Genomic DNA, 57,296 nt, shown 5'->3' on the forward strand with positions numbered 1-57,296 from the left:
CCGGGGTCTTGATCGACTCGAAATAGTTCCAGGCAGCGAGATGGCCGACCAGCGGCTTGGTGTCGATGCCGGCGAGCTCTTCCTCACCCACCGAGAACGCGACCACCGGGATGTCCTTGGCCTTGATGCCCTGGTTGCCGAGCTCCTTGTAGAACGGAACGTTGGCGTCGCCGTTGATGGTCGAGACCACGGCGGTCTTCTTGCCGGCCGAGCCGAACTTCTTGATGTCGGCCACGATCGTCTGCCAGTCGGAGTGACCGAACGGCGTGTAGTTGATCATGATGTCGTCCTGAGCCACGCCCTTCGACTTCAGGTAGGCTTCCAGGATCTTGTTGGTGGTGCGCGGATAGACGTAGTCGGTGCCGGCCAGCACCCAGCGCTTCACCTTCTCTTCCTTCATCAGGTAGTCGACCGCCGGGATCGCCTGCTGGTTCGGCGCCGCACCGGTGTAGAACACGTTGCGCTCGCTCTCCTCGCCCTCGTACTGGACCGGGTAGAACAGGATGCTGTTGAGCTCCTTGAACACCGGCAGCACCGACTTGCGCGACACCGAGGTCCAGCAGCCGAACACGACCGCGACCTTGTCCTTGGTGATCAGCTCGCGCGCCTTCTCGGCGAACAGCGGCCAGTTCGAGGCGGGGTCGACCACGACGGCCTCGAGCTTCTTGCCGAGCACACCGCCCTTCTTGTTCTGTTCGTCGATCAGGAACAAGATCGTATCCTTCAGCGTGGTCTCGCTGATGGCCATGGTGCCGGACAGAGAATGCAGAACGCCAATCTTGATGGTGTCGTCAGCGGCCTTGGCCGGGCCAAAGCCGGCTGCGCCGAGCGCCAGGCCGGCAGCAGCAGCCAGCCAGCGACGGCGGCTGAACGGCGCCGTTAATTCCTGAGTGAGTCGAGTAAGCATGAGGTAATATCTCCCTGACGCAGACGTGCTTCGCAGCCAAGGCGGCCGGCGGTCTGCGGCGGAAGAATCGCAAGAAGTGTGCCATGCCGTGCACATCTGGTAAGGCATTGACACAGAAGTGGAACTTCGCGTTCTCGTGGCACGAGGTCGCAGCCTTCTGCCGTCGAATTGAGCAAGCTCGATGATTAATCAGATAGCATGTAGCGCAGGATTTGTGCACTTTGTTTTGAATGGCTAAATTTAAAGCAGCCGGGTACCACCCGGAAAGCCAATCCGTTGCGCAGCGGCCTTGCATGTGCCGTCCACCTGTTCCATATATCTGGTAGATCGAGGCGAATCGGCCGGATCTTTGCAAGCCGCGTGTTCTTTAGCTCGACCCGAGCTTCTGGCTTTGCATTCTCACCCATCCAATCTAGGCGCTCCAAACACGCGGGTGTCTCTCAACCACCCACCCGCGTCCGGCTGCCTGCCGACACGGGCCTTATCCTCTTATGGAAAGCCCAATCTTTTGACATCCTTCCAGGATTTTAACCTCGCCGACGCGCTGACGCGCGCGCTGAAGGAAGAGAACTACACCACCCCCACCCCCATTCAGGCCCAGACCATCCCGCTCGCGCTCGAAGGCCGCGACGTGATCGGCATCGCCCAGACGGGAACCGGCAAGACGGCCTCGTTTGCGCTGCCGATCCTGCACCGCCTGCTGCAGAACCGGATCAAGCCGCAGCCGAAGACGGCACGCGTGCTGGTGCTGAGCCCAACCCGCGAATTGTCGGGTCAGATCCTCGACAGCTTCAACACCTACGGCCGGCACATCCGCCTGAGCTCGGCGCTCGCGATCGGCGGCGTGCCAATGGGACGCCAGGTCCGCGCTGTGATGCCCGGCCTCGAAGTTCTGGTTGCCACCCCTGGCCGGCTGCTCGATCTGGTCCAGAGCAACGCTTTGAAGCTGACCCATGTCGAGTTCCTGGTGCTCGACGAAGCCGACCGCATGCTCGACATGGGCTTCATCAACGACATCCGGAAGATCGTGGCCAAGCTGCCGATCAAGCGGCAGACGCTGTTCTTCTCGGCCACCATGCCTAAGGACATCGCCGAGCTCGCGGACGCCATGCTGCGCGACCCCGCGCGGGTCGCGGTGACCCCCGTCTCCTCGACGGTCGAGCGCATTGCCCAGCGCGTGATCCACGTCGACCACTCGGCCAAGCCGAACCTTCTGGCTCAGTTGCTCAAGCAGGAGCCAGTCAACCGCGCGCTGGTGTTCACCCGGACCAAGCACGGCGCCGACAAGGTCGTGAAGAGCCTGGAAAAGGCCGGCATCCCGTCCCAGGCGATCCACGGCAACAAGTCGCAAAATCACCGCGAGCGCACTCTGGCCGCCTTCCGCTCCGGCGAGATCCGCACCCTGGTCGCAACCGACATCGCGGCGCGCGGCATCGACGTCGACGGCGTCAGCCATGTCGTCAATTTCGACCTGCCGAACGTGCCCGAAACCTACGTCCACCGGATCGGCCGCACGGCGCGCGCCGGCGCCGAGGGCGTTGCGATTTCGCTCGTGGCGGGATCGGACGAGCTGTCCTATCTTCGCGACATCGAACGGCTGATCAAGATCTCGCTGCCGCGCGACGATCGCCGCACGCCCGGCCTCCGCGAAGCTGCAGCACCGGCCAAACCGCCTCAGCGCGGCGGCCGTCCTGGCATGCAGAATGCGCGGACCAACGAGGGTGGCACCGCCGCAAAAGGCCCTCGCCGTCGCCGTCGTTCCAATGCTAAGATGGCGCCTCTGCCAGGCAATCGTCAGGAGCCCCAGCGGCCGTCGCAAGGCGGCGGCAAGGCCGGGTCGATTCAAGGCGTTGCTTTCCTGCATCGCGAGGGCAGACCCAAAAACCACGCTCACAACCGCAACCAACGGCCAAACTAGACGTCTATCGATCTGGAGAAAGACATGGCTAAGGAAGAGCTGATCCAGTTCGAAGGGCTGGTCACCGAAATCCTTCCCGATGCACGCTATCGGGTACAACTCGACGCGGGGCACGAGATCGTTGCCTACACCGCCGGCAAGATGAAAAAGAATCGCATCAAGACGCTCGCGGGAGACCGCGTGACCGTCGAGATGTCGCCCTACGACCTCGAAAAGGGCCGGCTGATCTTCCGCCACAAGGACGAGCGTCCCAGCTCGCCCGGCGGTCCTCCGCGTGGCGCAGCGCAGCGCGGCGGCCAGTTCCGTCGGCGCTAGGGGGATTGGGCGGAGCAATGTTCCGCCCGGCCCGGCGGATTGATCAAGCCTTGCGCAATCAGCGACAATTCAGCGCGTCGGCATCGAGCCGGCGCGTCAAAAAATCATGCACTCTCGCGCAGCTCAGGATTGTTTTGCGCGGGCATTTCCAATAATATATCCCGCAATCGATTTTCGGCCGGACGAGATTAGCTATTACCGGTACAGCCGGTTCAGACGCTGACGACCCTTCCAAAAATTCGATCTAACCAGCCCAGGAGACTGGGTTACGCATTTGGTATCTGAGAAGGGAACTACCCCCGTGAGCATGGGAACCGTGAAGTGGTTTAACGCAACCAAGGGCTATGGCTTCATTCAGCCGGACGACGGCGGCAACGACGTGTTCGTGCACATCAGCGCCGTCGAGCGCGCTGGTCTCGGCACGCTGCGCGAAGGCCAGAAGATCTCCTACGAGATCGTGGCGGACCGCCGTTCGGGCAAGTCGTCGGCCGACAATCTCCGCGCCGCCAATTGAGCGACGCCAGGGCAATCGCCTACGATTGCCCACCTGGACAACGAAAGGCCGCCTTGTGCGGCCTTTTTTATTTGCCGGCTGTTCGCCGTCGGATTGTGATCGCCTGGAACGCGGTCTGTTGCCCGCGCGCAAGCGGACCCGGCACCGCGCAGGATTAGTCCGGCGCTCAGCTCAGCAGGAGGTCGCCGGGCTATACATCACACAGGTCGACTGCCGCGGCCGGGTATAGGCGACGTCGCTGAGATTGACGCCCGTCTTGCCCATGACGTAGCCGATCGTCGGAACGTATTGGTAGTTCACCTCGCTGAAGATCAGATAGGTGCCGGACACCAGCAATTCGGCCGGCACGCCGACCGTCATGCCCACGGTCCGCGGCGTCGACCCCTTACTCCACTTCACCGTCGCCTGCATGGTGGTGGGATCGACATAGAGTTCGGTGATCGTCGCATTCACCGGCGTGGTCGAGTACGGATACATGATGCCGGTCGAGGCGGCGAAGAAGTTCGACATGTCGCTGTCGCCGACCGTGGTCGACTGCGACGTCAGATCGGACAGGGTGCGCGCCATCAAAGTGACCTTGCGGTCGACGGCGATGGCCGAGCAGAATTCGACCGTGCCGAAGAACATCACCAGCATCAGCGGCACGATGAATGCGAACTCGGTGGCCGCGACACCGCGACAATCGGCAGCGAAGGCGTCGATGCGACGCCACAGGCGCAGGCGCGAAGACATACCCGGCATTCTTCCCAACGGCATGATGAATTCCTGGTGTCCCTCAGAAGCAGCTCGCGAGGCCCGTGTTATGAATACGGCTCGTTCTTGAATGCGGCCGTACCCACCAGCAGCCGCTTGCTGCCGCTCAAATTGGCGATGTTGTAGCCGAGGCCGGTCACGAAGATCGGCCACTGATAGAACAGCCTGACGACGACAATGTCTCCGGCGGCGCCCGGACTGTAGGTCATGTTGTTGACGAAGTTGCCGCTGTTGTCGATCTGGTTGCTGATCGAGACGCTCCCGAACGAGGAGTAGCTCTTCACGTCGATATAGATCTTGTTGCAGTCGAACAGCGCGGGAACCTGGGTGCAGACGTAGCTCGCGAACTGCGACTGCGTATAGGAGCCCTGTTGCGCCTGTCCGGTCAGGATCATGCGCGCCGAGTCCTGCGTGATGGTCTCGAGCACCTGGCCGGCAAAGAACATCAGCGCCGTTTCGATGATCGCGAACAGCAGCGCAAAGAAGACCGGCGCGACCAGCGCGAATTCGAGCGCGGCCGATGCCCGCCTGTTGCGCCGGAAGCGGCGCAGCAGCCGGCGCATCGAAGCGGTCGAGGAGACGGAGGCTTGCATGGGGTCATCCGGACTGGAAAGGCACATCAACCTGAGTGAAACGAATAGCGGAAACTCCTTGGGAAAGAGTTTCCTACGATACGGACAGTATGGCCCGCCGCATCAACGTCCCGCTAACCATGCTTGGGCAGGGCGATCGCATATGGTGAAAAAGCTGGGCGCGCAGTCTTTTCGCGACCATCCTTCGAGACGCCCGCCTTCGGCGGGCTCCTCAGGATGAGGGCCTTTCTCCGCCGCAAAGCTGTTGATCCTCATGGTGAGGAGCGTCGCTCTTGCGACGCGTCTCGAACCACGAGGCCATGAAAGTTCCGCCCGGGAAAACCATACGCGATCGCCCTGCATGCTTGGGGGGTCGCTCGCAGTCAGCCCTTTGAGGCAGCGCCACCTGTCCGATCCGACCATCGAAACCAAACGAATCGGGCTATCGAGCCGCAGCGCCAGCGGCAAGGCTCACCGCATCGTCGGTGCCGACGCGCGTGGAGATGCGGTCAGACGTCGCCATCGACCCGGCCAGGCACGGCCAAGCCAGCCGCTCAGTTGGTCTTCGACGCCGCTGCCGCGTTGCCGCTCGCCGTGCTGGACATCGTTCCAGCCTGGTCGAGCACCGATTTGAAGTAGTTGTCGCCGTCGCCCAAGGTCACCCGGCGCTGGCAGATCGGCATGCAGCTATAGGTCTCACGATCGACGCCGCGATACACCGTGACGAGCTGGTCGGTGGGTCCGGCGACCTGGATCTGGCGATCGATCAGCACCTGTCCGCCGCGATCCATCGCAATGAAGTTGGTGGCACCGTAGCTCTTGCCGGTGACGACGATGATGCCGCCGCTCTGCAAGGTCACATCGGCGATCATCGGATTGCCGACGACGAGGGTCGCGACCCGGTCGGGCAACTTGACCAGCTTGGCCTGGTCGACATTCACGGCGATGGCAGGATCGGGTTCCGCCGAGGCGGCAGCCGGCCACAGCAGCACGGCGGCGACAGCCGCCCGCAATGCGAAGGAAACAGAAGGACGACGCGATACACAGAACGACATACTCAACCCCGGGACCTTGACGAGCCGTCTCAAGCGATACGCAGCGGTGACGGCGCCCGACGCGGCAAATCTGCGCTCAATTGGTGAACGTTCTGCAAACGCCGCCATCTCAGCTCGGGCGGTTGCAGAACACGTCATCTTCGGAACGGAAACGCGAGCTGACCGCCGAACTCACCGGGCATCGTCGCCTCGTCCTTGCCGTAGGCCATGGGCAACTGCCCCTCCGGCATCCGGAACGTGCCGAACAGGATGTCCCAGATCGGGAACGTGCCGGCGAAATTGGTGTTGCCGCCCTGCTCCATCGACGTGTGGTGCCAGCGATGGAAGACGGGCGTGGCAAGGACATATTTCAGCGGGCCCAGCGTCCAGTTGAGATTGGCGTGGACGAAGGCCGAATGGAACGTCGTGAACGGTCCAACCCAGATCATGACATTGGGCGAGATGCCGGCCATCAGGAGGATGACGTCGACCGCGATCGTGCCGAGGATCAGGTTGATGGGATGGAAGCGGGCCGCCGAAATCCACTCCAGATCTTCCGAGGAGTGGTGGACCGCGTGGTATTTCCAGAACTCGCCGCCATGGAACAGACGATGCGTCCAGTACAGCATGAAGTCGGAGAGCACGAGAAAGAGCAGCCCCTGCAGCCATTCCGGAAGCTGCGCCAGCGGGCCGTGCCCGTTCTCATAGAAGGCGATCAACTCGTCGGCGTCGCGGATCTTGAAGAGAACGCTGGCGCCGAGCACGAGAAAGCCGATGCGGAGCACCCGCGCGAAAACCGGCACGAAGAACCAGTAGACCACGTCGGTGACGAGCTCGCGCTTCTGCCACCACGGCTTGCCGGGATTGCAGGCCCAGAAGTGGCTGAGCACCGAGAACACCACTGCCAGCACCAAGGTGATCGGCAGCACCTTCTCGATGGTCTGGCCGAGCATCAGCGCGACTTCCCATGGCAGACCGGACATCACATTCCTCATCTCATGAACTGTTCCGAGGGGTACTCCTTGGCGCTTAAGGAGCCGTGAACCTCGTGGCCGGCCGAGCTGGGCTGCCGATCGGTCCAGCACGATCGACGCGGAGCCAAGGGCTCGCCGGCCAGGTCGACGGGACCATATGCCTATGGTGCGGAACGCGGCGCAGGCTCCTGCGATGGAAACATTGGGCGCGGCAGTGGAAGCTCGCGCTCATCTTTTCAGCGAGATTGGCACGGCGCGTGCCGTGGATCATTTAGAATGATCACGGTCCGCTTCATCCTACGTTTACTCTGCACAATAACAGCCATTTGTCGCCGGGTTTCGACGACCGAATTAACTACGCCGAAATTCCTGCCCCCTAGGGTGGCCGCATGGTCACGGTGCTGAGAACGCCGCAACGACCAGAGTTTGTTCGACCAGCCACGTGTACATGGAGTTACCTATGAAGAATCTTCTTGCTCGCTTCGTGAAGGATGAATCCGGCGCGACCGCGATCGAATACGGTCTGATCGCCGCCGGCATCTCGCTCGCGATCATTGCCGCAGTGAACGGTCTCGGCTCCAGCCTGAGCTCCAAGTTCGGCGCGATCAACACCTCGCTGAAGTAAGCGGTCGTCACGGCCGAGCAAAGAAGGCCCCGGACATCCGGGGCCTTTATCATTTCCACCTTCAGCTCCGCGGCGTTCAGTGATGCGTAACCACGTTTTGTCCGCAGCCGCGTCCCGGCCTCCGCCCAGCGGGACCGACGTCGCCTTGCGTTGGATCTGCGGCGGCCTCGGCCTGTCCATCCTCGCTCTGGCGGCCCGCATCGTCAGCGTCTGGTGAGATCGACAACCGGCCGGCCATTCCGGCCGTTTCCCGATCATTTATTTCTTGCAGCTAGACTCTGGCGCAGCGGCGCACCCATGCCCCGCGTCGATGCCATTGAGAGCCCATGACCCTCGATCTCGCGCGCCTCCTGCTGTTTCCGGCCCTGATGGCCTTTGCCGCGGCGAGCGACCTGTTCACGATGACCATTTCGAACCGGGTCTCCCTGGCGCTCGTCGCCGGCTTCCTGGTTCTGGCGCCGCTGAGCGGGATGAGCATGGCAGACATGCTGATGCATCTCGGTGCCGGCGCGACCTTGCTGGTGATTGCGTTCACGTGCTTTGCATTCGGCTGGATCGGCGGCGGTGACGCCAAGGTTGCATCCGCCGCCGCCCTGTGGTTCGGCTTCGCCCACCTGATGAACTACCTGTTGTACGCCTCGATCTTCGGCGGCGTGCTCACCCTCGCTCTCATGCAGTTCCGGCAATGGCCGTTGCCCTACATGCTGGCGGGGCAACCCTGGCTTGCACGCCTGCACGCCAAGGAGAGCGGCGTGCCCTATGGCATCGCGCTCGCCCTGGGCGCTCTGATGGTCTATCCGGAGACCGATTGGGTGAAGGCGATCGACGCTGCGCGTCTTGCATTGCTCTGAACACACCGTGTCAACGCGGTGTTAAGGCGATTTAGATACGCCTCATTAACCATGCTTTGACGAATAACTGCTCAACTCCCATCACGGCGGCGGAAACGTCGCGGCGTCATGTGGAAAGTGAAGCGTATGAATACCGCACGCATTGTGGTTCTGACCATCGCTGTAGGCGCTGGCGGCGTGGCCGCATATCTCGCGAGCGGGTCCGACGACCGGCCGGCTCAAGTCGCCGCGCCCGCGCCGCAGATGCCGACCGTCGACGTTCTCGTCGCCAAGGGCGACATCGCCCTCGGCCAATCCCTCAAGCCCGAAGATCTGCAGTGGCAGAGCTGGCCGGCGGCCACGGCCAGCGCCAGCTTCATCCGCCGCAACGAGCGGCCCGAAGGACAGACGCAGATCACCGGCACGATCGCGCGGGCGCCGTTCATTGCCGGCGAGCCCATCCGCGAACAGAAGCTCGTCAAGGCCGACGGCTCGGGCTTCATGGCCGCGATCCTGCCGGCCGGCATGCGCGCCGTGTCCACCGAGATTTCGCCGGAAACAGGCGCCGGCGGCTTCATCCTGCCGAACGATCGCGTCGACGTGATCCTGTCCAAGCGCGAACGCAATCCGGATCAGCCCAACGCGGGCGACGTCGTCAGCTCCGATATCATCCTGTCGAACATCCGTGTGCTGGCGATCGATCAGGCCCCCAAGGAAAAGGACGGCCAGACCACGGTGGTCGGCAAGACCGTCACGCTGGAGCTGAAGCCGGAACAGGCCGAGACGCTCGCGCGTGCCCGTCAAACCGGAACGCTGTCCCTGGCGCTCCGCAGCATCGCCGACGTCAACGTGGCCGAGCGCCGCACGGACGAGACCAGCCGCAAGCGCAGCGACAGCGTTGCCGTCGTCCGCTTCGGCATTCCCAGCACGATGACGACGCAGAAGTGAGCAAGAGGACCACCCAGATGACCTGCAGCGAAAATCAGCGGAAGATGCGGACCCTGCTGGTCCGCGCGCTGTCGTTTTCGGCCGCCGCTGCGCTGACCCTCAATCCGGCGATCGCGCCGGTGATCGCGGCAGACTATCGCCCGGCGACTGCAGCCGCCGCCGCGGACGGCCAGAACAATGCACGTTTCCTTGCGCTCGGCATCGGCAAGTCCGTCGTCATCGATCTGCCGCGCGACATCAAGGACGTTCTTGTTGCCGATCCGAAGATCGCGAATGCCGTCGTGCGCTCCTCTCAGCGCGCCTACATCATCGGTGCGGCGATCGGTCAGACGAATATCGTCTTCTTCGACGCGCAGGGCCAGCAGATCGCGGCCTACGACATCGCGGTCAAGCGCGACCTGAACGGCGCGCGGGCGGCGCTGAAGCAGTTGCTGCCGAATGCCGATATCCAGATCGAGGGCCTCGCCGACAGCATCGTGCTGACCGGCTCGGCGTCGAGCCAGATCGAAGCCCAGCAGGCCGGCGAACTGGCCGCCCGGCTCGCCGGCGGCGCCGACAAGGTCGTCAACTCGATCACCGTGCGCGGCCGGGACCAGGTCATGCTGAAGGTGACTGTCGCCGAGGTACAGCGCTCGGTCGTCAAGCAGCTCGGCATCGATCTCTCCGGCCAGCTCAACTACGGAACGGCTGTTATCAAATACGCGAACTCCAATCCGTTCACCGCCTACGGGAGCAATCTCGTCTCCAACAACGCCGTGACCGCGTCGTTAGGCGGAGCGACCCCGACGGTGCAGGCGACACTGCGCGCGATGGAGAACGCGGGCGTGATCCGTACGCTCGCGGAACCCAATCTGACCGCCATCTCGGGCGAGTCCGCGACCTTCATCGCCGGTGGCGAGTTTCCGGTTCCCGCCGGTTACTCCTGCGATCCGACGACCCATGTCTGTACGACGCAGATCAGCTTCAAGAAGTTCGGCATCTCGCTCAACTTCACGCCCGTCGTGCTCAGCGAGGGCCGGATCTCGATGCGGGTGATGACCGAGGTCTCCGAGCTCTCAAACGAGAATTCGATCACGCTGTCGCAAGCCGTCAGCGCGTCGACGGTCAACTCGTTGACGGTTCCCTCGATCAAGACCCGCCGCGCCGAGACCACGCTGGAGATTCCTTCCGGCGGCGCCATGGCGATGGCCGGCCTGATCCAGCAGCAGACCAAGCAGGCGATCAGCGGCATGCCGGGCCTGATGCAGCTGCCGGTCCTCGGCGCGCTGTTCCGCAGCCGCGACTACGTCAACAACCAGACCGAGCTGATGGTTCTGGTGACGCCGTTCGTCGTCCGCGCCGTGGCACAGAAGGATCTCTCCCGCCCAGACGACGGCTTTGCGGCCGCCTCCGATCCCCAGGCCGATCTCCTGGGCAGCATCAACCGCATCTACGGCGTACCCGGCCGGGTCGAACCCGGACGCAACTATCGCGGCACCTATGGCTTCATCACGGACTGAGCCGGGACAAGGACCTGCAACGATGACCACGAAACCCAGCCCCGCTCGACACCGCCGACTGCAACTTGCCGTGGCCCTGGCCGGCGCAGCGGTCCTGCTCGGCGCTTGCAACTTCCGCAGAGATCCGGACGTCACGGCCAGCATCCCCGACGACTACCGGCTACGCCACCCGATCGCGATCCAGGAGGCCCCGGACTCCCTGGTGGTCTTCGTCGGCCAGGGCCGTGGCGGCCTGACGGCCGAGCAGCGCGCCGACGTGATGGGACTGGCCCAGAGCTGGATTCGCCAAGGCACGGGCGCGATCAGCGCCGACGTGCCGAGCGGCACCCCCAACGCACGGGCGGCCGCCGACTCGATGCGGGAGATCCACTCCCTGCTGGCCGCCGCCGGAGTCCCGCCGCACGGCATCACCGTCCGCAACTATCAGCCGAAGGACCCGCGCCAGATGGCCGCGATCCGGCTGAGCTATCCAAAACTGTCGGCCACGGCGGGGCCCTGCGGGCTCTGGCCGGACGACCTCGGGCCGTCGATCAAGAACAAGAACTGGTTCGACAACAAGCCTGACTGGAACTACGGCTGCGCCTACCAGCGCAACATGGCGGCAATGGTCGCAAACCCGTCGGATCTCGTGCAGCCGCGATCCGAAACGCCGTCCTATACCACCCGGCGCACGGCGTTATTCGACAAATATCGCAAGGGACAATCAACCGCGATCACGTATCCAGAGGCCGACAAGGCCAAACTCAGCGACACAGGCAAATGATCAGCTACGCCCGACAGACCCAAGAGGAGCAGCCTGACGTCGTGCCACCGCCGGCCGACGATCACATCGCGCCCGCGCCGCGCGTGTCCGTGCAGGCGTTCTGTGAGACGGTGGAAACCGCCGCCACGGTTCAGGCCGCCGGTGAGGACCGGCGCCTCGGCAAGGCCCATCTGAAGGTTCAGATGGGCGGCATGGCGGCGGCGATCGAGGCCTACCGATCTGCCCCGACCCCGAACGTCATCATCCTGGAGACGGATGCGCGCACCGACATCCTGGCCGGCCTGGATCAGCTCGCTACGGTTTGCGACCCCGGCACGCGCGTCGTCGTGATCGGCCGCGTCAACGACGTCACGCTGTATCGCGAGCTGGTTCGGCGCGGCGTCAGCGACTATGTGCTGTCGCCAGTGACGCCGATCGACGTCGTCCGCTCGATCTGCAACCTGTTCTCGGCGCCGGAAGCCAAGGCTGTCGGGCGGATCATTGCCGTCGTCGGCGCCAAGGGCGGCGTCGGAGCCTCGACCCTGGCCCATAACATCGCCTGGGCGATCGCGCGCGACCTGGCGATGGACTCCGTGGTGGCAGATCTTGATTTGGCGTTCGGCACCGCCGGCCTCGACTACAACCAGGATCCTGCGCAGGGCATCGCGGACGCCGTGTTCTCACCGGACCGGATCGACATCGCCTTCATGGACCGGCTGTTGTCGAAATGCACCGATCATCTGAGCCTGCTGGCCGCGCCTGCGACGCTCGACCGGGTCTATGATTTCGGCGCTGAGGCATTCGATGCGGTGTTCGACACGCTGCGGGCCTCGATGCCCTGCATCGTGCTCGATGTTCCGCATCAATGGGCAGGCTGGACCAAGCGGGCGCTGATCTCCGCGGACGACATCCTGATCGTCGCGGCGCCGGATCTCGCCTCGCTGCGCAACACCAAAAACATGTTCGATCTCCTCAAGGCCGCCCGGCCGAACGATCGCATGCCGCTCTACTGCTTGAACCAGGTCGGCGTTCCCAAGCGACCCGAGATCAATGCGAGCGAGTTCGCCAAGGCGATCGAAAGCCCACCGATCGCAACGATCCCGTTCGAGCCGCAGATCTTCGGCGCGGCCGCCAACAACGGCCAGATGATTGCGGAAATGTCTCCCAGCCATCGGACGACGGAGATGTTTCTCCAGATCGCGCAGCGGCTCACCGGCCGCAGCGAGACAAAGAAGCCGAAAGGCTCCTTCCTGTCGCCTCTGCTGGACAAGCTGAGGGCGAAGTAAGCACGCGTGGAGTTCTAAGTCGTGTTTGGTAAGCGTAGCGGATTGGACAACGATACCAGGGCCCTCAGGCCGGCCGCGCCGGCGCCCGAGCCGGCGCCGGCTGCGCCACGCGCGGCGGCTCCGGCCGTGCCGTCGCCACCTCTGGCTCCGACCCGGCAGGCTCCGCCGCCGCCGCCACCGGTTGTCGAGGCCCGGCGTTCGGACAGTTACTATCAGGTCAAGGCGACCATCTTCGGTGCGCTGATCGAAGCGATCGACCTTGCTCAGCTGGCCAAGCTCGACGGCGAATCCGCGCGCGAGGAAATCCGCGACATCGTCAACGAGATCATCGCGATCAAGAATATCGTGATGTCGATCGCCGAGCAGGAAGAGCTGCTCGACGATATCTGCAACGACGTGCTCGGCTATGGCCCGCTGGAGCCGCTGCTGTCGCGTGACGACATCGCCGACATCATGGTCAACGGCGCCGGCACGGTCTTCATCGAAGTCAACGGCAAGATCCAGCGTACGGGCATCCGGTTCCGCGACAACCAGCAGCTCCTGAACATCTGCCAGCGCATCGTCAGCCAGGTCGGCCGCCGCGTCGACGAATCCTCGCCGATCTGCGACGCGCGTCTCGCCGACGGCTCCCGCGTCAACGCCATCGTTCCGCCGCTGGCGATCGACGGCCCCGCGCTCACCATTCGTAAGTTCAAGAAGGACAAGCTGACCCTCGATCAGCTGGTCAAGTTCGGCGCGATTTCGCCGGAGGGCGCGGAGATCCTGCAGATCATCGGTCGCGTCCGCTGCAACGTGCTGATCTCCGGCGGTACCGGTTCGGGCAAGACCACGTTGTTGAACTGTCTGACCAACTACATCGATCACGACGAGCGCGTCATCACCTGCGAGGACGCCGCCGAACTCCAACTGCAGCAGCCACACGTGGTTCGCCTCGAAACCCGCCCACCCAACATCGAAGGCGAAGGCCAGGTGACCATGCGTGAGCTGGTGAGAAACTGCCTGCGTATGCGGCCCGAGCGCATCATCGTCGGCGAGGTCCGCGGCCCCGAGGCATTCGACCTGCTGCAGGCCATGAACACCGGTCACGACGGATCGATGGGCACGCTGCACGCCAACAACCCGCGCGAAGCGTTGTCCCGCTGCGAATCCATGATCACAATGGGCGGCTTCTCGCTGCCGTCGCGGACCATCCGTGAGATGATCTGCGCCTCGATCGACGTCATCGTCCAGGCGGCGCGCCTGCGCGACGGCTCCCGCCGCATCACGCACATCACCGAGGTGATGGGCATGGAAGGCGACACCATCATCACCCAGGACATCTTCCTCTACGACATGATCGGCGAGGACGCGAACGGCAAGATCATCGGGCGCCACCGCTCGACCGGAATCGGCCGGCCGCGGTTCTGGGAGCGCGCGCGCTACTACGGCGAAGAGAAGCGGCTTGCGGCTGCGCTCGACGCCGCCGAAGTCGCGAGCAAGGACTGAGGAGAGACCCCATGAAGCTGCAGGCTCTCGCCCTTGCCTTCCTCGCCGCCACCGCGATCGGCGGCATCGCCTGGGTGTTCCTCTACCCCCTGCTGTCTGGCGAGCGGAAGGCCGAGCAACGGCGCAGCACCGTCGCCAAGTCCGAGCCGGTGGTCCGCCAGGCCGAACGCAGTCAGCGCTCGCGCCGCGAGCAGGTCGAATCCTCGCTGAAGGACCTCGAAGCGAAGGCCCAGAAGCAGAGCAAAGTCCCGCTGAACATGCGGATTTCGCAGGCTGGGCTCGACTGGACCGTGCAGAAATTCTGGATCGTTTCCGGTGTCCTCGGCTTCGTCGTCTGCGCCGTTGCCTTCTTCGCCGGCGGCGGCCCGCTCGGCGCGCTCGGGCTTGGCTTCGCCGCCGGTCTCGGTCTGCCGCGCTGGATCCTCGGCTACCTCAAGAAGCGGCGCGAGAAGAAATTCCTGGCGGCATTGCCGGACGCCGTCGACGTGATCGTGCGCGGCATCAAGGCCGGCCTGCCGCTGTTCGAATCCATCAAGGTCGTCGCCGCCGACGCGCCGGAGCCTTTGCGCAGCGAGTTCCTCGGGATCATCGAGACCCAGGCGATCGGCATGCCGCTCGGCGAGGCTTGTGCGCGGCTCTACGAACGGATGCCGCTTCCCGAAGCCAACTTCTTCGGCATCGTCATCGCGATCCAGCAGAAGTCGGGCGGCAATCTCTCCGAGGCGCTCGGCAACCTCTCGAAGGTGCTGCGAGACCGCAAGAAGATGAGCGAGAAGATCCAGGCGATGTCGATGGAGGCCAAGGCGTCCGCGGGCATCATCGGATCGCTGCCGCCGATCGTGATGCTGCTGGTCTATCTGAGCACGCCCGAGTACATCTCGTTGCTCTGGACCCATCCGACCGGCCAGCTGATGCTGGTCGGCTGCGTGATCTGGATGTCGATGGGCATCCTGGTCATGAAGAAGATGATCAATTTCGATTTCTGAGGTGGACCATGGTCGACATTCTGGTCTCCAAGCTGCACGACCCGCACTTCATGACGATGTTCTTCGCCGCCATCGCGGCGACGGCCACCGTCTATACGCTGATCATGCCGCTGTTCGCAGGCGAGAACCTGAACAAGCGCATGAAGGCGGTCGCCAGCGAACGCGAGCGGATCAAGCAGCGCGAGCGCGAGCGGTTGAACGCCGGCGAGAAGGTCTCGCTGCGGCAGACGCCGAAGCAGCTCATCTCTCGTGTGGTGGAGGATTTCAACCTCACCAAATGGCTCGCCCAGGAGGCGGCCCGCGAGAAGCTCATCATGGCGGGCTACCGCGGCCAGGCGCCCTACATCACCTTCCTGTTCGCGCGCCTGGTGACGCCGCTGGTGCTGTTCGTCGGGTCCGTGCTGTACGTCTTCGTGATCGCGCATCTGCAGAAGTCGATGCCGGTCAAGATCGGCATCTGCGTCGGCATGGCCTATCTCGGCCTGCAGGCGCCGATGCTGTTCCTCAGCAACGCGATCTCCAAGCGCCAGCTGTCGATCAAGCGCGCGTTTCCCGACGCGCTCGACCTGCTGCTGATCTGCATCGAATCCGGCATGTCCATCGAAGCCGCCTTCCGCAGGGTTGCCATCGAAATCTCGAGCCAGTCGATCGCATTGTCGGAGGAGTTCACGCTGACCACCGCGGAGCTCTCCTATCTGCAGGACCGCAAGGTCGCCTATGAGAACCTCGCCCGCCGCACCGGCCTCGAGGGCGTGAAGTCGGTCTGCCTCGCGCTCCAGCAATCGGAGCGCTACGGCACCCCGCTCGGGCAATCGCTGCGCGTGATGGCGCAGGAAAATCGCGACATGCGCATGAACGAGGCCGAGAAGAAGGCCGCGGCGCTGCCGCCGAAGCTGACGGTGCCGATGATCCTGTTCTTCCTGCCGGTGCTGTTCGTGGTCATTCTGGGACCGACCGGCATCAAGGTCGCGGCCATGCAGTAGACGTAGACCGCTCGCGAGAAATTTCGCTTGCGGTCAGGGCTCTACCCTGGAAGCTAGGCGAAGCATGATCGAGGTCTCCGCCTGATGTCCGACAAGCTCCGCCGCGCCGACGGCGCCCGCGTCCTGGCCGATCTGAACGCACTGCGCGCCTTCGGCACCTACAAGACCGGCGTGCACCGGCCGACCTTCTCCGACGCCCATCGTCAATCGCTCGCTTGGCTCGCCGAGCGCCTGCCCGATGCGCGGCTGACGCCTGATATCGACGGCATCGGCAACGTGCTGGGCACCAGCGCCAAGCCCGGCCCCAAGCTGCTGGCCGGATCGCATCTGGAGAGCCAGAATCAGGCTGGCTGGCTCGACGGCCCGCTCGGCGTCGTCTACGCGCTGGAGGCGGCGCGCGTGCTCAATCCCGATCCGTCTATTGTCGGTGCGGTGGAGGTCGCCTCCTGGTGCGACGAGGAGGGCCATTTCGGCAGCATGCTCGGCAGCCGCTCCTATGTCGGCGACGTCAGCGAGGCCGAAATCGATGCTGCCCGCGACCGCAGCAGCCCGCGCACGCTGCGGGAGGCGCTTGCCGAGATGGGCCTTGCCGGACGGCCGCGCCTGCAGGCCGAGCCCGGCCGGCATATCGGCTATCTCGAAGCTCATATCGAGCAGGGCGACACGCTCGAGGCGGGCGAGCTCAAGATCGGCGTCGTCACCTCGATCGTCGGCATCTGGCAATACCGCATCACCTTCACCGGCGAGCAGAACCATGCCGGCACGACGCGGATGGCGGTGCGCAAGGATGCCGGGCTCGCGCTCGCCAAGTTCTGCGTCGCGATCGACGCGCGCTTTCCGGCCGCCTGCGGCCCGCGCACGGTGTGGACCACGGGACGCATCACGCTCGATCCGGGCGCACCGAGCATCATCCCCGGCCAGGCCGAGATGCTGTTCCAGATCCGCGACGACAATGCCGCCGTGGTCGACCGGCTCGAAGAGCTGCTGCGCGAGATGGCTGCGCAGGCGTCAGACGCAGGTCCCTGCCATGTCGCCGTCGAGCGCATCCGTACCGGCGCGCCAGCCATGATGGACGGCACGTTCCAGGATGCGGTCGAGGCCGCCAGCCGCGATCTCGCCGCCGGCAAGTCGCTGCGGATGCCGAGCGGCGCCGGACACGACGCGCAGGTGCTCGCGACCATCATGCCGGCCGGCATGCTGTTCGTGCCGTCGATCGGCGGCATCAGCCATCACTGGACCGAGAACACCGCCGATGCCGACATCGTCACCGGTGCCGACGTGTTCGTCGATACCTGCCGCCGCCTGCTGGCGGGCGCCACACGATAAGGCCCGCCATCAGCGTGGCACGTCGTCAGTCCGGCGGATTGAGCGCGGCCATCGGCGCCGCGTTGCGCGCCTTGCCCTTGCTTTGGCTCTGCCCCTGGATCATCTGCTTCAGGTAGGCGACGTTGGCGGCGGCCTCGTCCGGCGGCAGATCGGCCCGCGCGATCTGCTCGGCCTCCGCGAAGCGTCCCTGCAGGCCGACGACGAGCGCGAGGTTCTGACGCACCCGTGCGTCCGCCCGCTGCGAGCCGTAGGCCTGGCGCAGCACCTCCTCGGCCTTCGGCAGCTCCCGCGTCAGCATGTAGGACAGGCCGAGATTGGAGAGCACCGAGGGCTCGCCGGGCACGATCTTCAGCGCGCTGTCGTAATAGCGCCGCGCCTCCTCGTGGCGGCCCATCTGGTCCAGCGCGGTGCCCTGCACCGACAGCAGCTTCCAATCGGGATTGTCGGGCGAATGCGCGCGCGACAGCACGTCGAATGCGAGCTTGAAATTGCCGTTGTCGGCCAGCGCTCGGCCATAGGCCGCGAGCACGGTCTTGTTGCCCGCGTTGGCGAGCGTGGCCTGCTCCAGCACCGCAACCGCCTGCTCACGCTGGCCGTTGTTGCGCAGTGCCTGGCCATAGGCGACGGCAATGGCCGCATCCTTGGGATTGGCGCGGTAGCGCTCGCCATAGACCTCGACCGCGCGCTGCGGGGTCGCGGGCGGCGGCTCGGCGCGACTGCCTAGCGAGCCCGTGACGTCGGACATGGTCTGGCAGCCGCCGAGTCCCGCAGCGACGAGCGCGGCGAAGGCGACGGACGCGAGGAGCCGGGGAATGGAAGGCGGTTGACGCATGTCACTTGGACTCGACCGGGCGAATTGAACGCGCCAGCAATAAACTGTTAACGCTAACAGCCGGTTAATGGCGCGATCCCGGCGCAGACGTCACATTTGCGTCGGCTTGCGGGCGAGGCGCCCGGCGCGATTGCGGCGGCCTTCAAACTCTGCGAAGTCTGGCTCAAGCGCGCCAGTTAGGGAACCATTAGGCATGCCGTCGATGTTCGAGACCGCCTCCACAACGTCCGCCATCCCGATCACCTTCGTGACGAAGGCGAGCTGGCCGGGGATCAAGGAGAGCCTGTCGGCTGAAGCGCGCAACTTCGCCGAGGCCAACGTCTACACCGCCAAGCCCGGCAGCTATCTGGCGCTGCCCGGCGCGGACGGGCGCATCGCTCAGGTGCTGTTCGGCATCGAGGACGACGACGCCAAGCACCGTGACCTGTTCCGGCCGGGCGCCCTGCCCGGCCTGCTGCCCGCCGGCACCTACCGCTTCGCCAATGCGCCGCATGATGCACGGCTCGCCGCGCTGGCGTTTGCGCTCGGCAGCTACCGCTTCGGCCGCTACCGCAAGGCCGAGACGCCGGAGGTCCGCCTCGTTCCGCCGGACGGCGTCGACGCCGCCGAGCTGAGCCGCCTGGCCGACGCGGCGACATTGGCGCGCGACCTCGTCAACACGCCGTCGAACGACATGGGACCCGAGGAGCTCGAGGCCGCCGCGAAGCAGGTCGCCGACCGCTTCGGCGCCCGCTTCACCAGCATCGTCGGCGACGATCTGCTGGAGCAGAACCATCCGCTGATCCACGCCGTCGGCCGCGCCTCGACGCGCGCGCCGCGGCTGATCGAGCTGGTTTGGGGCGACGCATCGCATCCCAAGGTCACGCTGGTCGGCAAGGGCGTCTGCTTCGACACCGGCGGACTCGACCTGAAGCCGTCGAGCAGCATGCTGCTGATGAAGAAGGACATGGGCGGCGCCGCCAATGTGCTGGCGCTGGCGCAGATGGTGATGGACGCCGGGCTCAAGCTGCATCTGCGCGTGCTGATTCCGGCGGTCGAGAACGCGGTCGCCGGCAACGCCTTCCGTCCGATGGACGTGTTTCCGTCGCGCAAGGGCATCACGGTCGAGATCGGCAACACCGATGCCGAGGGCCGGCTGGTGCTGGCCGATGCGCTGGCGCTGGCTGACGAAGACAAGCCCGATCTGCTGATCGACATGGGCACGCTGACGGGCGCGGCCCGGGTCGCGCTCGGTCCCGATCTGCCGCCGTTCTACACCCAGGACGAGGCGCTCGCCGCCGATGTCGCGCGCTGCGCTGCCGCCGAGAACGATCCGCTGTGGCGGATGCCGCTGTGGGCGCCGTATGACTCGTGGCTCGACTCCAAGGTCGCGACCATCAACAATGCGCCTTCGGGCGGCTTCGCCGGGTCGATCACCTGCGCGCTGTTCCTGCAACGCTTCGTCGAGCACGCCAGGAGCTGGCTGCATCTCGACATCTTCGCCTGGACGCCGTCGGCCAAGCCCGGCCGCCCCGAGGGCGGCGAGTGCCAGGCCGCGCGCGCGCTCTACAAGCTCTTGAGCGAGCGCTATGGCTGATCCGAGGCTCACGCCGGCACGCGGCGATATCGCGGCCAGGCATCTCCAGGGACAGGTGACGGCTGCGCGCTTCGTCGACGGCGAGACCCTCGTCGTCGTCGATCCGATCGCGCCACTGCGGCTGCAGCCGCATTCCGGCGCCGAGCAGGCGACGCAGGCGCTGAAGGGCGAGCGCGTCACGGTCTACGACCGCAATGGCGAGGGCTGGGCCTGGGGCCAGCTCGAAAGCGACGGCTATGTCGGCTGGCTGCCGGAGGCGGCGCTGGCGGCGCCCAGTGCTGCGCCGACGCACAAGATCAGCGCACTGCGCAGCTTCGCGTTTCCCGGACCGTCGATCAAGCTGCCGCCGCTCGAGACGCTGCTCATGGGAGCGACCATCGCGGTGACGCGTGAGGAAGCGAGCTTCGTCGTCACGCATGAAGGCTGGTTCGTGCCGAAGCAGCACGTCGTGGCGCGCGATCAGCGCGAGCCCGATTACGTCGCCGTTGCCGAGCGCTTCGTCGGCACGCCCTATCTCTGGGGCGGCAAGAGCAGCCTCGGCATCGACTGCTCGGGGCTGGTGCAGGTGTCGCTGAATGCCGCCGGCGTGCCGTGCCCGCGCGACAGCGACATGCAGCTCGCGGCGCTGGGCCGCGTGCTCGACGGCGGCGAGCCGCTTCGCCGCGGCGATCTGATCTTCTGGAAGGGCCATGTTGCGATCGCCCGCGATGCCGATACGATGGTCCATGCCAACGCGTTTCATATGGCGACGGCGATCGAGTCGGTCAGCGCCGCGATTGCACGGATCAAGGCGAGCGGGAGTGACGTACTCGCCATTAAACGGCTCGTTTGAGAAGGCCGAAGCACCACACGTGATGACATCGACACATCAGCTTCAAGGTATGAGTCTTGCTGGGCTGCTCGTGAATGGGCCCTCTCCCCTTGTGGGAGAGGGCATGTAGGACGGAGCTGCAAGCGCGGTCGGGTGAGGGGTCCGTATCTACGAGTGCGATTGCGGAGAGATACCCCTCACCCGACCGAGTACGTAGATCCGCCGAACATGCCCTCTCCCACAAGCGGCGATGGCGCAGTCATGAGCAGCGTGCCGAGAACACCAGTATTGCTGTAATTGCGCGTGCAATGGCGCGTTGCCCGCCGATGCGAGCGTTGCGTCGGATTCACATCTCAAACAGCATGGCGACAAGCGTCAGCACTCTCGCGGCCTCACTGGCCCGAGCTCTGCGACATTCATCCGCCCTCGAAAAATGAGAGGGCGCAGGGAAGGCCGGGTGCCGAGCGCACCCGTGGTTGCGTGCAAGAAAGCACGCGGTAGTCACCACAGGTACGGGCCGAACATCCGGCCTCCCCTGCGCGATGTTTTGCGACTTACTTCGTGCTCTCCCCAGGGACCGGCTTTTTTGCCCCTGTCACAGGCGCGATGCTCTCGCATCATCGCCGGCTTGACGCCAGCATCGGGGCGCCAGGACCACACGACTTCGCCGTCCGCATGATGCCGTTCGTCCGTGCGCCCATGCACACGCAGCATCACCGCGGCCACCGCATCCCGCTCCGACGTCCGTGACGACGCGTACGCCCCTCTCGTGGGCAGGACCGGTGCAGTATGCACGAATTCCGAAAATAAGAAACAGGAATATTTTTCGACGGAGGGCTGGACAGCGCCTCGCAAACACGACCCGTCGGGCAAATCATGCCACACCCCCCGCCCTCAACGAGGGGCGTTCGCGGCCCGGCATCGACGGGATCACGACGTGTTCGTGTCCTGCGCAAATCGCTCGACGAGGTCAGACCAGAACGGAATGTGCTTGATCTGCGCCGGCCAGGGTTTGCTGCCCCAGCTCGTGAACTCCCGCTCGAAATAGTCGTTCAGATTGGCGCCGTAGTAGATTGCGTCGATCCCGTAGATCGAAAACACCGGGTTGCCCGATTCGCGCGGCTGCTCGGGCAGGTAGCGATGAGCAATCAGCGGGATGAGTTTGGGCGCCCGGGAAACGATGTCCCGAAGCTTCTCTTCCCGGGCGCTTGCCGTCGAAGGCAATCTTCCCCATTCCGACCACCACAATTGCCCGGTTTCGACGGCGCGGCGAAGGCTTTCGAACGGCCACTCGAGCGCGCGTCTGATCGCACGATCGTCCGTCCAGTCGTGACCATCCACCGGGCGCCTTCGCCGCAGGAGCGCGATCAGATCGGGAGGAAAGGTCAGCCCGAATCGACGTTGCGTTCTGTCGAGCTCGGATTGCGTATAGCCCTTGGTCCAACGATCCGTGTCCCTGCCGGACATTGTCATCGCTTCCGCTTGTTACGGCTCGATCCGTCTGCATCGGCGACCTGGCTTCGATGGATCATCAAAGCCCTTGCAGCGATCCGATGATCGGCTTCAGGACGCCCCTTGAGTGACATTCTGTCCGTGACGACACGAGCGAGATAGTTCGCGATCGACACGACATCGGCACCGCCTTCAAGCATGTTGAAGACCTCGAGAGCGTAGCGATCATATTCGTCTTCGGCGCCCTCGCAGCCGGAAACGCCGATCGGGTCCCACTCGGATAGCAGAAGAGCTCTTATGAGGTCCAACTTGGACGGCATTGTCTCGCGACTACCCTGCCACTGTCGTTCGCGGTTCCGCTAGCTCGCTGCCGCCCCATTCCCCGCCGTCTCGTTCCTGAACGCCGCCGCGAACAGCGCGCGCGTGTAGTCGGTCTTCGGCGCCTTGAACAGCTCCACCGCCGGTCCCTCCTCCACCACCTTGCCGTGACGCATCACGATGAGGTGGCTGGCGAGCGAGGCGACGACGCGGAGGTCGTGCGAGATGAACATGTAGGTGAGATCGAGCTTGCGCTGCAGGTCGCGCAGCAGCGCGACCATCTGCGACTGGAACAGCATGTCGAGCGCCGAGGTCGGCTCGTCCAGCACGACGAAGCTCGGCTCAAGCACGACGGCGCGCGCCACCGAGATGCGCTGGCGCTGGCCGCCGGAGAACTCGTGCGGATAGCGGAAGCGCGTCTCCGGATCGAGCCCGACATCGGTGAGCGCCTTGACGACCTTCGCCTCGGACTGCTCCTCCGACAGGTCAGGCTGATGCACGCTCAGGCCCTCGGCGATGATGTCGCCGACCGACATGCGCGGACTGAGCGCGCCGAACGGGTCCTGAAAGACGATCTGCATGTCGCGGCGGAACGGGCGCACCTGCTTGAAGGTCAGCCCCTGGATCTCGTTGCCAAGAAACACGATCGGACCGTCGGAGGAGATCAGCCGCAGCAGCGCCAGCCCCAGCGTGGTCTTGCCGGAGCCGGATTCACCGACCACGCCGAGCGTCTCGCCCTTGCGCACGGCGATGCTGACGCCGTCGACCGCCTTGATGTGGCCGACGGTGGAGCGGAACAGGCCGCGCTTGATCGGAAACCAGACCTTGAGGTCTTTCGCCTGCATCACCACGGGCGCATCGGGCCGCGGCGGCGCGGGGTCCGGCTTCGGCTCGGCGGCGAGGAGCGCCCTGGTGTAGGGATGCGACGGCGCGGTGAACACCTGCTCGACCGGACCCTGCTCGACGATCTTGCCACCGTTCATGACGCAGACACGATCGGCGATGCGGCGGACGATGCCGAGGTCATGGGTGATGAACAGCAGGCTCATGCCGAGCCGGGCGCGGATGTCGGCGAGCAGCGCCAGGATCTGCGCCTGCACGGTGACGTCGAGCGCGGTGGTCGGCTCGTCGGCGATCAGCAGATCGGGCTCGTTGGCGAGCGCCATCGCGATCATCACGCGCTGGCGCTGGCCGCCGGAGAGCTGATGCGGATAGCTGCCGAGCCGCGTCTCCGGCTCGGGGATGCCGACTTGCGTCAGCAGCTCGAGCACGCGCGCCCGCGCCGCGCCGTTCGAGATCGGTCGGTGCAGATGCAGAATCTCGCTGATCTGCCGCTCGATCGTGTGCAGCGGATTGAGCGAGGTCATCGGCTCCTGGAAGATGATGGAGATGTCGCTGCCCCGGATGCCGCGCATCTCGCCTTCCGACAGCGGCAGCAGATCGCGGCCCTTGAAGCGGATGCTGCCCGACGGATGCGAGGCGACCGGATAGGGCAGCAGCTTCAGCACCGACAGCGCGCTGACCGACTTGCCCGAGCCAGACTCGCCGACCAGGGCGACGCACTCGCCGCGCTTGATGTCGAACGAGACGTGGTCGACGGCGGTCGACAGGCGGCCCTGCTGGTGGAAGGCCACCGAGAGATCGCTGACCGAAAGCAGCGGCTGGCTGATCGCATCCATGTCGGTCACCTGAACGTCTTGCGCGGATCGAACGCGTCGCGCACGGCCTCGCCGATGAAGATCAAGAGCGACAGCATGATCGCGACCGAGAAGAAGCCGGTGAGACCGAGCCACGGCGCCTGCACGTTGGACTTGGCCTGCGACAGCATCTCGCCCAGCGACGGCGATCCCGGCGGCAGGCCAAAGCCGAGGAAGTCGAGCGCGGTCAGGGTCATCACCGAGCTCGACACGATGAAGGGCAGGAAGGTCATGGTCGCGACCATCGCGTTCGGCAGGAGATGGCGGACCATGATGACGGCGTTGGAGACGCCGAGCGCGCGCGCCGCCTGGATGTACTCGAAATTGCGGCCGCGCAGGAATTCAGCGCGCACCAGGCCGACCAGCGAGACCCAAGAGAACAGCAGCATGATCCCGAGCAGCGTGAAGAAGCCGGGCACCAGCACCGCCGACAGGATCAGGAGCAGATAGAGATAGGGAATCGCGTTCCAGATCTCGATGAAGCGCTGGAACAACAGATCGACCCAGCCGCCGAAATAACCCTGCACGCCGCCGGCGGCGATGCCGATGATCGAGGAGAAGAACGTCAGCGACAGGCCGAACAAAACGGAGATGCGGAAGCCGTAGATCAGCCGTGCGACGACGTCGCGGCCCTGGTCGTCGGTGCCGAGCCAGTTGTATTCGAGATCCCGGCAGCTCTTCAGCCCCTTCTTCTCGACCACGGATTTGCACTGTGCCTCCGTCAGCATCCAGGTCGGCGGCGATGGCGCCGGCGTCGGCAGATCGAGATTGTGCGTGGCGTAGGAGTAGCGGACCAGCGGCCAGATCACCGTGCCGCCCTTGTCCGCAATCAGCTTCTGCAGATACGGATCACGATAGTCCGCGGCGGTCTCGAAGTCGCCACCGAATGCCGTTTCCGGATAGGTGACGAACGCCGGGAAGTACAGGTGGCCGTCGAACTTGATCAGGAACGGCCGATCATTGGCGATCAGCTCGGCGAACAGCGACACCACGAACAGGAACAGGAAGATCCACAGCGACCAGTAGCCGCGGCGGTTGGCCTTGAAGTTCTGCCAGCGGCGCTGATTGAGCGGCGACGGCCGGAAGCGGTGCCGCGTCGGCGGCACGGCCTCGCCGAGCGGGGCCTGCGCCTTGGTCTCGACCGGAGGGGTGGCTGTGATCGTCATCAGACCTCCCGCGCCTCGAAGTCGATCCGCGGATCGATCCACATGTAGGTCAGATCCGAGATCAGGTTGATCGCGAGGCCGAGCAGCGAAAAGATGAAGAGATTGCCGAACACAACGGGATAATCACGATTGAGAATGCTCTCGAACGAGAGCAGGCCGAGCCCATCCAGCGAGAAGATGGTCTCGATCAGCAGCGAGCCGGAGAAGAAGGCGTTGATGAAGGTGCCTGGAAAGCCGGCGATCACGATCAGCATGGCGTTGCGGAACACGTGGCCGTACAGAACCTGGTTCTCGCTGCAGCCCTTGGCGCGCGCGGTCATGACATATTGCTTGCGGATCTCGTCGAGGAACGAGTTCTTGGTCAGCAGCGTCATGGTCGCGAAGGCGCCGAGCGCCATCGATACCAGCGGCAAAGTGAGATGCCAGAAATAGTCGATGATCTTCCAGTACCACGGGAAGTCCGACCAGCCATCCGACGTCAGCCCGCGCAGCGGGAAGATGTTGAGAAACGAGCCACCAGCGAACAGGATGATGAGCAGGATCGCGAACAGGAAGCCCGGAATGGCGTAGCCGATGATGATCACGGCCGAGGTCCAGACGTCGAAGCGCGAGCCGTCCTGCACCGCCTTGCGGATCCCCAGCGGGATCGAGATCAGGTAGGTCAGCAGGGTCATCCAGATGCCGAGCGACATCGACACCGGCAGCTTCTCCTTGATGAGCTGCAGCACGCTCGTGTCGCGGAAATAGCTCTTGCCGAAATCGAAGCGCGCGAAATTCCACACCATCAGCGCGAACCGCTCCGGCGCCGGCTTGTCGAAGCCGAACTGCTTTTCGAGCTGCTTGATGAAGGCGGGATCGAGCCCCTGCGCACCGCGATATTTCGAGTTCAGCTCGCCGCCGGATCCCACCTGTCCCGGCGGCCGCGCGCCGAAATCCGAACCACTGCCGCCCGAGATGCGCGAGGTGCCGCCGGTGTCGGCGCCGGTCAGTTGCGCGATGACGCGCTCGACCGGGCCGCCCGGCGCGAACTGCACCACGACGAAGGAGATGAAGAGGATCCCGAGCAGGGTCGGGAGCATCAGCAGGATGCGACGGGCGATATAGGCGGCCATGAACTACTTCGCCTGCTCCAGCTTTGCGGCTTTGGCGGCATCGTACCACCAGATGTCGGGGGCGCCGACGCCCGAGGCGTATTTCGGCGGCTTCGGCGGGTGGCTGAACTGATCCCAATAGGCGATCGGGTGGGTCTGGCGATACCATTGCGGTATCCAGTAGTGGCCGGCGCGGAACACGCGATCAAGCGCCCGGCAGGCCAAGGTCAGCTCGAAGCGGGTCTCCGCCGAAATCGCCTTGTTGACCAGCGCGTCGATCGCGGGATTGCTGATGCCGCCGAGATTGTAGGAGCCCTTGGTCTTGGCCGCGTCCGAGGTGAAATACGGCCGCAGGCTGTCGCCGGGGGTCGGCGACATCGACAACCGCTGCACCGTGATGTCGAAATCGAAATCCTCGACGCGGGCGCGATACTGCACAGCGTCGACGATGCGCAGATCGGCGTCGATGCCGAGCGTCTGCAGGTTCTTGATCAGGGTGCCGTGATGCGGCTTGAACGAGACCTCGTCGATCAGGAACTCGATCGCGAACACCTCGCCATTCGGTAGCAGCCGCTTGCCGTCCTTCACCGGCAGGCCGGCCTGCTGCAGCAGTTGCGTGGCCTTGCGCAGCAGCGTGCGATCCTGCCCCGAGCCATCGGAGACGGGAGGGACAAAGGGCTCGCCAAACACATCGTCGGGCACCTGGCCGCGGAACGGCTCGAGGAGCTTCAGCTCCTCCGGCGACGGCGGCCCGACCGCGACCATGTCGGAGTTCTGGAACGGCGACACGGTGCGCGCATAGGCGCCGTACATGATGGTCTTGTTGGTCCATTCGAAGTCGAACGCGTAGGTCAGCGCCTGGCGGACGCGCGGGTCCTTGAACTTGTCGCGGCGGGTGTTGATGAACCAGCCCTGTCCGCCGGACGGCGTCTCGTCCGGCAGCAGCTCGCGCTTGACGCGGCCGTCCTTGATCGCCGGGAAATCGTAGCGCGTCGCCCAGATGCGCGAGGTGAACTCCTCGCGGAACAGATAGCTCTTGGCGGTGAAGCCCTCGAAGGCGACGTCGCGGTCGCGATAGAACTCGTAGCGGACGATGTCGAAATTATACATGCCGCGGCTGACCGGCAGATCGGCGGCCCACCAGTCCTTGACGCGCTCGAATTCGACGTAGCGGTTGATCTCGTATTTGCCGACCTTGTAGGGGCCGGAGCCGAGCGGCACGTCGAGCGGGCCCTCGTCGAAGGCACGGTTGGCGTAATAAGCCTTGGAGAAGATCGGCAGGGTCACGACGTAGAGCGGCACGTCGCGGGCGCGCTTCTCGACGAAGCTCACCACGACGGTCGCATCGTCGAGCGCCTCGGCCTTGATGAAGTCGCGCAGCTGCACGACGATCAGCGGGTGGCCCTTTTCCTTCAAGGTGTTCAGCGAGAAGGCGACGTCATGTGCCGTGATCTTCGTGCCGTCGTGGAAGCACGCCTCGGGACGGAGCGTGAAACGATAGCTCAGCTTGTCCGCTGATATCGCGAGGGACTTCGCGACCAGCCCATACACCGCGTCCGGCTCGTCGCTCGCGCGCACCATCAAGGTCGCGAACGTCATATCCATGCCCTGGGCGCCCTCGCCCTTGAGGACATAGGCATTGAACGAGTTGAACGTCTGGTAGGACTGGTTGTAGGCGCGCACCGAGGGGATCAGCGAGAACAGCCCGCCCTTCGGCGCGTCGGGATTGACGTAGTCGAACTGCCGGAAGTCGGCGGGATATTTCAAATCGCCGAACGCCGACATGCCGTGGGCCTCGGCGCCGAACTCCGCGGCCTTGGCCGGCGTGAGCAACGGCGCCGTGAGCGCGCCGAGCCCAAGCCCGAGCACGCCGCGCCGCGACAAATGAGAAAGCCGGCTCAAGAGCGCTTCACCTTGGCGGCCTTGTCGGCATCGTACCACCACAGATTCGGCCAGCCGGACCGCGCATATTTCGGGAATGGCGTGAAATGGCTGAAGCGGTCCCAGCGCGCGCTGCGCGAAAACGGATAGGTGAACTGCGGGACGACGTAGAAATTCCACAGCAGCACCCGATCCAGCGCGTGCGTCGCGGCTTCGAGCGAGGCGCGATCCTTGGCGTAGATGATCTTCTCGATCAGCGCGTCGACGGCGGGATTCTTGATGCCAATCGTGTTCTTCGAGCCGGGCTCGTCGGCGGCCTTGGAGCCCCAGAAATCGCGCTGCTCGTTGCCGGGCGACAGCGACTGCCCCCAGACGTCGATGATCATGTCGTAGTCGAAGGTGCGCACCCGGTTCTCATACTGGACGTTATCGACCTGGCGGACCGTCACCGCGACGCCGAGGCGCTCCAACGACGGCTTGTAGAACAGCACGATGCGCTCGGACGACGGGTCCTGGACCAGGAGTTCGACCGTGACCGGCTTGCCGGCGGGATCGACGAGCTTGCGGTCCTTGATCTCGAAGCCTGCGTCCTTCAGCAGCCTGGTGGCCTCTCGCAGATTGGCGCGAACGTTCTCGGGATTGCCGCCCACCGGGGCCTGGTAGACCGTAGTGAACACGTCCGGCGGCACCTTGTCGCGCAGCTCCTCGAGGATCTGCAGCTCCTGGCCCTGCGGCAGCCCGGAACAGGCCAGATCGGTGCCTTCGAAGTAGCTGTTGATCCGCTTGTACTGGCCGTAGAACAGCTGCTTGTTCATCTCCTCGAAATCGAAGGCGTAGTTGAAGGCGCGCCGCAGCCGCGCGTCCTGGAATTGCGGACGCCGCAGGTTGAAGGCGAAGCCCTGCATGCGGCCGGAATCGCTGATCGGGAATTCGTCCTTGACCACGCGCTTGTCGTTGATGGCCGGGAAGTCGTAGGCCGTCGCCCATTGCTTGGCGGAGTTCTCGTTGATCCAGTCGGCCTGGTCGGCCTTGAAGGCCTCGAGGGCGACGATGTTGTCGCGGAAATATTCGAACTGCAGCTCGTCGAAATTGTTCTGGCCGATCTGGACCGGCAGGCTGGCGCCCCAGTAGTCCTTGACGCGCTCCATCTTGATCGAGCGGCCGGGCACGAATTCCTTGATGCGATACGGGCTCGACCCGAGCGGCGGCTCCAGCGTCGTCGCGGTGACGTCGCGCTTGCGCCCTTGCGCGTCGGTGCCTTCCCACCAATGCTTCGGCAGCACCAGCAGCTCGCCGACGATGTGCGGCAGCTCGCGATTGCCCGGACCGTCGAAGGTGAACTTGACCTCGAGATCGCCGGTCTTCTCGGCCTTCACGACGTGGCGGTAGTAGGACGAATAGTGCGGGCTGTTCTTCTTCAGGACGTCGAGCGAGAAGATGACGTCCCCGGGCGTCACCGGCTTGCCGTCGTTCCAGCGGGCTTCCTTGCGCAGGCGGTAGATGACCCAGGAGTAGTCGTCCGGATAGGCCGCCGACTCGGCGAGCAGGCCGTATTCGGTCGACACCTCGTCCTGCGACCGCGTCATCAGGGTCTCGTAGACCAGCCCCGCCGCGGACGCGATGTTGCCCTTCACATACATCACGACGATGTTGAAATTGTCGAAGGTGCCGAGCGAGATCATCCGGGCTGTGCCGCCCTTGGGCGCGTCGGGATTGACGTAGTCGAAGCGCTTGAAGTCGGCCGGGTACTTGATCTCGCCGAACAGCGACAGGCCGTGGCGCCAGACCAGTTGCTCGCCGGCCTGCGCCTGCGCGGCGTCGAGCGGGACGAGGCTGGCGGCGGTGCCGAGCGCCGGGGTCATCGCAGCGAAGACGCTGCTCTGCAGGAGCTGTCGTCGGGTAATCGTCAAATGAGACTTCCTCTGAATAAGACCGCTTGAAGCAGGTGGTCGGCCGTGGCCGCTGCTGCTCAAAGATCCAACGTTCGATCGTAACCCAATTCGCAAGGGCAGGTTTCGCCGGCCTCAGCCAGGGTGCTCCAGCCCGTGAACCCGTTCCATTCAGGGGACCAATATACGGCAAGGTTTCGACCAATAACCTTGCTTTTTCCTCATGATACCGGGTTGTGAACGAGGTGGATGCGACCAAAGGTCCCAAATGCGGCGAAATTCGCCCCGCAAAGCAAAACGGCCGGGCTTGGGGCCCGGCCGTCGGAAATTGGGGATCAGCAGCCGATCACTTGGCTGCGGTCGGCAGCGGCGCCGGATTGTCCGACAGCGAGTTCAGGTAAGCCAGCACGTCGGCGCGCTCCGAGTCCTTCTGGATGCCGGCAAAACCCATCGCGGTGCCCGGGATGTAACCCTTCGGATTGGCGATGAAGTGGTTGAGTTCCTCGATCGTCCAAGTGCCGCCCTTGGCCGCCATCGCTGCCGAGAATTTGAAGCCGCGGCCTTCGCCGACCTTGTCGCCGACGATGCCGTAGAGGTTCGGGCCGACGGCATTCTTGCCGCCCTTGTCGAAGGTGTGGCAGGCCGCGCACTTCTTGGCAGCGGCGGCGCCCTTCTCGACCGAGGAGGTCTGCAGCAGCTTCTCGATCGGCTCGGCCGCGGCTGGCGCAGCGGCTTCCTTGCCTGCGCCCTCGGCCTCCTTCACCGCGATCTCGAAGCCCGGCTTCTCCGGCATTTTCGGCGCGAACAGCGCGCCGGCGGAAAAGCTCGTGACCAGCACGACCAGACAGGCGGCCAGGACGGCGCCGAGGATTTTGTTCAGTTCGAAGGAGTCCATTTTGGAATCAGGCTCCGAGGGCGGATTTCATTGCTTGGGGGCCGCGGGGCCGCGACCGTGAGTCGCCCCAGGATTCGAGAAAGGACTCGTGAAGGCATCGAGCGGAATCGAGCCGTCGCGCCTCCCCCTGCGGCAGAAGTGAGATATCGGTTTGCCCGTGCTCTGGCAACCCGTATAAGCGGGCCGCTTTCGCTGTCCCCATCAAGCCCGGCCGCGCTGTTGCGACCGGCTCCGACCTGCCGTTTCCCGGATGACCAAGTCCAAAATCCTCGTGCTGATCCCGGCCCGCATGGCCTCGACCCGCCTGCCCGGCAAGCCGCTGCTCGACATCGCCGGCCAGCCGATGATCGTGCAGGTGCTCCGGCGCGCGCAGGAGGCGGGAATCGGCCGGGTGGCCGTGGCAACGGACACGCCGGAGATTGCTGCGGCTGTCGCTGCCGCGGGTGGCGAGGTGGTCATGACCAGGCCGGATCATCCCTCGGGGTCAGACCGCATCTACGAGGCCATGTGCAAGCTCGACCCTGCCCGCGAGGCCGAGATCGTGGTCAACCTGCAGGGCGATTTCCCGACCATCGACCCGCAGAACATCAGCGACGTGCTGCCGCCGCTGGAGGATCCCGCGGTCGACATCGCGACCCTTGCCGCGCAGATCCATACCGAGGAGGAGAGCCTCAACCCGAACGTCGTCAAGGCGGTCGGCTCGCCTGTCGGTGGACGGCGCCTGCGCGCGCTGTATTTCACCCGGGCCACGGCGCCGCATGGCGACGGACCGAGGTACCATCACATCGGCCTCTACGCCTACCGCAGGGCGGCGCTGGAGCGCTTCGTCAGCCTGCCGCCATCGCCGCTGGAGCAGCAGGAGAAGCTGGAACAGCTGCGGGCGCTGGAGGACGGCATGCGCATCGACGTGATGGTAGTCGACGCCGTGCCGCGCGGCGTCGACACCGCGGCCGACCTCGAAACCGCACGCCGGCTGCTGTCCAAGGCTTAATTGACAAAGGCTTGAGCTGCTAGAAGGCCCACCATGAGCAAGATCTTGAAAATCGCATTCCAGGGCGAGCCGGGAGCCAATTCCCACATCGCCATCTCCGAGGCCTATCCGACCGCCGAGGCCATGCCCTGCGCGACCTTCGAGGACGCGCTGAGCGCGATCTCCTCCGGCGAGGCCGATCTCGGCATGATCCCGATCGAGAATTCGGTCGCCGGCCGCGTCGCCGACATCCACCATCTGCTGCCAGCCTCGGGCCTCTACATCATCGGCGAATGGTTCCTGCCGGTGCGCCACCAGCTGATGGCGCTGAAGGGCACCAAGCTCGCCGACATCAAGACGGTCGAGAGCCATGTCCACGCGCTCGGCCAGTGCCGCCGCATCATCCGCCAGCTCGGCGTCCGGCCGATCGTCGCCGGCGACACCGCGGGCAGCGCGCGGGACGTCTCGCAGCGCGGCGACAAGAGCGTGGCGGCGATCGCCTCGCGGCTGGCCGCCGAGATCTACGGCCTCGACATCCTCGCCGAGGACATCGAGGACGAGGCCCACAACACCACCCGCTTCGTCGTGCTGGCGCGCCAGGAGCAGTGGGCCGAGCAGAATTCCGGGCCGCTGGTGACGAGCTTCGTGTTCCGCGTCCGCAACCTGCCGGCCGCGCTGTACAAGGCGCTCGGCGGCTTCGCCACCAACGGCGTCAACATGACCAAGCTCGAGAGCTACATGGTCGACGGCAACTTCTTCGCGACGCAGTTCTACGCCGACGTCGACGGCCATCCCAACGACAAGGGGCTGGCCTTCGCGCTGGAGGAGCTGAAGTTCTTCTCGCGCGAGCTGCGCATCGTCGGCGTCTATCCGGCGCATCCGTTCCGCGCGACGTTCAGCGAGCGGATGGAGTGATCGGGGCTCACGCTTCGATATAGGCCGCCAGCTCAGCGGGCGTTCCCGTCGGGAACGCCTCCTTCAGGAAGTCGAGGAAGGCGGAGACGCGCGCGCTCAGCAGCCGGCGTGACGGATAGAGCGTCCATAGCGCAATCGCGGGCGCGTCCAGATCGCCCCAATGCGCCAGCCGGCCGGCCGCCAGATCGTGGCTGACGAGCGACAGCGGCAGGCACGCGGCGCCGACGCCCGCGCGGACCGCATCGCGAACCATGATCAGCGACGACAGGCGAAGGATGGGGGCGAACGCGATGCGCGATCGTGCCGCCGGCGCTTTCACCTCCCAGACTGCGTTCTGATCGCTGCCGCGCACGACCGCTGGAATGACGGCGTGATCCGCCGGCCGCGTCAGGCCCGGGCTCGCCACGACCACCAGTCGGTCGCGCAGGAAGATGCGTCCAACCAGGCTTTCATCGGGATCGGGATTGACCCGGATCACCAGGTCATAGCCTTCCTCGACCATGTCGACGGTGCGGTCGTCGGTGGTCACGTCCAGCCGGACCTCGGGATATCGGAGCGCGAACGCGGCGGCGAGCTTGCCCATCGCGGTCTGCGAGAACAGCAGCGGCGCACTGATCCGCAACCGGCCGCGCGGCTTGTCGCCGCCGGAGGAAATGGCGGCGACCGTCTCGTCGAGCTCGGTCAGCAGCGCCCCCGCGCGCTCGAACAGCGCCCGCCCCTCCTCGGTCAGCTTCAGCGCGCGTCCGCCGCGCTCGATGAGCCTGAGATCCAGGCTCGCTTCCAGCTCGCCGACCCGGCGGGACAGCGTCGCCTTGGGACGACCGCTGGCGCGGGCGGCACGGCCGAAGCCGCCGTGGCGGGCGACGAGGTTGAAATCGGCGAGCGCAAGCAGATCCATCCGTTCCACCAGTGAGACGACCTGTCCAGATATAGCGTCTATTGGCTCGCGTGTGGATCAATATCTTCCGGGTGTCCCAACAAGCCAACCCGGAGTGATCCCCATGACCATCCTCGTGACCGGCGCCACTGGAAATGTCGGCCGCCGCGTCGTCGAACAGCTCGTCAAGCGCGGCGCCGATGTCCGCGCCCTCGTCCGCGATCCCGCCAAGGCCAACTTTCCAGCGGGCGTTCAGATCGCCCAAGGCGACCTGCTCGACATCGATTCGCTCCGCGGCGCGTTCTCTGGCGTCTCGACGCTGTTTCTGCTCAACGCCGTCACATCAGACGAATTCACCCAGGCGCTGGTCGCGCTCAACATCGCTCGCGAGGCCGGCATCGAGCGGATCGTCTATCTCTCGGTGATCCACAACGTGCCGCACTTCGCCGGCAAATTCGCCGTCGAGCGGATGATCGAGCGGATGGGCCTCAACGCCACCATCCTGCGGCCGGCCTACTTCATGAACAACGATCTCACGATCAGGGACGTCGTGCGCGGCTACGGCGTGTACCCGATGCCGATCGGCAGCAAAGGCCTCGCCATGATCGATGCCCGTGACATCGGCGAGATCGCGGCCATCGATCTGATCCGCCGCGAGCAGTCCTCGACGCCGCTGCCGCTGACGCGGATCAACCTTGTCGGCCCCGACACGCTGAACGGCGCCGATGCCGCCGCTGTCTGGTCCGAGGTGCTGGGGCATCCGATCGGCTATGGCGGCGACAACACCGCGGGCTTCGAGACCAACCTGCGGCAGCTCATGCCGAGCTGGATGGCGTTCGACATGCGGCTGATGAGCGAGCGCTTTCAGACCGACGGCATGGTGCCGGACGATGGCGACGTCGCCCGCCTGACCGCGCTGCTCGGCCGCCCCTTGCGCTCCTATCGCGACTTCGTCGCCGAGATCGCGACCGTCGCCTGACGGCACACCCCATGCGTCTGCGGGACGTCTCCATGAGAGCGTCCCGCGCAATCCAAGGAGGTCATCATGACCAATCAAACGAACGATGGCGTCACCATGAAGCCCAACATCCTCGTGCTCGGCGCGACCGGCGGCACCGGACGGCTGATCGTGCGCGACGCGCTGGCGCGCGGCCATCACGTCACCGCGCTGGTGCGCTCGCCGGAGAGGGCCGGGGATCTGCAAGGCGCGCAATTGATCGTCGGCGATGCCCGCGACGAAGCTACGCTGCGCAAGGCGCTCAAGGGACAGAACGCCGTGATCAGCTCACTGGGCACACCGCTCAGTCCATTCCGCGAGGTCACGACGCTCTCGACCTCGACGCGCGCGCTCGTCAACGCGATGAAGGCCGAGCATGTCGCGCGTCTGGTCGCCATCACCGGCATCGGCGCCGGCGACAGCCGCGGCCATGGCGGCTTCGTCTACGACCGGCTGATCCTGCCGCTGCTGCTGCGCAACGTCTACGCGGACAAGAACCGGCAGGAGGCCGTCATTCGCGACAGCGGGCTCGATTGGCTCATCGTTCGCCCCGCCATGCTGAACGACAAGCCTGGCGGGCAGAAGCTGCGTGCACTGACGGATCTCGCCGGCTTTCACGGCGGCACGATCGCGCGGGCCGACGTCGCGCGCTTCGTGGTGGATCAGGTGAGCGACGACAGCTTCCTGCATCGCGCGCCGCTGATCACATGGTGAGACCAGCGCCGTCCTGCTTACGCCGCCGCCTTCCGCTCCAGGCCGAAGGCGTCGGCGAGCAGGCTGTAGGAGCGCTTGCGGGCGTCGTGATCGTAGATCGCGGTGATCACCATCAGCTCGTCGGCCTGGCTCGCTGCGATCATCGGATCGAGCTTGGCCCGCACCGTCGCCGGCGCGCCCACGAACAGCCGCGAGCGGTTGCGCGCGATCGAGGCCCGGTCCGCGTCTGTATACATGTACGCCGCCGCTTCCTCCGGGCTCGGCAGCGGCAGGAACTGGCCGCGGTCGCGCCGCAAGCGGTTGAGGTCCATCGACGACGCCAGCCGCTCGGCCTCGGCGTCGGTCTCGGCCGTCACCACTGCGACTGCCAGGATCGCATGCGGCTGCGAACGCCAGCGCGACGGTGTGAAATGCGCGCGGTAGGTCCGCATCGCATCCACGGCATCGTGGCTCGCGAAATGATGCGCGAAGCCGAACCCCATGCCGAGCTGCGCCGCCAGCTCGCTGGAATAGTCGCTGGAGCCGAGCAGCCAGATCGGCGGCAGCGGCGCATCATCGGGCATGGCGATCACGTTGTTGTAGGGATGGCCGGCGGGGAACTCGCGGGTCTCCCACAGCATCAGCTCATGCAGCCGCTCCAGGAAGTCATCGCCCTCACGACGGTCGAGCCGGCTGCGCAGCGCATAGGCCGTGGTGCCGTCGGTGCCGGGCGCGCGGCCCAGGCCGAGATCGATCCGGCCGGGAAACAGTGCCTCCAGCATCTTGAAGCGCTCCGCGACCACCAGCGGCGCATGGTTGGGCAGCATCACGCCGCCGGAGCCGACGCGGATGTGCTGCGTCGCTGCCGCGATCTGCCCAATCATGATGTCGGGCGACGGGCTCGCCACCGACGGCAGGCTGTGGTGCTCGGCCAGCCAGTAGCGGACGTAGCCGAGCTGATCGACGTGACGGGCCAGGTCGATGCTGTTACGCAGCGCCACTGACGCCGGCGTGGCGGTGGTGGTGACGGAGAGGTCGAGGACTGAAATCGGGATCATGGCTTCAACCTAATGACTGCGAGGCGCGCCACAATGGGCTGGAAGCGATGGTGACCTGCCGGAAATGCAGTGGATGGCTGGACCTAATGTTGGGACAATACGATTGTATACATCAACGAAACCAAACTATCCCACATTCAGAATTGATAAAAACCCCTTCGCCATAATCGATAACCTTTGATATTGTTTACCTTTATCGTCCCACTCTGCATTTCCAATAGCTCCTCAAAAATCCGCTTCTTGCCATATCAGTGGGCCAAATCCCATTTCTGGTGGGCTGTTTATTGCAGCGCCCTTCCCTTATCTTGGCACATCCAGAGGCCGATCCCCTCTTGAGTTGAAATTTACGCCCAGCCGGAACCTGCGTTGCCATGACCGACCTCGCCACCGCCATTGCCGACGGCCACACCGCGATTCCCCGGCCGAAGATCTCGTTCGAGTTCTTCCCGCCGAAGACCGAGGAGATGGACCGGACGCTGTGGGCCTCGATCGAGCGCCTCGCCCCGCTGGAGCCGAGCTTCGTCTCGGTGACCTATGGTGCCGGCGGCTCGACGCGCGAGCGCACCCACGCCACGATCGCGCGCATCCTGAAGGAAACCGCGCTGCTGCCGGCGGCGCATCTCACCTGCGTCGGCGCTTCGCGCCACGAGATCGACGAGGTCGTCGACCGCTATCACGAGGTCGGCGTCCGCCACATTGTGGCGCTGCGCGGCGATCCGCCCGGCGGCATCGGCACGCCCTACTACACCCATGCCGAAGGCTATCAGAGCTCGCCCGAGCTGATCGCCGGCATCAAGAAGCGCCATCCCGATATCGAGGTCTCGGTCTCGGCCTATCCGGAGAAGCACCCCGAGAGCCGCGACTTCGACGCCGACATCGACATGCTCAAGGCCAAGGTTGACGCCGGCGCCACCCGCGCCATCACCCAGGTGTTCTTCGACAACGATCTCTACTTCCGATACCTCGACCGTGTCCGCGCCCGCGGCATCACGATCCCGATCGTGCCCGGCATCATGCCGATGCACAATTTCAAGCAGGCGCGCGGCTTCGTGACCCGCGCCGGCACGACGGTGCCGGACTGGCTGGCCGAAAAATTCGACGGTCTCGACGACGATCCCGAGACCCGCAAGCTGGTCGCGGCGACCGTCGCCGCAGGCCAGGTGCAAAAGCTCGCCAAGCATGGCGTCGACACCTTCCATTTCTACACCATGAACCGCGCCGACCTCGTGTTCGCGATCAGCCATCTGCTCGGCATCCGTCCGAAGTCCGCCAACAAGGCTGCCGCCTGATGTCCGCCCCTGTATCTCCAGCGCGTACCGCCTTCCTTGCCGCTGCCCGCGAGCGCATCCTGATTCTCGACGGCGCCATGGGCACGATGATCCAGGCGCTGCAGCTCGACGAGGCCGCCTTCCGCAGCGAGCGGTTCCGCGACTTCCATCGCGACCTCCGCGGCAACAACGACCTGCTGATCCTCACCCAGCCCGACGCCATCGAGGACATCCACGCGCAATATCTGCGCGCCGGGGCCGATATCGTCGCCACCAATACGTTCTCGGCGACCTCGATCGCGCAGGCCGATTACGACCTCTCCGACATCATCTACGAGCTCAACCGCGAGGGCGCCCGGCTCGCCCGCAATGCCGCGACCCGCGTCGCCGCCGAGGACGGCAAACAGCGCTTCGTCGCCGGCGCGATGGGTCCGACCAACCGCACCGCCTCGATCTCGCCTGACGTGTCGAACCCCGGCTACCGCGCCGTGACCTTCGACGATCTCAGGCTCGCCTATGGCGAGCAGGCGCGCGGGCTCTTGGATGGCGGCGCCGACATCCTGCTGCTCGAGACCATTTTCGACACGCTCAACGCCAAGGCGGCGCTGTACGCCATCGCCGAGCTCTGCGAGGAGCGCGGCATCGACGTGCCCGTGATGATCTCGGGCACCATCACCGACAAGTCCGGCCGCCTGCTCTCGGGCCAGATGCCGGAGGCGTTCTGGAATTCGGTCCGTCATGCCAAGCCGCTGACCATCGGCTTCAACTGTGCGCTCGGCGCCGAGGATCTGCGCGCGCATGTCGCCGACATCGGCCGCGTCGCCGACACGCTGGTCTGCGCCTATCCCAATGCCGGCCTGCCCAACGAGTTCGGCCAGTACGACGAGACGCCGGCCTACATGGCGCGACTGATCGGCGAGTTCGCGTCGGCCGGCCTCGTCAACATCGTCGGCGGCTGCTGCGGCACCACCCCCGACCATATCGCCGCGATCGCCGCCGCCGTTGCCCCGCACAAGCCGCGCGCCGTGCCCGAGATCGCGCCGCGGCTGCGGCTGTCGGGCCTGGAGCCGTTCGAGCTGACGCCCGCCATTCCCTTCGTCAATGTCGGCGAGCGCACCAACGTCACCGGCTCGGCCAAATTCCGCAAGCTGATCACCGCGGGCGACTACACCGCCGCGTTGCAGGTCGCGCGCGACCAGGTCGAGAACGGCGCCCAGGTCATCGACGTCAACATGGACGAGGGTCTGCTGGATTCGGAAGCCGCAATGCGGACCTTCCTCAACCTCGTTGCCGCCGAGCCGGACATCGCCCGCGTCCCGGTGATGGTCGACTCCTCGAAATTCCACGTCATCGAGGCCGGCCTGAAATGCGTGCAGGGCAAGCCTGTGGTGAACTCGATCTCGCTCAAGGAAGGCGAGGAGAAGTTCATCCACGAGGCCAAGATTGCGCGACGCCACGGCGCGGCCGTCGTCGTGATGGCGTTCGACGAAACGGGTCAGGCCGACACCTACCAGCGCAAGACCGAGATCTGCGCCCGCGCCTACAGGATCCTGGTCGAGACGGTCGGCTTCCCGCCCGAAGACATCATCTTCGATCCCAATATCTTTGCGATCGCCACCGGTCTCGAGGAGCACAACAACTACGGCGTCGACTTCATCGAGGCGACGCGCTGGATCCGCCAGAACCTGCCGCATGCTCATATTTCCGGCGGCGTCTCCAACCTGTCGTTCTCGTTCCGCGGCAATGAGCCGGTGCGTGAGGCGATGCACTCGGTGTTCCTGTATCACGCCATCAAGGCGGGCATGGACATGGGCATCGTCAATGCCGGGCAGATGATCGTCTATGACGACATCGATCCCGAGCTGCGCCAGGTGTGCGAGGACGTGGTTCTGAACCGCGATCCCGGCGCGTCCGAGCGGCTGCTGGCGCTGGCGGAGAAATTCCGTGGCCAGGGCAAGCAGACCAAGGAGGCCGATCTCGCCTGGCGCGAATGGCCGGTCGGCAAGCGGCTTTCGCACGCGCTGGTGCACGGCATCACCGAGTTCATCGATGTGGATACCGAAGAGGCGCGCGCCGCATCGACGCGGCCGCTCGACGTCATCGAAGGCCCTCTGATGGCCGGCATGAACGTGGTCGGCGACCTCTTTGGTGACGGCAAGATGTTCCTGCCGCAGGTGGTGAAGTCGGCGCGCGTGATGAAGCAGGCGGTGGCCTATCTGATGCCGTTCATGGAGGCGGAGAAGGCCGCCAACAAGGGCCGCGGCAATGAGCGCTCCAACGCCGGCAAGATCGTGCTCGCCACCGTCAAGGGCGACGTGCACGACATCGGCAAGAACATCGTCGGCATCGTGCTCCAGTGCAACAATTTCGAGGTCATCGACCTCGGCGTCATGGTGCCCGCCGCCAGGATCATCGAGACGGCGAAGGCCGAGAACGCCGACATCATCGGCCTGTCCGGCCTGATCACGCCCTCGCTCGACGAGATGGCGTATCTCGCCTCGGAGATGGAGCGCCAGGGCCTGAATGTGCCGCTGCTGATCGGCGGCGCCACCACGAGCCGCGTCCATACGGCGGTCAAGATCGATCCGAACTACCAGAATGGCCCGGTCGTTCACGTCAACGACGCCAGCCGCGCCGTCGGCGTCGCCTCCTCACTGCTGTCGCCGGAGCGCAAGGATGCCTACGCCACGGAGGTTCGCAGCGAGTATCAGAAGATCGCCGCGGCGCATCTGCGCGGCCAGGCCGACAAGAAGCGGCTGAAGCTCGCGGACGCCCGCGCCAACGCGCCGAAGATCGACTTCGCCAAGGCGAAGCCGGTGAAGCCGACCTTCCTCGGCACCAAGACGTTCGTCGACTATGACCTCGCCGAGCTCGTGCCCTATATCGACTGGACTCCGTTCTTCCAGACCTGGGAGCTCGCCGGTCGTTTTCCTGGCATCCTCGACGATGCCAAGGTCGGCGAGGCCGCGCGGGCGCTGTATGACGACGCGCTGAAGATGCTCGAGCGCATCGTCGACGAGAAGTGGTTCACGGCGCGCGCCGTGATCGGCTTCTGGCCGGCGAACGCCGTCGGCGACGACATCGTGCTCTATGCCGACGACGGCCGCACCCAGGAGATCGCGACGCTGCACACGCTGCGGCAGCAACTCGAGAAGCGCGAGGGCCGCTTCAACACCGCGTTGTCCGATTTCGTCGCGCCTGTGGATGCCGGCGTGCCGGACTATGTCGGCGGCTTCGTCGTCACGACGGGCCTCGGCGAGGACGCCGTCGCCGACCGCTTCAAGAACGCCAATGACGACTACTCCTCGATCCTGGTCAAGGCACTGGCCGACCGCCTCGCCGAAGCCTTTGCCGAACGCCTGCATGCCCGCGTCCGCCGCGAGTTCTGGGCCTACGCCCCGGACGAGGCGCTCTCCGCCGATGACCTGATCCTGGAGAAGTATCAGGGCATCCGCCCGGCCCCCGGCTATCCGGCGCAGCCCGACCACACCGAGAAGGCGACCTTGTTCGAGCTGCTCGATGCCGAGAAGAATGCCGGCGTCCGCTTGACCGAGAGCTTTGCGATGTGGCCGGGCTCGTCGGTCTCGGGCCTCTATTTCGCCTCGCCGGAGAGCTTCTATTTCGGCGTCGGCAAGATCGAGCGCGACCAGGTCGAGGACTACGCCGCGCGCAAGGGCATGACGGTGACCGAGGTCGAGCGCTGGCTGGCGCCGATCCTGAACTACATCCCGGCGAGGGGCGGCCAGCAAGCTGAGGTGCCGCGCGCGGCCGCATCACTCGCTCCCGCCGCAGCCAACGATGCGGCCCCGGCCGAGCTCGCCAGCCATCCGGCGGGCTGCACCTGCGCCGTACATCTCGCCTGGCGCAAGAAGGCCGTCGGCGCGAAGTAACCTGGCTTCATCGTCGGGCAAACAAAGGTAGGCGAAGTTCACGGCTTCAAACAACCCGGCAGACACGCCCCGACATTCTCGATGAACGCCAAGCGCCCGAGTGACCCGGCAGGTCCGCCCTCGAATTTGCAGGTGATTCTCAGGACCTGAGCGGTCCGTCAGCCGGCTCCGCTTCCTTCACTATCGCTCTCGGCAAGTGAATCGCCCGCGCTCTTAAACCGGAAGGTCGGATCTCCAGCACCAAAGTCCTTAAGCGCACCCACGCATTTCCCGACAAAGGCCCGCCAGCGCTGGCGCAAAGCTCGTACGCGGCGATAGCGGTTTCCGACCAACACGCCGACGTCATCAAGGCAACTAAACTTTGCGGAAGAAAAGTCCTTGACTTTCTCAGGATGCCCGCTCAAGTTGAGAGAGTTCCCGGATGGGAGCTGGAAATGAACCGAGAGCGGTTCTGGTAAGATCTTCTGCCGGATGGCAGCTGAAATCTAGACGTAAGCGGATGCTGCGTGGATTTCTGCCTTTAGGGATCAGGCCAGAGCAGTTCTCCTACCTCGGAGAACCAATGTGAATCCCGATAATCTTATTCTGCGATACGAGCAAGTCCACGAGCAGGTCGAGGGACCGGTCCGGCGAATCGTTGGATTTGTGAAGGCGAAGAATATGCTCGCCTTGTTTGATGCTGCCGATCTGGAAGCGAATCCGCGATCCGCCAAGGCAGGTCCCGTCACCGAAGCCATCATCGAAAGCATAGTTGAAACGCCAGAAACATTTCCTTTTAAGACAAAGGGAGTGCTTGTCGGAGCCTCGGACTATGACGCCCTAGACCGCCGCCGGTACGGGCTGCGGTTCGAGAACACGCATATCGAGGGTATTCTCGACGGCGGACACAACATGCTCGCTATTGGCACCCACATCCTTTCTATCGCAACAAACGACATAAGAATTGCACGGAAGCTGAAACGATGGCCTGATTTCAAGCAAGCCTGGGAGGAAAACCGCGCGGCCGTGGCGGCCCTGCGCAAGATCTCCGCGGCCGATGATGGCGAAATCGGCCCTCTGGACTTCCTGGTTCCAATCGAAATTCTCGTTCCATCAGATGTTGAAGATCCTGACATCGTACAGCATTTCAACAGCTCGTTGCTCGACATCTGCGCCGCCCGCAACAACAACGTAGAGCTGCGGCTTGAAACCAAAGCCAACCAGAAAGGCTACTACGAAGCACTTAGCCAAGCCCTGCCCACCGACATCGTTCCCCGTGTGGAATGGAAAACAAACGACGGCGGCGAAATCAAAGTACGAGATCTGATAGCTCTCGCGTGGATTCCGCTTTCTATGCTGGATCTGCCGCCAGACGAAGACGGAAGACCAATTGAAGCTCCAATTCCTCAGAACATCTACAGGAATAAAGGGGAATGCGTGAAGCTCTTCGATCGGCTGATGGGAAATCCCCAGGTATCCCGAAAAACGGACGGAGAGTACACGCATGAACTTCATAGCGAGGCTGTTAAGAGCGCGCTTCAACTTGCGGGACAGCTCCCAGAGCTTTACGACCGCATTTACCGAGATTTTCCATATTGGTACAACGACGGCGAGGGAAAATTCGGTCGCATAAAGATTGTCAAGATGGCAAAAGATATGCGGTCCAAGCCTTTGACTCACTTCACAAGTCAAGAGGTGGAATACAATTATCCGGACGGCCTAATCATGCCATTAGTTTATGGTTTGAAGGCCCTCATGAAGAAAAGCCGTAACGGCCGCATTGAGTGGAAGGTCGATCCGAACGCGTTTCTGGAAGATCACGGTAGTGCAATCGTCAAAAAATACCGAGTGATCCTCGACGCGTTCAATTTTGATCCACAGAAGATCGGCAAGAACGAGGGTTCATATAACTTGGTTCTTGATGCATTCGATACCGAGCTTCTTAGGCTCAAAAGTGCATCTTAGGTGCCAAGATGGCAATGTATCGTGCTTTGCCAAGCGGCATCACACTCTCGGATCGAGACGCGGCTATCGTCAAGGGCATGATAGCGCGAGGTGATCGTCAACACGACATAGCGGCTTGGTTCGGTGTTAATGGCGGCAGAGTTGGCGAGATTGCATCGGGACGAAAGTTCTCCGAGGTCCTTCCTGCTCCGCAAGAATATCTACCACCGGCAGGCCCTTATCCTTCAGGTCGCGATACTGCTGTGCTGTTCTCTGTGCTAGCGGCAATGCGGGGACTGGTTGATGAGATGGAGAGTTTCGTAAAACACCGAAACTATTGATTACTGTGATCTTGTGGGAGCAGCTCCAACGATCGTTGGGGCTCCTCCCATGACTGCTCATCGCCTGTTACGGGCTACGTCGGCGAGCCTCGATGGCGATCGGGCCACCCCGCCTCCCGTGTCCCCCGCGCCACGACCACGCCGAATGACAAAGCGCCACAGCTGACGGTCCCCGATCCAGCGTGGACATCGCCGCCGTAACCGGCTGAAATAGGCCCGGGGCCTTCGGGTGGTTTTGGTTCATGTCGTTGCAGTTCAGGCTTGCGTCGCGAAACCTGTTCCATGACAGGCTGCGCTTCATCGCGACCATCATCGGCATCATCTTCTCGATCGTGCTGGTGACCGTGCAGATGGGTCTCTATGTCGGCTTCCGCCGGATGGTCACGACCATGATCGACCACTCCCCGGCCGAGCTGTGGATCATGCCAGTCGGCACCAAATGCTTCGAGGACCCCTCGCTGCTCGACGAGCGGCAGCGGTTTCGCGCGCTTGCGGTTCCCGGCGTGGCGGAGGCGACGCCGCTGGTGATCGGCTATGCGCAATGGCGGCTGCCGCAGGGCACGACGACGCCGGTCTTCGTGGTCGGCTCGGAGCTGCGCGGACTCGGGCTGCATCCCTGGAACGTGGTGGAGGGACGGCTGGACGACCTGTCGGTGCCGGGCGCGGTCGCGATCGACCGGACCTATTTCGAGCGGCTCGGCATCACCGGCGTCGAGCAGGCCGCGGAGCTGCGCGATCGCAAGGTGCAGGTGATGGCGGTGACCAAGGGCATCCGCTCGTTCACGACGACGCCTTACGTTTTTACCGATGTGGAGCGCGCGCGGACCTATACCGGCATCGCGCCGAACAAGGCGTCCTATCTGCTGGTGAAGCTGACGCCCGATGCCGATCTCGGCACGGTGCAGCAGGCGTTGCGCGACAACCTCGGCAATGTCGATGTGCTCACCGCAGCCGAGTTCCGCAACCGCAGCCGCTCGTTCTGGCTGTTCGGCACCGGCGCCGGCGCGGCGCTGTTCGCCGGCGCGCTGCTCGGACTGATCGTCGGCACCGTGATCGTGGCGCAGACGCTCTATTCCAGCACAAAGGATCATATCAACGAGTTCGCGACGCTGCGCGCGATCGGCTCGACCAGCCGCTACATCTACACCGTCATCATCTGGCAGGCGCTGCTCAGCGCCATCGTCGGCTTCGCCGGTGCCGCCGGCATCGGCAAGATCGTGGCGGCGGCGACGGCGGAATCGGCGCTGCCGGTCATCATGACGCCGGCGCTGACGGTCGCGTTGTTCGTGCTGACGGTGACGATGTGCATCGGCTCGGCGATCGCGGCGATCCTCAAGGTCATGCGCATCGATCCGACGCTGGTGTTCTCGCGATGACCGAGACCGTGCTCGAGGCCACCGATCTCGTGCATCACCTCGGCCAGGGGGCCGGCCGGGTGCAGGCGCTGAAGGGCGTGAGCCTGTCGCTGAAGGGCGGCGAGCTGGCGCTGCTGATGGGTCCCTCGGGCAGCGGCAAGACGACGCTGCTGTCGATCCTGGGCTGCCTGATGACGCCGGATGGCGGAACCGTGCGGGTTGCCAGCCAGCCGGTCGCGGGGCTCGATCCCGAGGCGCTGGCGAAGCTGCGCCGCGAGCGCATCGGCTTCATCTTCCAATCCTATCATCTGTTTCCGACGCTGAACGCCGAGGACAACGTCCGGCTCGCGCTCGACGTGCGCGGCGAGCGCGCGCGGGCGGCGAAGAAGGCGGCGCGCGAGGTGCTCGACAGGGTCGGCCTCGGCCCGAAGAAGCGGTCGTTCCCGCGCCAGCTCTCGGGCGGCGAGCAGCAGCGCGTCGCGATCGCCCGCGCCATCGTCGGCAAGACGCAGGTCATTCTCGCCGACGAGCCGACCGGCGCACTCGATACCGCCAACGGCCAGGCGATCATGACCCTGCTCGCCGATATCGCCAGGGATCCGTCGCGCGCGGTGCTGGTGGTGACGCACGATCCGCGCATTCTGCCGTTTGCCAATCGCGTCATCCACATCGAGGACGGCCGCATCGTCCGCGAGGAGAGCGGCGGCGAGTCCATGAAGAAAGTCTCGCACGCATGATATCGGGAATTCCAGAACGCGCTCACCTGCTCGGGCTCGTCGCCGCGGCTGCATTGGCGATCATCGTCACGCCGACCTCGATTCCACCGACAGCGCGCGCCGCCAATGCCCAGGAGGAACGCTGGCTGGCCGTCGCACCCGGCCGGGTCGAGCCGGCATCCGGCCTGATCAAGCTTGGCGCGCCGGTGGTCGGGCCGATCCAGGAGGTGCTGGTCAAGCCGAACGAGACCGTGTTCGCCGGCCAGGCGCTGGTGCGGCTCGGCGACGCCGAAGCCCGCGCGCAGCTCGCCAGCGCCGAGGCGCAGGCCGCGATGCGCAAGCGCGTGCGCAACAAGGAGTCGACGCCGTCTGGCGCGGGTCCGCGGCGCCGCGCCGAAGACGGCCTCGCCGATGCGCAGGCGGCGGTGTTCGACGCGCGTGCTGCGCTCGACAAGGCCGTGGCCGAGCGGCGCGCCGGGCGCGGCGCCGATGCCGATGTCGACACCGCACGCACGCAACTGACAGCCGCGCAGGCGAAGCTGGAGCAGCAGGCCGACGAGCTGCGCAAGGTCACCGCGGATGCGCCGCTGCCGGTCAGCGCCGAGGGCCAGCTCAACGTCGCCCGCAGCGAACTGCAGGGCGCCCGCGCCACGTTGGAAAAGCTCACCATCCGCGCGCCGCTCGACGGCGCGGTGCTGCAGGTCAATGCGCGCACCGGCGAGATCGCTTCGCCGCAGACAACGCCACCGCTGGTGCTGCTCGGCGATACGTCCTCGCTGCGCGTGCGCGCCGAGCTCGACCAGCGCGACCTCGACAAGATCAAGGTCGGCCAGCAGGCCGTGGTCCGCTCCGACGCCTTCCGCGGCCGCGACGTGGCCGGCAAGGTCGCCGCCATCGCCCCGCTGGTCGAGAGCAGCCGCACGGCTGCGCTCAGCCAGCGCAACATGACCGATGTCGACGTGGTGGAAGTGCTGGTCGATCTCGCCGAGCCGGGTCCGTTCGCGGTGGGCATGAAGGTGGACGTGTATTTCAGGCCGTGAGGGCTGGTGGCTCGACTGCGCTCCGCGCCTGGCTGCACAGCTTCTCCTGGCGGGCTGAGGTGAGAACATCTCTCGCCGCTGGCGCGGTGCACCTCGCCCCGCTTGCGGGGAGAGGTCGGATTGCATCGCCAGATGCAATCCGGGTGAGGGGGTGCAGGTCTTTCCGCTGACACTTCTCGTGCGGCTGCCCCTCTCCCCGTGAGGAACGGGAGAAGGAGCGCACCATCGCCGGGGCGACGGCTCGCTCCAACGAGCTCAATCCCCGCTCGGCGGCGCCAGTGGCTGGACGAAAGCCTGGAATGGCGACAGCGCCTCACAGCGGGCGGCGTGCGTGGCCAGCGCCGGGTAACGCGTCGCGTCGAACAGATGCGGATGCGCCTCGCGGGTGAAGCGCAGGACGCAGGCGACGGCGATGTCCGCGTGGCCGATGCGCTCGCCATACCAATAATCCGTCGTCGCGGCGGCGCGCTCCGCCTCCAGCATCGCCAGCACGCCGGAGATCTGCGTCTCGCAACGCGCGACCCACAGGGCCAGGCGGTCCTTGCGCAGCACGCGCTCATAGATCAGGCTGACGGCCTTGTCGCCGAGACCGGTCGCGAGCGCGATCGTATGCAGCTGCCTGCGGCGCGGCGCGCCGCTGCGCGCCAGCATGGCACGCTCGGGCCCGACGGCCTCATCGAGGTGATCGAGGATCGCCGCCGAATCGATCAGCGCCTCGCCGTCATCGAGCACCAGCACCGGCACCCGGAGCAGCGGATTGTACGGCGCGATCTTGTCGGCATCGCCGAAGGTCGACCACGGCTTGTGCTCGAACGGGATGCCGTAGAGCTCGAGTGCGATCGCGGTGCGGCGGACGAAAGGCGAGTCGTATTGGCCGATCAGGAACATCGGTTATCCTCCTGTGCGGCGCATTGAAGCGCCGTTCGGCGCCGTTGTCAGCTGCCACGTTCAGGCGAGCAGCGGCACATGCGCGGCGACAGAACGCGGCAGGGTACCGTCGAGGCGGGGATCGGGGGCGATCTCGATCTGGCGGCGATAGGGGCGGAAGCCGGAGCGCTGGTAGAAGGCCAGCGCGCGCGGATGATCGAAGCTGCAGGTGTGGACCCAGAGCCGCGTCAGCGGCTGCGCCCAGGCGCGGCGCAGCGCATGGTTCATCAGCAGGCGTCCGGCGCCGGTGCCGATCAGCCTGTCGGTGACGCCGAACAGCACCAGCTCGCAATCGGTCTTGTTGCGGAAGTCGAGCTCCAGCAGGGCTTCGTCACCGCCGTCATGCGCCAAGGTGTAGATCTCGACTCCGTCGGCGCGAACTGTCTTGGCAAGCTCCGCATCGCTCATCCGCGTGCGCTGCGACCACAGCCACTCCCAGCCGACGCGGGCATAGAGGTCGCGGTACCAATCGAGATCGGGCTGCGCGACGCGGCGAATGCTCCAGTTGCCGATCGGATCCGGCGGCAACACCGGCGGCGCCACCATTTCCAGCGAGGTCACCACGGCCGCGACCTTGCCGTGTGGAACGTCGTAGTGGCCGTCGGGGACCGACATGCCGTTCACCTACTCGCCCTCGTCGCTCGCCAGCACGCCCTTCACGGCGCGGGCCCAGCCGGCGAGCTTGCGCTCCCGCGTGGCCGCGCTCATCGCCGGCCGGAAGCGGTGCTCGAGCCGCCAATTGTCGGCGAACTTTTCCGGCTCCGGATAGACGCCGGCGTTGAGGCCGGCGAGATAAGCGGCGCCGAGCGCGGTGGTCTCCTGAATCATCGGACGGTCGACTGGTGCGTCGAGCAGGTCGGCGAGACGCTGCATGGTCCAGTCCGATGCGGTCATGCCGCCGTCGACGCGCAGCACGATCGTGGCTGCGGACGCATCGGGCCAGTCGGCGCGCATCGCGGCCCACAGATCGTAGGTCTGGTAGCACACGCTCTCCAGCGTGGCATGCGCGAGCTCGGCGGGGCCGGTGTTGCGGGTCAGGCCGAACAGCGCGCCGCGCACGCGCGGATTCCAATACGGTGCGCCGAGGCCGACGAAGGCCGGCACCAGATAGACCGATTGCATCGAGTCGGACTTGTCGGCGAGCGGGCCGGTTTCGGCGGCATGCTTGATGATGCCGAGCCCATCGCGCAGCCATTGCACGGCCGAGCCGGCGACGAAGATAGAGCCTTCGAGCGCGTAGGTCCGGACGCCGTCGAGCTGATAGGCGATGGTCGTCAGCAGCTTGTTGTTCGATTTCACCGGCGTGGCACCGGTATTGAGCAGCGCGAAGCAGCCGGTGCCGTAAGTGGACTTCATCATGCCCGGCGTGAAGCAGGCCTGGCCGATGGTCGCCGCCTGCTGGTCGCCGGCGATGCCCGCGACCTTGATCGGACCGCCAAACAGGTCGGGCGTGGTGGTGCCGAACTCAGCCGAGGAATCTTTCACCTCCGGCAGCATCGAGCGCGGCACGCGCAAGAGCTTCAGCAGCGCATCGTCCCACTGCCCGGTGTGAATGTTGAACAGCAGCGTGCGCGAGGCGTTGGTGGCATCGGTGGCGTGCACCTTGCCGCCGGTCAGCCGCCACAGCAGGTAGCAGTCAACGGTGCCGAACATTAGCTCGCCACGCTCGGCGCGCTCGCGCGCGCCCGGCACGTGATCGAGGATCCATGCGACCTTCGTGCCGGAGAAATAGGGATCGATGATCAGGCCGGTCTTCGCGCTGACCTCCGGCTCATGGCCTTCGGCTTTGAGACGCGCGCAGATGTCGGCCGTGCGGCGGTCCTGCCAGACGATGGCGCGGTGGACGGCCTGGCCGGTGGCGCGGTCCCACACCACGGTGGTCTCGCGCTGGTTGGTGATGCCGATCGCGGCGATGTCCTTGGCCGCCAGTCCCGCCTTCTCCAGCGCATCGCGGCAGGTCATCACCGTCGAGGTCCAGATGTCCTCCGGCTCGTGCTCGACCCAGCCCGAGGCCGGAAAATGCTGCGGGAATTCCTGCTGCGCCACCGCGGCGATCGAGATGTCGGAGCGGAACACGATCGCGCGCGAGGACGTGGTGCCCTGATCGATGGCCAGCACGAAGGACATGGGGCTTCTTCCCGGGAGTTGACGACGTTGGGCCGACAAGCAAGCGGATTGGCGGGGGAAGGTCAAGGAGGTTGGGAGCGCGCGACGTCCTTCTGGAAAAAGTGGAGAGTTCGCACCTTACGAGCATCCAACCCCGTGTCCGAACTTGGCTGGGACCACTGCGCTGCGCATGGCTGGGCCCTCTCCCCTTGTGGGAGAGGGCCACACCGCCGACAGCCGCAAGCTCACTCGGGTGAGCGGTTGGCGCCACATGCGCGCTCTGAGTACGCGGAGAGAGACCCCTCACCCGGTTGCGCTTCGCGCAACCACCCTCTCCCACAAGGGGAGAGGGTGCGGCTATCGTGTGGAGAGATTTTTACACCGCCGCCGTCGTGACGCCGCCGTCGACCACGATGGTCTGCCCCGTCATGAAGGTCGAGGCATCCGACGCCAGATACGCCACCGCGCCGGCGATCTCATGCGGCTCGCCGATGCGGCGGAGCGGGGTCGTCGCGCAGCGCTGTTTCAGGCGGGCTTCGTCCTCCCACAGCGCGCGGGCGAAGTCGGTCTTGATCAGGCCCGGCGCGACGCAGTTGATGCGCACGCCTTGCGGGCCCCATTCGCCGGCAAGGCTGCGGCACAGCGCGAAGTCGGCGGCCTTGGAGATGCCGTAGGCGCCGATCACGGTCGAGCCGCGCAGTCCTCCGATCGAGGACACGATGACGACCGAGCCTTTGCCGCGCGCGGCCATCGGCGGGATCGCCTTGGCGCAGAGCCAGAGATTGCTCTTCACGTTGGAGGCCATGATCTTGTCGAAGGCCTCGTCGGTGATGTCAAGCAGCGGACCGTAATACGGGTTGACCGCAGCATTGCAGACGAGGATGTCGACCTGGCCGTATTGGCTGACGGCGCCGTCGATCAGCGCATCGACCTCGGCGCGGCGCGAGATGTTGCAGGGGATGACGCGGGCCTCGCCACCGCTCGCGCGGATGCCGCTTGCCACTTCCTCGCAGGCGTCGGCCTTGCGGCTGGAGATCACGACCTTGGCGCCGAGCTGCGCCAGCAGCTCCGCAGAAGCACGGCCGATGCCACGGCTCGAGCCGGTGATGACGGCGACCTGGCCGGAGAGGTTGAAGGGATTGGGGATCATATTCTGCGTCCTCCGAGTCATTGCGAGGAGCGAAGCGACGAAGCAATCCAGGGCGACGCGTGACGCCCTGGATTGCTTCGCTACGCTCGCAATGACGGCTCAAAACAACCGAGCCGGCGTAGGCTCTCACGCTCGTCATGCGCGGGCTTGACCCGCGCATCCATCATCAAGGAGCGATGGGTTGCCGGGTCAAGCCCGGCAACGACGGACCATCTCAGATCAACCCACCCGCCTCGCTGACGCGGCGCGTGTGGTAGTCGGTGTCACCGAAGGTGCTCTCGATCATGGTCAGGCGCTTGAAGTAGTGGCCGATCTTGGCCTCCATCGTCATGCCGATGCCGCCGTGGAGCTGGATCGCCTGCTGGCCGACGAACTTGGCCGATTTGCCGATCTGCACCTTGGCCGCGGCGATCGAGGTGGCGCGCTCCTTGGCGTCGTCGAAGTCGGCGGCCATGGTGGCGAACATCGACATCGAGCGGGCCTGCTCCAGCGCGACGAACATGTCGGAGGCGCGGTGCTGCAGCGACTGGAACGAGCCGATCGCGACGCCGAACTGCTTGCGCGTCTTGATGTACTCGACCGTGGTCTTGAGCGACTCGTCCATCAGGCCGACGGCTTCCGCACACAGTGCGATGCGGGCCTCGTCGACGACGCGCTCGATCAGCGGCAGAGCGTTGGCAGGATCGCCGATCGCGGCGTCGGCGCCCACTTCCACACCGGTGAAGGTGATGTCCGCCGCGTGCAGGCCGTCCTGGGTCGGATAGCCCTTGCGGGTGACGCCCTTCGCGTCGGCCGGCACGATGAACACGCCGATGCCCGACTTGTCGCGCTGGCCACCGGAGGTGCGCGCGGAGACGATCAGGGTGTCGGCATTCTCGCCGTTGAGCACGACGAACTTCTCGCCGTCGATGACCCAGCCGTCGCCCTTCTTCTTGGCGGAGGTGGCGACATCGAACAGGTCGTAGCGCGACTGCTTCTCGAGCTGCGCGAACGCAAACGTCTTGCTGCCGTCGATGATTCCGGGCAGGTGCGCCGTCTTCTGCGCTGCCGAGCCGCCATGGCGGAGGAAGCCGCCGGCCAGCACGACCGTGGCGAGATACGGCTCCAGCACCAGCGCGCGGCCCATCGCTTCCATCACGATCATGGTCTCGACGCCGCCGGCGCCGAAGCCGCCGTCGTCCTCGGAGAACGGCAGACCGAGCAGGCCCTGCTCGGCGAGCTTGGACCACATCGTCCGGCTCCAGCCGCCCTTCTCCTTCATGTACAGCTTGCGCTTGTCGAAATCATAGGCATCCGCCAGCAGGCCGTCGATGCTGTCCTTGAGGAGACGCTGCTCCTCGGTGAGATCAAAATCCATTGGTTGACTCTCCAGTATCCCCATTCTCCGTCATGCCCGCGCTTGTCGCGGGCATCCACGTCGTGCCCGGGCAGGGCTGCGCGTGGATGGCCGGGTCAAGCCCGGCCATGACGGCGTGCGTTGTCGAGGCGCTGCGGCTCACAGGTCAGAGCCCCAGCACCGCCTTGGCGATGATGTTGCGCTGGATCTCGTTGGAGCCGCCGTAGATCGAGACCTTGCGGTTGTTGAAGTAGCTCGGCGCGATCTGGGCGGTCCAATCCATGGTCTCGTTGCTGTCGTCGTCGCCATGGATGTCGTAGGGCGCGGCGAACGGGCCGATCACCTCCATCAGCAGCTCGGTGGTGGTCTGCTGGATCTCCGAGCCCTTGATCTTCAGCACCGAAGACGCCGGATTGGGCTTGCCCTTGCCGTGCTTGCCCTCGTCGGCGACGACGCGCAGCTGGGTCAGCTCGAGCGCCTTGAGCTCGACCTCGCATGCGGTGAGCTTCTCGCGGAACGACGGGTCTTCCAGCACCGGACGGCCACCGGACTCGATCTTGGCGGCGAGCTCCTTGATGCGGCGGATGCGCTCCTTGGAGACGCCGACACGGGCGATGCCGGTGCGCTCATTGCCGAGCAGGAATTTTGCGTAGTCCCAGCCCTTGTTCTCCTCGCCGATCAGGTTCTCGATGGGCACCTCGACGTCGTCGAAAAACACCTCGTTGACCTCGTGGCCGCCATCGATGGTCTGGATCGGACGCACGGTGACGCCCTTCGACTTCATGCTGAAGACGATGAAGGAGATGCCCATCTGCTTCTTCGCGGAGGGATCGGTGCGGCACAGGCAGAAGATCATGTCGGCGTGTTGGGCCAGCGTGGTCCAGGTCTTCTGGCCGTTGATGATCCACTTGTCGCCGCGGCGCTCGGCCTTGGTCTTCAGCGAGGCCAGGTCGGAGCCGGAGCCCGGCTCCGAGAAGCCCTGGCACCACCAGTCGTCGACATTGGCGATGCGCGGCAGATACTGCTTCTTCTGCGCCTCGTTGCCGAAGGTGTAGATCACCGGGCCGACCATGCTGACGCCGAAGGCGAGCGGCTGCGGCGCCGGATAGGCCTGCAGCTCCTCGTTGAAGATGTAGTGCTGCACCGAGGTCCAGCCGGTGCCGCCATATTCCGTCGGCCAGTGCGAGACGCCCCAACCCTTCTTGTTGAGGATGCGCCACCAGGTCACCATCTCGTCCTTCGACAGATGGCGGCCCTCGATCATCTTCCGCCGTGTCTCCGGCGGCACGTTGTCCTTGAAGAACTGCCGGACTTCCTCGCGGAACGCCTGCTCTTCCTTCGTGAATGCAAGATCCATTGGATCGCTCCCTTAGGTACTCGAATGGTTCGTTTCGCTCCGCTGTCGTCCCTGCCTAGTGCGCAATTGCGCACGCGGCGCAAGCGACCCATAACCACCGGCTAACGTTGGAGGTACAGGCGACTGCCATTGTGCCCCAAGCAACATCACGCGGTATGGGTCCCGGGTCTGCGCCCGCGAGCGCTGTTGCGCGCGCGGGCTTGCCCGGGACGACAGCTGTTTGAAATCCCGCGCGACGCTCGCCCGGGATGACGGCTGTTGTTTACTGCAGCACCTCGAACAGGCCGGCGGCGCCCATGCCGCCGCCGACGCACATGGTGACGACGGCGTACTTGGCCTTGCGGCGGCGGCCTTCGATCAGGGCGTGGCCGGTGAGCCGCGCGCCCGACATGCCGTAGGGATGGCCGACCGCGATGGCGCCGCCATTGACGTTGATCTTGTCGGGGTCGATGCCGAGCTTGTCGCGGCAGTACAGCACCTGCACGGCGAACGCCTCGTTGAGCTCCCAGAGGCCGATGTCGTCGACGGTGAGGCCGTGGCGCTTCAACAGGCGCGGCACCGCGAACACCGGGCCGATGCCCATCTCGTCGGGCTCGCAGCCATGCGCGACGAAGCCGCGGAAGATGCCGAGCGGCTGCAGGCCGCGCTTCGCCGCAGTGGCGTCGCTCATGATGACGCAGGCCGAGGCGCCGTCGGAGAGCTGGCTGGCATTACCCGCGGTGATCGAGAAGCCGTCGCCGCGCACGGCCTTGAGGCCGGCAAGACCTTCGGCGGTCGTCTCGGGACGCGGCCCCTCGTCCTGCGACAAGGTGACGTCCTTGAACGAGACATTGCCGGTGGCCTTGTCGGTGACCGCCATCTTGGTGGTGATCGGCGCCAGCTCGTCGTTGAACTTGCCGCCCTGCTGCGCGGCCGCGGTGCGGCGCTGGCTCTCCAGCGCATATTCGTCCTGCCGTTCGCGGGAGATGCCGTAGCGCTTGGCGACGATCTCGGCGGTGTCGATCATCGGCATGTAGACGTCGCCCTTGATCTCGAGCAGCGCCGGATCGGTGGCCTGGAAGCTGTTCATCTTGTCGTTCTGGACCAGCGAGATCGATTCGCCGCCGCCGCCGACTGCGATCTCGACACCGTCGAAGATCACCGAGCGCGCCGCGAGCGCGATGGCCTGCAGGCCGGAGGCGCATTGGCGGTCGATCGTGGTGCCGCCGACCGACACCGGCAGGCCGGCACGCAGCAGCGCCTTTCGCGCGATGTTGCCGCCGGTCGAGCCCTGCTGCAGGGCGGCGCCCATCACGACATCCTCGACTTCGGCGGGATCGACTTTGGCGCGCTTGACCGCCTCGCCGATGGCGTGGCCGAGCAGCGTCGCGCCGCCGGTGGCGTTGAGCGCGCCGCGATAGGCCTTGCCGATCGGCGTGCGGGCGGTGGAAACGATGACGGCATCGGTCATGGGCGACCTCCTGTTGTTGTTACGGATGTTTGGTGTGAGACGCGGGTGATTGCTGCTGGCGCAATTCGTGACGCGACAGCTTGCCGACCGGAGTGCGCGGCAGCTCGTCGACGAACTCGACGGCCGCCGGCAGCTCGTGCTTGCCGAGCTTGCCGGTGAGGAAGGCGCGGAGATCCTCGACCGGGAACGGCGCAAAGCCGTCGCGCAGCTTGATGAAGGCCTTGGCCGCCTCGCCGCGATAGGCGTCGGGAATACCGATCACGATGACCTCCTGCACCGCCGGATGGGTGTAGATCGCCTGCTCGATCATCTGCGGATAGACGTTGAAGCCGCCGGAAATGATCATGTCCTTCTTGCGGTCGACCAGGAAGTAGAAGCCGTCGGCGTCGACATAGCCGATGTCGCCGGTCAGGAAATGATCGCCGACGAACGACTGCGCCGTTTCCTCCGGCCGGTTCCAATAGCCCTTGGTGACGTTCGGCCCCTTGATCCGGATCTCGCCGACCTCGTTCACGCCGAGCACCTTTGCGGGATCCTCGAGCGACACGACGTCCATCTCGATGCCGGGCAGCGTGATCCCGATCGAGCCGGGCTTGTCCGGGCCACCCTTGGGATGGGCGGTGCCGGGCGAGCAGGTCTCGGTCATGCCCCAGCCGCTCTTCAGCTTCATGCCGACGCGTCGCTCCAGGATGCGCGCGACCTCGACCGGCAGCGGCGCGCCGCCGGAGCCGACGCTGGTCAGCGACGACAGGTCACGCTTGTCGAGATCGGGCAGGTTGGCGATCGCGATCCACATCGTCGGCACGCCGGGAAAATAGGTCGCGCGCTTGACCTCGATGTCGCGCATCACGGCGTCGAGATCGAAGCGCTGGTGCAGCGAGATCAGGCTGCCGAGGCGCAGCGAGGTCAGCAGCACCACCGTCAGTGCATAGATGTGGAACAGCGGCAAGACGCAGATCACGCGGTCGGAGCCGTTACCGTTTGCACGCGTCGCGCGGCCCCAGACTTCGGCGATCGACACCGCGGAGGTGAGATTGCCATGGGTCAGCATCGCACCCTTGGGCAGGCCGGTGGTGCCGCCGGTATATTGCAGCAGGGCGATGTCGTCTGGCGAGATCGAAGGCCACGCCATAGGCGCAACGGCGCCTTCGACGAAGGCGCGGTGCGTGATCACCGCGGGATTGTCCGGCAGCGCCGTCTGCGGCGTGCCGACTTTGCCCCAATCATCATCCTCGCAGACGATCAGGCGATCGATCAGTCCCTTGGCGAGGAACTTCAACGCGGTCGGCAGCAGCGCTGATAGGTTCGACGTGACGAGAATGCGCGCGCCGGAATCGCTGAGCTTGTGCGACAAGGCGATCTCGCCATCGAGCGGCGACAGGTGCACCACGCGGGCGCCGGCCTTGAGCGCGCCGAAGAAGTTGATCGGATGATCCGGCGTATTGCCGAGGAACAGCGCGATCGACGCGCCCTTGCCGAAGCCGGCGCGCAGGAACGCCGCGGCGGCCTGGTCGACGAGCGCCGCGAGTTGCTTGAAAGTGATGGGGCGGTCGCGGAATTCCAGCGCGTCGCCATCGCCGAAGTCACTGACCGCCTTTGCCAGCAGATCCGGCAAGGTGCCA

General features: G+C 65.2%; 49 protein-coding genes (2 of these 49 running past the window's edge). 25 read left to right on the forward strand and 24 right to left on the reverse strand.

The annotated features are described in order from the left end of the window. Nucleotides 1-907 carry the 5' portion of an urea ABC transporter substrate-binding protein gene (gene urtA, locus ACQR1D_RS22420; RefSeq protein ID WP_315804702.1) on the reverse strand. Its footprint begins 416 nt before the window's first position, so 907 of the gene's 1,323 nt are visible here — the first part of the coding sequence; it begins with the start codon at nt 905-907; its stop codon lies beyond the left edge, outside the window. Between the two features lie 508 nt (nt 908-1,415). Between urtA and ACQR1D_RS22425 the strand changes: the two genes are divergently transcribed. The 3 genes from ACQR1D_RS22425 to ACQR1D_RS22435 all read left to right on the forward strand — a co-directional run bounded on the left by ACQR1D_RS22425 (nt 1,416) and on the right by ACQR1D_RS22435 (nt 3,654). Next, nucleotides 1,416-2,825, forward strand: coding sequence for a DEAD/DEAH box helicase (locus tag ACQR1D_RS22425; RefSeq protein ID WP_316238217.1), 1,410 nt, complete (start codon nt 1,416-1,418; stop codon nt 2,823-2,825). Between the two features lie 24 nt (nt 2,826-2,849). Further along, on the forward strand, nt 2,850-3,140 hold the full coding sequence (gene infA, locus ACQR1D_RS22430) for a translation initiation factor IF-1 (RefSeq protein WP_315804701.1): 291 nt from the start codon (nt 2,850-2,852) through the stop codon (nt 3,138-3,140). A 301-nt stretch (nt 3,141-3,441) separates the two neighbouring features. Further along, nucleotides 3,442-3,654 carry a cold-shock protein gene (locus ACQR1D_RS22435; protein ID WP_006612155.1) on the forward strand — a complete coding sequence of 71 codons (213 nt, stop codon included), beginning with the start codon at nt 3,442-3,444 and terminating at the stop codon, nt 3,652-3,654. A 171-nt stretch (nt 3,655-3,825) separates the two neighbouring features. Here ACQR1D_RS22435 and ACQR1D_RS22440 read toward each other — a convergent pair whose 3' ends face one another. The 4 genes from ACQR1D_RS22440 to ACQR1D_RS22455 form a co-directional block, all read right to left on the reverse strand. Then, nucleotides 3,826-4,386 (reverse strand): TadE/TadG family type IV pilus assembly protein, encoded by a 561-nt coding sequence (locus ACQR1D_RS22440; protein ID WP_315804700.1) that lies wholly within the window; start codon nt 4,384-4,386, stop codon nt 3,826-3,828. 68 nt (nt 4,387-4,454) lie between these two features. Then, nucleotides 4,455-5,000 carry a TadE/TadG family type IV pilus assembly protein gene (locus tag ACQR1D_RS22445; RefSeq protein ID WP_315804699.1) on the reverse strand — a complete coding sequence of 182 codons (546 nt, stop codon included), beginning with the start codon at nt 4,998-5,000 and terminating at the stop codon, nt 4,455-4,457. Nucleotides 5,001-5,533: 533 nt separating this feature from the next. Further along, nucleotides 5,534-6,034 (reverse strand): pilus assembly protein N-terminal domain-containing protein, encoded by a 501-nt coding sequence (locus ACQR1D_RS22450; protein WP_315804698.1) that lies wholly within the window; start codon nt 6,032-6,034, stop codon nt 5,534-5,536. A gap of 134 nt (nt 6,035-6,168) precedes the next feature. Beyond that, a complete protein-coding gene (locus ACQR1D_RS22455) occupies nt 6,169-6,996 on the reverse strand; it encodes a sterol desaturase family protein (protein WP_315804697.1) in 828 nt (275 codons plus the stop codon). 451 nt (nt 6,997-7,447) lie between these two features. On the opposite strand from ACQR1D_RS22455, the gene ACQR1D_RS22460 reads away from it, so the two are divergent. The 10 genes from ACQR1D_RS22460 to ACQR1D_RS22505 all read left to right on the forward strand — a co-directional run bounded on the left by ACQR1D_RS22460 (nt 7,448) and on the right by ACQR1D_RS22505 (nt 17,697). Further along, the gene (locus tag ACQR1D_RS22460; protein WP_231317342.1) at nt 7,448-7,612 is read left to right on the forward strand and encodes a Flp family type IVb pilin; all 165 of its coding nucleotides are present in this window, start codon (nt 7,448-7,450) and stop codon (nt 7,610-7,612) included. A gap of 326 nt (nt 7,613-7,938) precedes the next feature. Next, a complete protein-coding gene (locus ACQR1D_RS22465; protein WP_315734617.1) occupies nt 7,939-8,463 on the forward strand; it encodes an A24 family peptidase in 525 nt (174 codons plus the stop codon). Between the two features lie 126 nt (nt 8,464-8,589). After that, the gene (gene cpaB / locus ACQR1D_RS22470; protein ID WP_315713815.1) at nt 8,590-9,390 is read left to right on the forward strand and encodes a Flp pilus assembly protein CpaB; all 801 of its coding nucleotides are present in this window, start codon (nt 8,590-8,592) and stop codon (nt 9,388-9,390) included. 17 nt (nt 9,391-9,407) lie between these two features. Beyond that, nucleotides 9,408-10,889, forward strand: coding sequence for a type II and III secretion system protein family protein (locus ACQR1D_RS22475; protein ID WP_316177235.1), 1,482 nt, complete (start codon nt 9,408-9,410; stop codon nt 10,887-10,889). 22 nt (nt 10,890-10,911) lie between these two features. Beyond that, on the forward strand, nt 10,912-11,652 hold the full coding sequence (locus ACQR1D_RS22480) for a CpaD family pilus assembly protein (RefSeq protein WP_434894074.1): 741 nt from the start codon (nt 10,912-10,914) through the stop codon (nt 11,650-11,652). Further along, nucleotides 11,649-12,917, forward strand: coding sequence for an AAA family ATPase (locus tag ACQR1D_RS22485; protein WP_315804695.1), 1,269 nt, complete (start codon nt 11,649-11,651; stop codon nt 12,915-12,917). Before ACQR1D_RS22480 ends, ACQR1D_RS22485 begins: the two co-directional genes overlap by 4 nt. A gap of 21 nt (nt 12,918-12,938) precedes the next feature. After that, nucleotides 12,939-14,402 (forward strand): CpaF family protein, encoded by a 1,464-nt coding sequence (locus ACQR1D_RS22490; protein ID WP_316177231.1) that lies wholly within the window; start codon nt 12,939-12,941, stop codon nt 14,400-14,402. A gap of 11 nt (nt 14,403-14,413) precedes the next feature. Continuing rightward, on the forward strand, nt 14,414-15,388 hold the full coding sequence (locus ACQR1D_RS22495; RefSeq protein WP_315804693.1) for a type II secretion system F family protein: 975 nt from the start codon (nt 14,414-14,416) through the stop codon (nt 15,386-15,388). Between the two features lie 8 nt (nt 15,389-15,396). Beyond that, nucleotides 15,397-16,371, forward strand: coding sequence for a type II secretion system F family protein (locus ACQR1D_RS22500; protein WP_315753445.1), 975 nt, complete (start codon nt 15,397-15,399; stop codon nt 16,369-16,371). An 84-nt stretch (nt 16,372-16,455) separates the two neighbouring features. Further along, nucleotides 16,456-17,697: a Zn-dependent hydrolase gene (locus tag ACQR1D_RS22505; protein ID WP_434894073.1), complete on the forward strand. Its 1,242-nt coding sequence runs from the start codon at nt 16,456-16,458 to the stop codon at nt 17,695-17,697. A 25-nt stretch (nt 17,698-17,722) separates the two neighbouring features. Here ACQR1D_RS22505 and ACQR1D_RS22510 read toward each other — a convergent pair whose 3' ends face one another. Then, nucleotides 17,723-18,529 carry a tetratricopeptide repeat protein gene (locus tag ACQR1D_RS22510; RefSeq protein WP_315804691.1) on the reverse strand — a complete coding sequence of 269 codons (807 nt, stop codon included), beginning with the start codon at nt 18,527-18,529 and terminating at the stop codon, nt 17,723-17,725. A gap of 193 nt (nt 18,530-18,722) precedes the next feature. Here ACQR1D_RS22510 and ACQR1D_RS22515 point away from each other — a divergent pair, with 193 nt between their 5' ends. Further along, on the forward strand, nt 18,723-20,105 hold the full coding sequence (locus ACQR1D_RS22515; protein ID WP_434873373.1) for a leucyl aminopeptidase family protein: 1,383 nt from the start codon (nt 18,723-18,725) through the stop codon (nt 20,103-20,105). Further along, complete coding sequence (locus ACQR1D_RS22520; protein ID WP_316216458.1) at nt 20,098-20,937, forward strand: NlpC/P60 family protein; 840 nt, start codon at nt 20,098-20,100, stop codon at nt 20,935-20,937. Before ACQR1D_RS22515 ends, ACQR1D_RS22520 begins: the two co-directional genes overlap by 8 nt. Nucleotides 20,938-21,846: 909 nt before the next feature. On the opposite strand, the gene ACQR1D_RS22525 is transcribed toward ACQR1D_RS22520, so the two are convergent. The 8 genes from ACQR1D_RS22525 to ACQR1D_RS22560 all read right to left on the reverse strand — a co-directional run bounded on the left by ACQR1D_RS22525 (nt 21,847) and on the right by ACQR1D_RS22560 (nt 31,305). After that, entirely contained in the window at nt 21,847-22,383 is a 537-nt protein-coding gene (locus ACQR1D_RS22525) for a hypothetical protein (protein WP_434838564.1), read from the reverse strand. 2 nt (nt 22,384-22,385) lie between these two features. Beyond that, complete coding sequence (locus tag ACQR1D_RS22530) at nt 22,386-22,688, reverse strand: hypothetical protein (protein ID WP_316177223.1); 303 nt, start codon at nt 22,686-22,688, stop codon at nt 22,386-22,388. A gap of 39 nt (nt 22,689-22,727) precedes the next feature. Then, on the reverse strand, nt 22,728-24,365 hold the full coding sequence (locus ACQR1D_RS22535; RefSeq protein WP_434838563.1) for an ABC transporter ATP-binding protein: 1,638 nt from the start codon (nt 24,363-24,365) through the stop codon (nt 22,728-22,730). 5 nt (nt 24,366-24,370) lie between these two features. Next, nucleotides 24,371-25,549 (reverse strand): ABC transporter permease, encoded by a 1,179-nt coding sequence (locus ACQR1D_RS22540; protein WP_315805767.1) that lies wholly within the window; start codon nt 25,547-25,549, stop codon nt 24,371-24,373. Further along, entirely contained in the window at nt 25,549-26,661 is a 1,113-nt protein-coding gene (locus ACQR1D_RS22545; RefSeq protein ID WP_315805766.1) for a microcin C ABC transporter permease YejB, read from the reverse strand. The genes ACQR1D_RS22540 and ACQR1D_RS22545 overlap by 1 nt, the downstream gene beginning before the upstream one ends. 3 nt (nt 26,662-26,664) lie before the next feature. Further along, on the reverse strand, nt 26,665-28,542 hold the full coding sequence (locus tag ACQR1D_RS22550; RefSeq protein WP_434894072.1) for an extracellular solute-binding protein: 1,878 nt from the start codon (nt 28,540-28,542) through the stop codon (nt 26,665-26,667). Continuing rightward, entirely contained in the window at nt 28,539-30,383 is a 1,845-nt protein-coding gene (locus tag ACQR1D_RS22555) for an extracellular solute-binding protein (protein ID WP_316238218.1), read from the reverse strand. The genes ACQR1D_RS22550 and ACQR1D_RS22555 overlap by 4 nt, the downstream gene beginning before the upstream one ends. Nucleotides 30,384-30,756: 373 nt before the next feature. After that, on the reverse strand, nt 30,757-31,305 hold the full coding sequence (locus tag ACQR1D_RS22560; protein WP_434894071.1) for a c-type cytochrome: 549 nt from the start codon (nt 31,303-31,305) through the stop codon (nt 30,757-30,759). Between the two features lie 250 nt (nt 31,306-31,555). Here ACQR1D_RS22560 and ACQR1D_RS22565 point away from each other — a divergent pair, with 250 nt between their 5' ends. Both ACQR1D_RS22565 and ACQR1D_RS22570 read left to right on the forward strand, forming a co-directional pair. Continuing rightward, a complete protein-coding gene (locus tag ACQR1D_RS22565) occupies nt 31,556-32,296 on the forward strand; it encodes a 3-deoxy-manno-octulosonate cytidylyltransferase (protein WP_315805763.1) in 741 nt (246 codons plus the stop codon). Between the two features lie 33 nt (nt 32,297-32,329). Continuing rightward, nucleotides 32,330-33,190: a prephenate dehydratase gene (locus tag ACQR1D_RS22570; protein WP_315805762.1), complete on the forward strand. Its 861-nt coding sequence runs from the start codon at nt 32,330-32,332 to the stop codon at nt 33,188-33,190. Between the two features lie 7 nt (nt 33,191-33,197). On the opposite strand, the gene ACQR1D_RS22575 is transcribed toward ACQR1D_RS22570, so the two are convergent. Continuing rightward, nucleotides 33,198-34,088 (reverse strand): LysR family transcriptional regulator, encoded by an 891-nt coding sequence (locus ACQR1D_RS22575; RefSeq protein ID WP_434894070.1) that lies wholly within the window; start codon nt 34,086-34,088, stop codon nt 33,198-33,200. Between the two features lie 103 nt (nt 34,089-34,191). Here ACQR1D_RS22575 and ACQR1D_RS22580 point away from each other — a divergent pair, with 103 nt between their 5' ends. Together ACQR1D_RS22580 and ACQR1D_RS22585 are read left to right on the forward strand one after the other, a co-directional pair. After that, the gene (locus ACQR1D_RS22580; RefSeq protein WP_434894069.1) at nt 34,192-35,046 is read left to right on the forward strand and encodes an SDR family oxidoreductase; all 855 of its coding nucleotides are present in this window, start codon (nt 34,192-34,194) and stop codon (nt 35,044-35,046) included. Between the two features lie 66 nt (nt 35,047-35,112). Further along, nucleotides 35,113-35,778: an NAD(P)-dependent oxidoreductase gene (locus tag ACQR1D_RS22585; RefSeq protein ID WP_315805759.1), complete on the forward strand. Its 666-nt coding sequence runs from the start codon at nt 35,113-35,115 to the stop codon at nt 35,776-35,778. A gap of 17 nt (nt 35,779-35,795) precedes the next feature. On the opposite strand, the gene ACQR1D_RS22590 is transcribed toward ACQR1D_RS22585, so the two are convergent. After that, nucleotides 35,796-36,815 carry an LLM class flavin-dependent oxidoreductase gene (locus tag ACQR1D_RS22590; protein WP_315805758.1) on the reverse strand — a complete coding sequence of 340 codons (1,020 nt, stop codon included), beginning with the start codon at nt 36,813-36,815 and terminating at the stop codon, nt 35,796-35,798. Nucleotides 36,816-37,186: 371 nt separating this feature from the next. Between ACQR1D_RS22590 and metF the strand changes: the two genes are divergently transcribed. The 6 genes from metF to ACQR1D_RS22620 all read left to right on the forward strand — a co-directional run bounded on the left by metF (nt 37,187) and on the right by ACQR1D_RS22620 (nt 47,348). Continuing rightward, nucleotides 37,187-38,104 carry a methylenetetrahydrofolate reductase [NAD(P)H] gene (gene metF / locus ACQR1D_RS22595; protein WP_315805757.1) on the forward strand — a complete coding sequence of 306 codons (918 nt, stop codon included), beginning with the start codon at nt 37,187-37,189 and terminating at the stop codon, nt 38,102-38,104. Then, the gene (gene metH, locus ACQR1D_RS22600) at nt 38,104-41,973 is read left to right on the forward strand and encodes a methionine synthase (protein WP_434894068.1); all 3,870 of its coding nucleotides are present in this window, start codon (nt 38,104-38,106) and stop codon (nt 41,971-41,973) included. Before metF ends, metH begins: the two co-directional genes overlap by 1 nt. Nucleotides 41,974-42,537: 564 nt before the next feature. After that, the gene (locus ACQR1D_RS22605; protein WP_434894067.1) at nt 42,538-43,917 is read left to right on the forward strand and encodes a hypothetical protein; all 1,380 of its coding nucleotides are present in this window, start codon (nt 42,538-42,540) and stop codon (nt 43,915-43,917) included. A gap of 562 nt (nt 43,918-44,479) precedes the next feature. Further along, entirely contained in the window at nt 44,480-45,613 is a 1,134-nt protein-coding gene (locus ACQR1D_RS22610) for an ABC transporter permease (RefSeq protein WP_315805755.1), read from the forward strand. Further along, entirely contained in the window at nt 45,610-46,329 is a 720-nt protein-coding gene (locus ACQR1D_RS22615; protein WP_315805754.1) for an ABC transporter ATP-binding protein, read from the forward strand. The genes ACQR1D_RS22610 and ACQR1D_RS22615 overlap by 4 nt, the downstream gene beginning before the upstream one ends. Then, nucleotides 46,326-47,348: an HlyD family secretion protein gene (locus ACQR1D_RS22620; protein WP_316177197.1), complete on the forward strand. Its 1,023-nt coding sequence runs from the start codon at nt 46,326-46,328 to the stop codon at nt 47,346-47,348. The genes ACQR1D_RS22615 and ACQR1D_RS22620 overlap by 4 nt, the downstream gene beginning before the upstream one ends. Before the next feature lie 255 nt (nt 47,349-47,603). Here the strand turns inward: ACQR1D_RS22620 and ACQR1D_RS22625 are convergent, their stop codons facing one another. The 8 genes from ACQR1D_RS22625 to pimA form a co-directional block, all read right to left on the reverse strand. Next, entirely contained in the window at nt 47,604-48,236 is a 633-nt protein-coding gene (locus ACQR1D_RS22625) for a glutathione S-transferase family protein (protein WP_315805752.1), read from the reverse strand. A 60-nt stretch (nt 48,237-48,296) separates the two neighbouring features. After that, nucleotides 48,297-48,890: a GNAT family N-acetyltransferase gene (locus ACQR1D_RS22630; protein ID WP_434894066.1), complete on the reverse strand. Its 594-nt coding sequence runs from the start codon at nt 48,888-48,890 to the stop codon at nt 48,297-48,299. A gap of 9 nt (nt 48,891-48,899) precedes the next feature. Beyond that, nucleotides 48,900-50,402, reverse strand: a complete 1,503-nt coding sequence (gene glpK, locus ACQR1D_RS22635) for a glycerol kinase GlpK (RefSeq protein WP_316238193.1) — start codon at nt 50,400-50,402, stop codon at nt 48,900-48,902. A 355-nt stretch (nt 50,403-50,757) separates the two neighbouring features. Further along, a complete protein-coding gene (locus ACQR1D_RS22640) occupies nt 50,758-51,531 on the reverse strand; it encodes an SDR family NAD(P)-dependent oxidoreductase (protein WP_315805749.1) in 774 nt (257 codons plus the stop codon). Nucleotides 51,532-51,745: 214 nt separating this feature from the next. After that, entirely contained in the window at nt 51,746-52,888 is a 1,143-nt protein-coding gene (gene pimD / locus ACQR1D_RS22645; protein WP_316177193.1) for a pimeloyl-CoA dehydrogenase small subunit, read from the reverse strand. A gap of 145 nt (nt 52,889-53,033) precedes the next feature. Continuing rightward, nucleotides 53,034-54,224 (reverse strand): pimeloyl-CoA dehydrogenase large subunit, encoded by a 1,191-nt coding sequence (gene pimC, locus ACQR1D_RS22650; RefSeq protein WP_316216443.1) that lies wholly within the window; start codon nt 54,222-54,224, stop codon nt 53,034-53,036. Between the two features lie 262 nt (nt 54,225-54,486). Further along, complete coding sequence (locus tag ACQR1D_RS22655; protein WP_315805746.1) at nt 54,487-55,674, reverse strand: acetyl-CoA C-acyltransferase; 1,188 nt, start codon at nt 55,672-55,674, stop codon at nt 54,487-54,489. 19 nt (nt 55,675-55,693) lie between these two features. Then, nucleotides 55,694-57,296, reverse strand: the 3' portion of a protein-coding gene (pimA, locus tag ACQR1D_RS22660; protein ID WP_434838554.1) for a dicarboxylate--CoA ligase PimA. Its footprint extends 62 nt past the window's final position; only the last 1,603 of its 1,665 coding nucleotides appear in the window; the start codon falls outside the window, past its right edge — the gene reads right to left on this strand; its stop codon occupies nt 55,694-55,696.

It is taken from the genome of Bradyrhizobium sp. HKCCYLRH2047 (assembly GCF_051168175.1).
Taxonomy (GTDB): domain Bacteria; phylum Pseudomonadota; class Alphaproteobacteria; order Rhizobiales; family Xanthobacteraceae; genus Bradyrhizobium.

Excerpts from the sequence above, each read along its gene's own strand:
- infA (WP_315804701.1), top strand. The coding sequence starts at position 2,850 with ATGGCTAAGGAAGAGCTGATCCAGTTCGAAGGGCTGGTCACCGAAATC.
- ACQR1D_RS22440 (WP_315804700.1), bottom strand. The coding sequence starts at position 4,386 with ATGTCTTCGCGCCTGCGCCTGTGGCGTCGCATCGACGCCTTCGCTGCC.
- ACQR1D_RS22445 (WP_315804699.1), bottom strand. The coding sequence starts at position 5,000 with ATGCAAGCCTCCGTCTCCTCGACCGCTTCGATGCGCCGGCTGCTGCGC.
- ACQR1D_RS22450 (WP_315804698.1), bottom strand. The coding sequence starts at position 6,034 with ATGTCGTTCTGTGTATCGCGTCGTCCTTCTGTTTCCTTCGCATTGCGG.
- ACQR1D_RS22455 (WP_315804697.1), bottom strand. The coding sequence starts at position 6,996 with ATGTCCGGTCTGCCATGGGAAGTCGCGCTGATGCTCGGCCAGACCATC.
- ACQR1D_RS22460 (WP_231317342.1), top strand. The coding sequence starts at position 7,448 with ATGAAGAATCTTCTTGCTCGCTTCGTGAAGGATGAATCCGGCGCGACC.
- ACQR1D_RS22465 (WP_315734617.1), top strand. The coding sequence starts at position 7,939 with ATGACCCTCGATCTCGCGCGCCTCCTGCTGTTTCCGGCCCTGATGGCC.
- cpaB (WP_315713815.1), top strand. The coding sequence starts at position 8,590 with ATGAATACCGCACGCATTGTGGTTCTGACCATCGCTGTAGGCGCTGGC.
- ACQR1D_RS22475 (WP_316177235.1), top strand. The coding sequence starts at position 9,408 with ATGACCTGCAGCGAAAATCAGCGGAAGATGCGGACCCTGCTGGTCCGC.
- ACQR1D_RS22480 (WP_434894074.1), top strand. The coding sequence starts at position 10,912 with ATGACCACGAAACCCAGCCCCGCTCGACACCGCCGACTGCAACTTGCC.
- ACQR1D_RS22485 (WP_315804695.1), top strand. The coding sequence starts at position 11,649 with ATGATCAGCTACGCCCGACAGACCCAAGAGGAGCAGCCTGACGTCGTG.
- ACQR1D_RS22495 (WP_315804693.1), top strand. The coding sequence starts at position 14,414 with ATGAAGCTGCAGGCTCTCGCCCTTGCCTTCCTCGCCGCCACCGCGATC.
- ACQR1D_RS22500 (WP_315753445.1), top strand. The coding sequence starts at position 15,397 with ATGGTCGACATTCTGGTCTCCAAGCTGCACGACCCGCACTTCATGACG.
- ACQR1D_RS22505 (WP_434894073.1), top strand. The coding sequence starts at position 16,456 with ATGTCCGACAAGCTCCGCCGCGCCGACGGCGCCCGCGTCCTGGCCGAT.
- ACQR1D_RS22510 (WP_315804691.1), bottom strand. The coding sequence starts at position 18,529 with ATGCGTCAACCGCCTTCCATTCCCCGGCTCCTCGCGTCCGTCGCCTTC.
- ACQR1D_RS22515 (WP_434873373.1), top strand. The coding sequence starts at position 18,723 with ATGCCGTCGATGTTCGAGACCGCCTCCACAACGTCCGCCATCCCGATC.
- ACQR1D_RS22520 (WP_316216458.1), top strand. The coding sequence starts at position 20,098 with ATGGCTGATCCGAGGCTCACGCCGGCACGCGGCGATATCGCGGCCAGG.
- ACQR1D_RS22525 (WP_434838564.1), bottom strand. The coding sequence starts at position 22,383 with ATGTCCGGCAGGGACACGGATCGTTGGACCAAGGGCTATACGCAATCC.
- ACQR1D_RS22530 (WP_316177223.1), bottom strand. The coding sequence starts at position 22,688 with ATGCCGTCCAAGTTGGACCTCATAAGAGCTCTTCTGCTATCCGAGTGG.
- ACQR1D_RS22535 (WP_434838563.1), bottom strand. The coding sequence starts at position 24,365 with ATGGATGCGATCAGCCAGCCGCTGCTTTCGGTCAGCGATCTCTCGGTG.
- ACQR1D_RS22540 (WP_315805767.1), bottom strand. The coding sequence starts at position 25,549 with ATGACGATCACAGCCACCCCTCCGGTCGAGACCAAGGCGCAGGCCCCG.
- ACQR1D_RS22545 (WP_315805766.1), bottom strand. The coding sequence starts at position 26,661 with ATGGCCGCCTATATCGCCCGTCGCATCCTGCTGATGCTCCCGACCCTG.
- ACQR1D_RS22555 (WP_316238218.1), bottom strand. The coding sequence starts at position 30,383 with ATGACCCCGGCGCTCGGCACCGCCGCCAGCCTCGTCCCGCTCGACGCC.
- ACQR1D_RS22560 (WP_434894071.1), bottom strand. The coding sequence starts at position 31,305 with ATGGACTCCTTCGAACTGAACAAAATCCTCGGCGCCGTCCTGGCCGCC.
- ACQR1D_RS22565 (WP_315805763.1), top strand. The coding sequence starts at position 31,556 with ATGACCAAGTCCAAAATCCTCGTGCTGATCCCGGCCCGCATGGCCTCG.
- ACQR1D_RS22570 (WP_315805762.1), top strand. The coding sequence starts at position 32,330 with ATGAGCAAGATCTTGAAAATCGCATTCCAGGGCGAGCCGGGAGCCAAT.
- ACQR1D_RS22575 (WP_434894070.1), bottom strand. The coding sequence starts at position 34,088 with ATGGATCTGCTTGCGCTCGCCGATTTCAACCTCGTCGCCCGCCACGGC.
- ACQR1D_RS22580 (WP_434894069.1), top strand. The coding sequence starts at position 34,192 with ATGACCATCCTCGTGACCGGCGCCACTGGAAATGTCGGCCGCCGCGTC.
- ACQR1D_RS22585 (WP_315805759.1), top strand. The coding sequence starts at position 35,113 with ATGACCAATCAAACGAACGATGGCGTCACCATGAAGCCCAACATCCTC.
- ACQR1D_RS22590 (WP_315805758.1), bottom strand. The coding sequence starts at position 36,815 with ATGATCCCGATTTCAGTCCTCGACCTCTCCGTCACCACCACCGCCACG.
- metF (WP_315805757.1), top strand. The coding sequence starts at position 37,187 with ATGACCGACCTCGCCACCGCCATTGCCGACGGCCACACCGCGATTCCC.
- metH (WP_434894068.1), top strand. The coding sequence starts at position 38,104 with ATGTCCGCCCCTGTATCTCCAGCGCGTACCGCCTTCCTTGCCGCTGCC.
- ACQR1D_RS22610 (WP_315805755.1), top strand. The coding sequence starts at position 44,480 with ATGTCGTTGCAGTTCAGGCTTGCGTCGCGAAACCTGTTCCATGACAGG.
- ACQR1D_RS22615 (WP_315805754.1), top strand. The coding sequence starts at position 45,610 with ATGACCGAGACCGTGCTCGAGGCCACCGATCTCGTGCATCACCTCGGC.
- ACQR1D_RS22620 (WP_316177197.1), top strand. The coding sequence starts at position 46,326 with ATGATATCGGGAATTCCAGAACGCGCTCACCTGCTCGGGCTCGTCGCC.
- ACQR1D_RS22625 (WP_315805752.1), bottom strand. The coding sequence starts at position 48,236 with ATGTTCCTGATCGGCCAATACGACTCGCCTTTCGTCCGCCGCACCGCG.
- ACQR1D_RS22630 (WP_434894066.1), bottom strand. The coding sequence starts at position 48,890 with ATGTCGGTCCCCGACGGCCACTACGACGTTCCACACGGCAAGGTCGCG.
- glpK (WP_316238193.1), bottom strand. The coding sequence starts at position 50,402 with ATGTCCTTCGTGCTGGCCATCGATCAGGGCACCACGTCCTCGCGCGCG.
- ACQR1D_RS22640 (WP_315805749.1), bottom strand. The coding sequence starts at position 51,531 with ATGATCCCCAATCCCTTCAACCTCTCCGGCCAGGTCGCCGTCATCACC.
- pimD (WP_316177193.1), bottom strand. The coding sequence starts at position 52,888 with ATGGATTTTGATCTCACCGAGGAGCAGCGTCTCCTCAAGGACAGCATC.
- pimC (WP_316216443.1), bottom strand. The coding sequence starts at position 54,224 with ATGGATCTTGCATTCACGAAGGAAGAGCAGGCGTTCCGCGAGGAAGTC.
- ACQR1D_RS22655 (WP_315805746.1), bottom strand. The coding sequence starts at position 55,674 with ATGACCGATGCCGTCATCGTTTCCACCGCCCGCACGCCGATCGGCAAG.